We start from the raw sequence: 56875 nt of genomic DNA, 5'->3' as shown, positions 1-56875 counted from the left end.
GCCGGTGCCGTCGAGCCACTTCTGTACGGACAGCGGGTCGAAGACCGCGCCCTTGAACAGGTCGTAGTACGCGTTGCTGACCAGGCCCCAGCTCTGGCTCAGGGCGTCGCTCGGCCGGGAGGTGAAGTACGAGTACGTCGACAGCACGTGGGGGTCGGACACGATGACCAGCACCGCGCTGATCACCAACGCGAGCACGATCGACAGGACCGTCACGGTGACCGTGTTGGCCGACCACAGGTTGCGCACGAACAGCGAGAGGAACGACTCCGGCTTCTTCTCCTCACCCTCCGCGGGCTCGGGCGGGGCCTCGGCGGTGGTGCTCACTCGCTTCCTTCTTCCTGAGAAACGACGCCGGCATCCCCAGAGACGACACCGGCCTCCGGCGCGACGACGCCGGCCATGAGCAGGCCCAGCTCCTCGCGGGGGCGGTCCGGCGCGACCACCGCGAGAATGCGGCCGCGGTACATCACCGCGATGCGGTCGGCCAGGCCGACCACCTCGTCCAGCTCGCTGGAGATCACGATCACGGCGGTGCCGGTGTCCCGCTCGTGAACGATCTGGTTGTGGATGAACTCGATCGAGCCCACGTCCACGCCCCGGGTCGGCTGCGACGCGATCATCAGCTTGAGCGGCCGCGACATCTCGCGGGCCACCACGACCTTCTGCTGGTTGCCGCCGGAGAGCGTGCCGACGTTCGCCTCGGCCGACGACGTACGGATGTCGAAGCGCTCGACCCGTTCGCGGGCCGAGTCGGCGATCATCGAGGGGTTGAGCTTGAACGCGTTGCCGTACGGCGCCCGGTCGTACATGTCGAGCACCAGGTTTTCGGCGACCGTGAAGTCCTTGACCACGCCGTCGAGGCTGCGGTCCTCGGGGATGTAGCCGACGCCCGCCCCGAGGATCTGTTTGGTGGTGCGGCCGGCCAGGTCGCGCCCGTCCAGCTCGATCGTGCCGGCGCGCGGCACGCGCAGCCCGACCAGCGCCTCGGCCAGCTCGGTCTGCCCGTTGCCCTGCACGCCGGCGATGCCGAGCACCTCGCCGGCCCGCACGGTCAGGTCGACCCCGTCGACGACGCGGACGCCCCGCTCGTCGTCGACCACCAGCTTGCTGACCTTGAGCACCTCGTCGCCCGGTTCGGCCGGGGTCTTGGTGACCCCGAGGCTGACCTCGCGGCCGACCATGAGCGCGGCCAGCTCGTCCTCGGAGGTGTCCGGGGTGGCGATCCCGACCGTACGCCCGCGGCGGATCACCGTGATCCGGTCGGCGATCGCCTTGACCTCGCGCAGCTTGTGGGTGATGAAGACGATCGACTTGCCCGATTCGGCCAGCCCGCGCATGACCGCGAGCAGCTCGTCGGTCTCCTGTGGGGTGAGCACCGCGGTCGGTTCGTCGAGGATGAGCAGGTCGACGTCGCGGGTCAGGGCCTTAACGATCTCGACCCGTTGCTGTGCGCCGACCGGCAGGTTTTCCACCAGGGCGTCCGGGTCGACCGGCAGGCCGTACTTCTTGGAGGTCTCGAGGACGTCGCGCCGGTTGCGGCGGCGGTCGAGCCAGCCCAGCGGGCCGCCGGTCGTCTCCTCGGCGCCGAGCGCGATGTTTTCCGCCACGGTGAAGACCGGGATGAGCATGAAGTGCTGGTGGACCATGCCGATGCCGGCCGCGATGGCGTCCCGTGGGCTGCGGAACACCTTGGGGACGCCGTCGACGAGGATCTCGCCCTCGTCCGGCTGGAGGAGTCCGTAGAGCTGGTTCATCAGCGTCGACTTGCCGGCGCCGTTCTCGCCCAGCAGGCCGTGCACCTCGCCGGGCTCGACGGTGATGTCGATGTGATCGTTGGCCACCAGGTCGCCGAAGCGCTTGGTGATACCGCGCAATTCGAGTCTCAGCGGAATCTCCCGACCCCTCGTGACCATTAGATTGGCCGCCGCGAAGCCGCGAAAGTTCTTCGCAGCTACACGGCGGCCAGGATCTTACTTTGTGAGAAACCTACTTGGGATCGGCCGCGGAGGTGACCTTGACCTTGCCCGAGATGATGTCCTGCTTGAGCTGGTCGACCTCGCCCTTCAGGCCCGAGTCGACCTTGCTGTCGAACTGGTTGTAGGGCGCCAGCGAGACGCCGTTGTTCTCCAGGTTGCCCAGGTAGCCCGGGGAGGCGGCGAGCGCCTGGCCACCGGCACCGGTGACGACGGCCTTCTGCACCGCGTCGGTGACGTTCTTCTCGACCGTGGTCAGGAAGACGTCGCAGTCCTGCGCCGCGCTCTTGCAGCCGTCCTGGTCGACCCAGATGACCGAGACCTTGCCGCCGGAGCTCTTGGCCACCTCGGCCGCGCCGAGGCCGGTGCCGCCGGCGACCGGCATCACGATGTCGGCTCCCTGCGCGACGAACGTGCTGGCCAGCGCCTTGCCCTTGGCCGGGCTGGCGAAGTCCTGGGTGAACGAGCCGTTCTGCTTGGCCTTGTCCCAGCCGAGCACCTGGACGTTCGTCTTCTTGACCTGGTTGTAATAGGCCACGCCGTCGGCGAACCCGTCCATGAAGATGGTGACCGGCGGGATCTTGAGGCCGCCGAACGTCGCCACCTTCTTGGACTTCGAGTAACCCGCGGCGAGGTAGCCGGCCAGGAACGCGGCCTGGTCGGTCTCGAACTGCATCGGGTAGACGTTGGACGCCGGGCTGTTGCTGTCGACGATCGCGAACTGCGACTTCGGGTTCTCCGCCGCGACCTTCTTGGTGGCGTCGCCCATCAGGCCGCCGACCGCGAGGATGAAGTTGCAGTTCTGCGTCGTGAAGCCGCGCAGGTTGGGCTCGTAGTCGCTCTCCGCGGTGGAGGCGACGTACTTCGGCTCGACGTTGGCGGCCTGGCTCTTGGCCGCCTGGATGCCGGCCCACGCCGAGGCGTTGAACGACTTGTCGTCGATGCCGCCGGTGTCGGTCACCATGCAGGCCTTGTATGTCGCGGCTGTGCCGGCACTCGCACCGCCACCGCTGCTCGAGCTGCTGTCCGGGGCCTTGCCACACGCAGCCGCAGTGAGCGTCAGCCCACCCGCCGCGAGAATCGCAACGATCCGCTTCCCACGTACCGGGCGCAAGACGCCCTCCTTCCACCGCACACCCGACCTCCGTCGGGTGTGTCTTCAGGTCGGGAGCGTAACCGCAGGCCACAGCGGCGGAGGCAATTCCGGCCGGACTGTTGGCGCACCGTTATCAAGCGCCGGCCGCCACCGGCCCTTCAGATGCGGTTCGGCGGGAATTGACCGGTGAGAAGCGCGACCAGCCGTCAATCTTGCGGCCGACCCGCCCCGGAAGCCGCGAATTCTTCAGCTTTGGCCGGTCGGCCGATGGTCTTTCCCCCCGCCCGCCAGGCGCGGATGCCCAACCCGCCGACCACGGTGCCGATCGTCAGCGAGGCGACGATCAGAACCGCGTGCACCCAGAGGAAGGCGGTCGGCGTCCCGTTCCGGAACGCGCGGTCGTCGTCCCAGATCGCGAGCGCGAAGCGCGGCCAGATCAGCCACGTCCACACCCCGACGCCGACCAGGAAGAGGGCCCACTTCCGCGAGATCACCATGACCCCACTATCTCAACCGGTGGGTCCGGCCCGGCGGTCCGGTCACGCCTGCTTTCGGTACGCGGTGAACACCGCAGCGCCCACCCGGCCTCGTCCCGGACCTCCGGGCCGGGGTCCGCGCTGCTTCCACCCGCGACATTCGTCCCGCCCGCCGCCCGCTCAGCCGGACAACCGCGCCGCGATCCGGGCCCAGCCCTCGCGCACCTCGGCCTCGGTCGGCGCACGGCCGGGCCGCACCCGCCGCGTCTCGTACGCCTCCTCGTCGAACCCCGGGTCGTCCGGGTCGGCCGGCGCCTCGGCCGCCGCGCGCGCGAGTTCGATCTCGTCGCGGATCGCGTCGGCGTCCGGGCGGGGCAGCAGCGGCTCGACGACCGCGAGCAGGTCTTCGTCGGCCACCACGGCCTGGGCCAGGGCCAGCGCGTGGGCCCGCTCGTAGGGCCCGCAGACGACCGGTTCCCAGTCCTCCTCGTCGCCGAGCGACCCGATCGTGATGACCCACGGGAGGTCGGCCACCGGGGAGTCCGGGGGCAGGTCCAGTGTCACGAGTGAGCCCACGGCCACATCATTCCGGGCGGCTGTACCGAATCCAGGTATTTTGCCCCACTGGGGCATTTTTATCGTCAGCTGAGAGATCAACGACGCGGCCGTGGGGACTGGTCGCCGCCCAGGACGCGCCGAAGAGCAGCAGCTGGTTGAAGACGTACAGATAGACCAGCACGCCGACCGCCGAACCGACCAGCCCGTACGCCGGGTTACGTTCGACCAGGCCGACGAACGACTTGCCGACCGTGTTGAGCAGGGTCAGCCCGATGCCGACCTGCAGGACCGGGGGTGCCATGCGGCGTACGGTCATCCGCAATCGCGGCACCGCCCCGAGCAACGCCGCCGCCAGCAGCATGTTGACCGCGACCGTGAGCAGCAGGCTGATCGCCGAGAGCAGCAAACCGCCGGCCAGCCAGTGCAGCAGCCGCTCGAGGCCATAGACCGCGAGCTGGGAGGCGGCGAGCAGCAGCAGGATGCCGATCAGCACGAGCAGGTCGAGCGCCTGCCGCACCCCGATGTAACCGGGCTGCTCGGGGACCTTCCAGATCAGCCGCTGCGAGGAGCGGATCGCCTCGACCCAGCCGATGCCGGTGAAGGTCAGGCCGACGATGCCGACGATGCCGACCGTCCGGCCGCTGTCGAGGATGGCCTGCACGTCGAGGAACGGCAGGTTTTGCCGGAGGAAGTCACGCACGATGTCGAACAGCTGGGTGTTGTTGGTCAGCAGGATGCCGAAGACCGAGTAGCCGATCAGCAGCAACGCGAAGATCGCGAAGAATCCGTAGTAGGCGATCGCGGCGGCCAGCCGTCCACCCTGCACCTCCCAGAAGCGCAGCAGGGCCCGGCAGAAGTGGTCGAAGTAGCGGGAGCGCAGGCGCACCCGCATGATCCGCGACTCGGCGGCGTTGTAGGCCCGATCAATCGGATTCACCGGGCGACCGTACGTCAGGCGCCGGGTGCGAGGTCGCCCAGCGCGAGGCGGCCCAGGGGAAAGTCGCGGCGGGGCCGCCAGGGCCCCTCGCCGCCGTGCGAGAACAGCGTGAACGCGGTGACCGGGAACTTGCACGAGAACCCGGCCAGGTCCTCGAACACCTCGTCGAGCGCCTCGGCCGGCACGTCCTGGGCGACCGTGACGTGCGGGTGGTAGGGGAACCGGGCCTCCCGGCTGACCTCGTCGGCCGACGTGATCGCCTCGGCCAGCAGCTCGCACTCGCTGATGCCGACCACCAGGGTCACGAAGACCACCTCGGTGACCGGCCGGAACGTGCCGGTGCCGCGCAGCTGGACGGTGAACGGCTCCTGATCGGCGGCGACCTTCTCCAGGTGCCGCTCGATCGCCGGCAGGTCGGCCGTCGCCACCTCGGTCGGGCCGAGCAGCGTGACGTGGGCCGGCGTATAGGCGGCCTGCGGGTCACCGGCGGCGCCCCGGCGCCGGGTCAGCATCGGACCCCACGGGTCGGGGATGTCGATCGCGACGCCGATCCTCGTCGCCGGGCCCGCCTCGGTCACCGGGTCATCCACCGGGTCATCCACCGGGTCATCCACCGGGGTTCAGGCCCCGCGCGCCGGGCTGAGAAAACCCACCTTCTGGTACGCCGTGGCGAGCGTGACCGCCGAGACGGCGCGGGCCTTCTCGGCCCCGATGGCCAGCACCTTGTCGAGGTGGCCGGGGTCGTCGAGGAAGGCCTTGGTGCGCTCCTGGATCGGCTTGACGAACTCGACCACCACCTCGGCCAGGTCCTTCTTGAGGTCGCCGTAGCCCTTGCCCTCGTATTGCTCGAGCAGCTCGTCGATGGCGCGGTTGGTGAGAGCCGCATACATCGTCAGGAGGTTGCTGACGCCGGGCTTGTTCTCCTCGTCGTAGAGGATCTCGCGGCCGGTGTCGGTGACCGCCGACTTGATCTTCTTGGCCGAGCGGGCCGGGTCTTCCAGCAGCTCGATGATGCCGTTGGGCGAGGAGGCCGACTTCGACATCTTCGACGTCGGGTCCTGCAGGTCAGTGATCTTGGCGGTGTCGCGGACGATGTACGCCGAGGGGACCGTGAACGTCGGCCCGAACCGCGTGTTGAAGCGCTGCGCGAGGTCGCGGGTCAGCTCAAGGTGCTGCCGCTGGTCTTCCCCGACCGGCACCTGGTCGGCCTGGTAGAGCAGGATGTCGGCGGCCTGCAGGACCGGGTAGGTGAACAGCCCCACCGTCGTCGTCTCGGCGGCCTTGGCCGACTTGTCCTTGAACTGGACCATGCGGCCGGCCTCGCCGAACCCGGTGATGCAACTGAGCACCCAGGCCAGCTGCGCGTGCTCGGGCACGTGGGACTGCACGAACAGCGTGCAGCGCTCCGGGTCGAGCCCGACCGCGAGCAGCTGGGCGACCGAGACCCGGGTGCGGCTGCGCAGAGTCGCCGGGTCATGCCCCATCGTGATCGCGTGCAGGTCGACCACGCAGTAGAACGCGTCGTGCGAATCCTGCATCGCCACCCAGTTGCGCACCGCGCCCAGGTAGTTGCCGAGGTGGAACGAGTCGGCGGTCGGCTGGATGCCGGAGAGCACTCGCGGGCGGCGGGCGGCGTCGGACATGAACGCCATTGTGTCAGTCTCTACAGGCGGGCCGCGAACCCCCCGGGCCCGATTGTCTGATGTTTGAAGTTGTTGACTCGTGAGCGTTTATGGGGGATTCTTGTCCTCAGCCGCCGTCGAAAGGGAAATCGCGTGAAACTGCTCGTCACCGGGGGCGCCGGCTACGTCGGCAGCGTCACCAGCCGGCTGCTGCTCGACGCCGGCCACGAGGTGGTCGTGCTCGACAACCTGGTCACCGGGTTCCGCGAGGCGGTCGCGCCCGACGCGACCTTCGTCGAGAAGGACATCGAGGACGCCGCCGACGTGCTCACCCCGGACGCCGGGTTCGACGCGGTGCTGCACTTCGCGGGCCTGATCGCGGCCGGCGAGTCGATGGTCAGGCCCGAGCTCTACTGGCACGACAACGTCGTGAAGTCCCTCGCGCTGCTCGACGCCGTCCGCGCGGCCCGGGTGCCCCGCTTCATCTTCTCGTCCACCGCCGCGGTCTACGGCAATCCCCTCGAGCTGCCGATCCCCGAGACGGCGGTCAAGGCGCCGACCAACACCTACGGCGCGACCAAGCTGACCTTCGACCACGCGCTGACCTCGGAGGCGTTCGCCCACCGGCTGGCCGCGGTGTCGCTGCGCTACTTCAACGTCGCCGGGGCGTACATCCGCGACGGTCACGAGATCGGCGAGCGGCACGATCCCGAGACCCACCTGATCCCGATCGCCCTGCAGGTGGCGGCCGGCAAGCGCGACAAGCTGCAGCTGTTCGGCGACGACTACCCGACCGCCGACGGCACCAACGTGCGCGACTACATCCACGTCGAGGACCTCGCGCGAGCCCACCTGCTGGCCCTCGACGCGGCCACCGCCGGCGAGCACAAGATCTACAACCTGGGCAACGGCAACGGCTTCTCCAACAAGCAGGTCGTCGAGGCGGCCCGCGAGGTCACCGGCGCCGAACTGCCGGTCGAGATGGCCCCGCGCCGCGACGGCGATCCGGCCACCCTGGTCGCCTCGTCGGCCAAGGCCCGCGACGAGCTCGGCTGGGTGCCGCAGAAGAACACGTTGCCGGCGATGATCGGCGACGCCTGGACCTTCTACCGCGCCCACGTGGCCTGACAGGAGCACTGCGAGATGACCGTCGCTGACGACGCGGCAGCCGCGTTCCGCAAGGAATACGGTTCCGAACCGACCGGTCTGTGGGCCGCCCCCGGACGCGTCAACCTGATCGGCGAGCACACCGACTACAACGAGGGCTTCGTGCTCCCGTTCGCGCTCCCGATGCGTACGATCGCGGCCGCCGCCCCCGGCGGCGAAGGTTGGTCGGCCTGCTCGAGCCTCGCCCAGGACCCGGTGTCGTTCGGTGTCGCCGAGGCCGGCGCCCCGGGTGCGGTCGACGGCTGGGGCGGCTACGTGGCCGGCGTGGTGTGGGCGCTGCGCGACGCCGGATACACCGTGCCGCCGGCCCGCATCGCGATCGCCTCCGACGTGCCGCTCGGCTCTGGCCTGTCCTCCTCGCACGCGCTGGAGTGCGCGGTGCTCACCGCCCTGGCCGACCTCGGCGGCCTGGAGATCGCCATCGAGGAGCGGCCGAAGCTGGTCCAGCGCTCCGAAAACGTGTACGTGGGCGCCCCGACCGGGATCATGGACCAGTCGGCGTCGCTGCGCTGCACCGCCGACCACGCCCTGTTCCTGGACTGCCGCACCTACGCGGTCGAGCAGATCCCGTTCGACCTGTCGGCGGCCGGCCTGACCATCCTCATCATCAACAGCAACGCGCCGCACCACCACAGCGACGGTGAGTACGGCGCCCGTCGCAAGTCGTGCGAGGAGGCGGCCCGCATCCTCGGCGTGCCCGCGCTGCGCGACGTCCCGGCCGACGGGCTCGATGCCGCGCTGGCCCGGCTCGACGACCCGGTCATGCGGCGCCGGGTGCGGCACGTGGTCACCGAGGACCAGCGCGTGCTCGACACCGTCGAGCTGCTCAAGTCGGGGCGGATCCGCGAGATCGGCCCGCTGCTGACCGCCTCCCACGCGTCGATGCGCGACGACTTCGAGATCACGGTCGACCAGGTCGACGTGGCGGTCCAGGCGGCTCTCGACGCGGGGGCGTACGGCGCCCGCATGACCGGCGGCGGCTTCGGCGGTTGCGTGGTGGCCCTGATCGACACCGACCGGGCCTCCGAGGTGACGAAGTCCGTCGACGCGGCGTACGCCGAGCGCGGGTTCACCCCGGCCACGGCGTGGGTCGCGGTCGCCAGCGCGGGCGCGACGAAGCTTTAGGCACGCTCACCCGGGGGTATCCGGGTGGGCATGACCAGCGAACCGCAGCAGGAAGCCACCGAGCACGAGCACGACGAGCCCAACGACGCCGGTTTCGCGGGCGCCGGCACGACACCGACCCCGGAGCCGGGCGCCGCCGAGGACTACGGCGAGTCGATCGCCGTGCCGGCGGGCGACATCACGGGCGCCCTGATGGGGGCGATCGATCGGGCCGGCGAGCACGACGACGACGAGGCCGAATCCGGGCGGAGCTAAGGCGGGCTGGGCCGGCGAACACGTAAGCGTCCCGGGCATCGCTCTTCGCGTCACCCGGGTTCAAAGCTCAAAAAGATCAGCCGACGGTGCTCTCGCGGAGCAGCAGGCGGTGCTCGACGTGCAGTTCGCGGGGCGGGCCGGCGGCGACCCGGCCCTCACCGAGCCGCTCGGCCAGCAGGTCCACCGCGAGCTGAGCGATCCGCGGGGTGTCCGGGGCGACCGTGCTCAGCGTCGGCGTGCTGAACCGGCCGTCCTCGATGTCGTCGAAGCCGATCAGGGCCACGTCGCGCGGCACGCCGATCCCGCGCTGGTGCAGCGTGCGCAGCGCACCGAGGGCGAGCAGGTCGTTGACGCAGAAAACGGCGTCCGGCGGCCGGGGCTGGTCGAGCAGGCGGACCATCGCGGCCGCGCCCTCGGCCCGGCCGAAGCGGACCACCCCGACCTCCAGCGCCGGGTCGCCGGCCAGCCCGGTCTCGGCGAGCGCGCCCCGATAGCCGGCCAGCCGGCGGCGGGCGGCCGTCGCACGCGGCGAGTCGTCGGGCACGCCGATCACCGCGATCCGCTTCCGCCCCAGTTCGCACAGGTGCCGGGTGGCATCCGCACCGGCCGCACGGTCGTCGACCGCGACATGGTCGGCCGCGCCCGGCCCGGCCCGGGCGCCCAGCAGCACCGCCGGCGGCCCACCGGACGCGACCACTTCCTCCCCGCTCAGGGCCGACGGACTGAAGATCAGCCCGTCGATGGCGTGCCGGCGCAGCCCGGCCAGCAGGTCACGCTCCCGGTCGGCCCGCCCGTCGGTCTGGTCGATCAGCACGGTCCAGCGGCGGCGCTCGGCCGCCTGCACGATCAGGCCGGCCAGCTCGGCGAAGTAGGGTGCCGGAAGCTCGGGCACGGCCAGGGCGATCACCCCGGAACGACCCCCGCGCAGCTGGCGGGCGGCCAGATTGGGCACATAGCCCAGGGCGTCGATCGCCGCCTGCACGCGGGCCCGGGTGTCCGGTGCCACGTGGACATATCCGTTCACCACGTTGGAGACCGTCTTGATCGAAACGCCGGCGCGCGCGGCGACGTCCCTCAGCCCCGGCGGCACGGCTTCGCACTCTACAACGTTGCAGTACTTACGGCCGATCACCCGGGGGAGCTAAGGGGCGGCCAATCCGGCCCCGCGCCCCGCTACGGTGACCGCATGCCCACCAGCGCTGCCTGCCTTCCGGTGCAGGAGCCCGCGGTCCACGTCGAGAGCGACGTGGATGCCGCCGTGATGCTGATGACCGTACTCGGCGCGTGGGGCGCGGCGCTCGCCCGGGAAGTCTCGCGGGCGCTGGCCAAGTGCCTCGGCGACCATCCGGAGGCACTCATCGTCGACCTGTCCTCGCTGGCTGATCCGCGTACGGAAAGTGCCGCGACCTGGATCGGGGCGCAAGGCGCCGCCGCCCAGCTCGAGCCGCCGCTGCAGCTCGCGTTGTGTGTTCCGCCCGGCCTGCCGCTCGCCGGCCGGCTGTTGAGGCTCTGCTCGCGGAAGCACCTGCCGCTCTATGCCCGGGTCCGGCAGACCCGGGTGGCGATCGCCGGGCGACTGCCGGACGGCGGCCGGATGAGCGTGACCGTGGCGCCGGTGCCGGAGGCGCCGAGCACCGCGCGCAACCTGGTCGGCGACGCGTGCCGGCGGTGGGGGCTGGCCGAGCTGTTGCATCCGGCCCGCGCGGTGATGTCCGAGCTGGTCACCAACGCGGTCGAGCATGCCGGCACCGAGCTGACCGTGGTGGTGACCCGGCGTGGTTCGGGGCTGCAGGTGGCGGTGGCCGACCGTTTCGACCGGCATCCGCGGATCATCCAGCAGCCGCGCCCGCGCCCGGGCGACCCGCTCGACGAGCGGGGCCGGGGACTGCAGATGGTGGCCGCGACGGCCACCGCGTGGGGTTCGCTGCCGACGCCGATCGGCAAGGTGGTGTGGGCGACGCTGCGGCCGGCCCCGGTGCCGCGGCGGCGTCATGCGAACGCCGCGGCACCCCACCGGTGAACGTCGGCTACTGGCTGAACGTCGGCTACTGGGCTTCGATGATCATGCCAGCCGCGACGGTCCGGTTGGTCGACTCGTCGATCAGGATGAAGCCCCCGGTCGTGCGGTTGCGGCGGTATTCGTCGGCGAGCAACGGGACCGTGGTGCGCAGCCGCACCCGGCCGATCTCGTTGAGCGCCAACTGCTCGGCGGTGTCGTCGCGGTGCAGCGTGTTGACGTCGAGCCGGTACTGCAGGCCGCGGACCACCGTACGGGCGGTCCGGGTGGTGTGCTTGATCGAATATTTTCCGCCGACCCGCAGCGGCGCGCTCTCGTCCATCCAGCAGATCATCGCCTCGATGTCCTGGGCGACCTCGGGCGCGTTGTGCGGCCGGCAGATCATGTCGCCCCGCGAGATGTCGATCTCGTCGGAGAGCCGCACGGTCACCGACATCGGCGGGAACGCCTCGTCGACCGGCCCGTCGGCGGTGTCGATCGACGCGATCGTGCTGGTCAGCCCGGACGGCAGCACCATGACCTCGTCGCCCGGCTTGAGCACGCCGCTGGCGACCTGACCGGCGTAACCGCGGTAGTCGGTCACCGTGGTCGACTGCGGGCGGATCACATATTGCACCGGGAAGCGCACGTCGACCAGGTTGCGGTCGGAGGCGATGTGCACGTGCTCGAGGTGGTGCAGCAGCGACGGCCCCTCGTACCAGGGTGACTTCTCGGACCGGGAAGCGATGTTGTCGCCGTTGAGCGCCGAGATCGGGATGATCGTCAGGTCGGGCGCGTCGAGCTTGGCCGCGAACGACGTGAACTCGTCGGCGATCTTGTCGTAGACCGCCTTGTCCCAGTCGACCAGGTCCATCTTGTTGACGCAGAGCACCAGGTGCGGCACGCGCAGCAGCGTGGTCAGGAACGCGTGCCGGCGGGACTGCTCGACCAGGCCCTTACGGGCGTCGACCAGGATCAGGGCCAGGTCGGCGGTGGACGCGCCGGTGACCATGTTCCGCGTGTACTGGATGTGGCCGGGGGTGTCGGCGATGATGAACTTGCGCCGGGGCGTCGCGAAGTAGCGGTACGCCACGTCGATCGTGATGCCCTGCTCCCGCTCGGCCCGCAGGCCGTCGGTGAGCAGCGCCAGGTTGGTGTATTCGTCGCCGCGCGCGGCCGACACCGCCTCGACCGCCTCGAGCTGGTCGGTGAAGAGCGACTTGGTGTCGTACAGCAGGCGGCCGATCAGGGTCGACTTCCCGTCGTCCACGCTGCCCGCGGTCGCGAAACGCAACAGATCCATCGGGCGCGCGGCAGCCGCCTCGGTCTCCAGGACGGCCTGACTCATCAGAAGTAACCCTCTCGCTTGCGGTCTTCCATCGCGGCCTCGCTGACCCGGTCGTCGCCGCGGGTCGCTCCCCGCTCGGTGATCCGGGTCGCCGCCACCTCGTCGATGACCTTGTCCACGGTGTCGGCCTCGGACAGCACGGCCGCGGTCTGTGACGCGTCGCCGACCGTGCGGTAACGCACCCTTCGCACCGCGGAGGTCTCGCCGTCGCGCAGCCGGATGAACTCGTTGACCGCGTAGAACATGCCGTCGCGCTCGACGACCTCACGGTCGTGGGCGTAGTAGATCGACGGCAGGGGCACCCGCTCACGGGCGATGTAGTGCCAGATGTCGAGCTCGGTCCAGTTGGACAGCGGGAACACCCGGATCGACTCGCCGGGGTGGTGCCGCCCGTTGTACAGCGACCACAGCTCGGGGCGCTGGTTCTTCGGGTCCCACTGGCCGAACTCGTCGCGGAAGCTGAACACCCGCTCCTTGGCCCGCGCCTTCTCCTCGTCGCGCCGGGCACCGCCGAACAGCGCGTCGAAGCGGTACTTCTCGACCGCGGCCAGCAGCACCGGGGTCTGGATGCGGTTGCGGGTGCCGTCCGGCAGCTCGCGGACCAGGCCGGTGTCGATCGCCTCCTGCACGCTGGCCACCACCAGGTTGAGGCCGAGCGCGGCCACCCGGGTGTCGCGGAACTCGAGCACCTCGGGGAAGTTGTGGCCGGTGTCGACGTGCATGACCGGGAACGGGACCTTGGCCGGGGCGAAGGCCTTCTCGGCCAGGCGCAGCATCACGATCGAGTCCTTGCCGCCCGAGAAGAGCAGTACCGGGCGCTCGAACTCGGCCATCACCTCGCGCATCACGAAGATGCTCTCCGCCTCCAGGGCATCGAGGTGGGAGACTCGGTAGGGCTTCGCTTGGCTCATACGGCGGAACTCCAGTTGCCGGCGGGGAAGGTCATTCTGACGGAAGGTGACGCTGCAACGCTGCAAGCAACCGAGGAGCGAGATCCTTGCGGCACACCACCAGGTCCGGCAATTTCGGATCCGCCTCGTTGTATTTCAGCGCAGAACCGTCGATTCGGCTAGCGTGCAGCCCGGTGGCCAGCGCCACAGCGACCGGAGCGGCCGAGTCCCACTCGTACTGACCGCCGGCGTGTACGTACGCGTCGGCCTCCCCGTTGATCACCGCGGCGATCTTGACTCCGGCCGAGCCCATCGGCACCAACGTGGCGCCGGTGTCCTCGGCCAGCGCGGTCACGAAGGCGGGCGGCCGGGTGCGGCTGGCGGCGATCCGGATCGGGCCCCCGGTCGCCGACTCGAGCGGCAGCGGCGGGTAGGCCGGCGGGTGGTCGGTGGCCATCGTGCGGTGCTGGGCCGGCATCGCGACCGCGCCCGCGGCGAGACAGCTCGGGCTGCTGCAGTCGGCCGTCCAGAGCGCCACGTGGACCGCCCAGTCGGTGCGGCCCTCCTCGGAGAACTCGCGGGTGCCGTCCAGCGGGTCGACGATCCAGACCCGGCCGGCACCGAGCCGGTCGGCACCGGCCCCGACCTCCCGGGATTGCGCGTCCTCCTCCGAGAGCACCGCGTCGGCCGGGCGCCATCGGGCCAATTCGGTGCGCAGCAGGTCGTGGGCGGCCTTGTCACCGGCGGCCTTCAGGGCGGCCCCATCGGTGTAGCCCATGTCATCCCGCACCTGCAACAGCAGCCGGCCGGCCCGGTCGGCGAGCCAGCGAGCGAAGGCCGCGTCGATGACCGGCGGCGCGCCGCCACCGTCCGCGTTGCCGTCGCGCTGGCTCAGAATGCGCGGCGACGTCTCGGTCTGCTCGCCCATGGGATCCACTCCCCAATCCATCAATACGCTCCTGACGACCGCATTACCGCGGTCATGGTGCGCAAGAGGATCACCAAGTCCAAACTGAGGGACCAGTTCTCCACATAGCGCAGGTCCAGCCTGACTGCCTCCTCCCACGGCAGGTCCGATCGCCCGGAAACCTGCCACAGGCCCGTCATGCCGGGTTTGACGGCAAGACGGCGCCGCACGTCGTCGGCGTAGACAGCCACCTCCGACGGCAACGGGGGCCGCGGACCGACCAGCGACATCTGCCCCAGCAGCACGTTGATCAGCTGCGGAAGCTCGTCCAGGGAGAACCGGCGCAACCAGCGTCCGACTCCGGTGACCCGCGGATCGTCACGGATCTTGAAGAGCACACCATCCTGTTCGTTGAGGTGCCGTAGCTCGGCCAGCCGGGCCTCGGCGTCGACGTACATGCTCCGGAACTTGTAGATACGGAAAAGGCGTCCGTCGCGGCCGACTCTTACCTGACGAAAGAGTACCGGCCCCCGAGAGGTGAGCCGCACACACAGTGCGACCCCGAGCAGCACCGGGCCGAACGCCCCCAGCAGGAGGAACGCGCCGACCCGATCGACCATCTCCTTCACCAGGCGCAGGCCGCCGTGCAGCCGCGGGTGCTCGACGTGCAGCATCGGCAGCCCGTCGAACGGCCGGATCGTGGTGCGCGCCCCGGCCACGTCGACCAGCGCGCTGGCCACAACCAGGTCGACCTCGTCGCGCTCCAGGCGCCAGGCCAGCCGGCGCAGCGCGGTCCCGTCCAGCTCGGGACAGCTGAGCACGACCACGGTGTCGGCGTCGGCCCGCTCGACCGCCCGCGCCACATCGTCGAAGGTGCCGTAGATCGGAAGCCCGGACATCCCGGCCCCGTCGTGCCCGGGCGGCAGACAGGCACCGACCACCTCGAGACCGTGGTAGCGCTCGCGCCGCAGCTGGCGGGTGATCCCGATGATCGACAGCTCGTGCCCGACCACGATCACCCGGCGCAGGCTCTCCCCGCGCGACCGGGCCACGTGCAGCCGCTTGCGCAGCGCGAACCGCAGCACGACCGAGGTCACCACGGCCGACGGCAGGGCGGCGAGGACATATCCGCGGGCCAGGTCGAGGTCGAGGGCGTAGGAGATCACGGCGGTACCCGCGATCAGGCCGACCCCACCCCGCAGGACCCGCTGATATTCGTCGGTGCCGACGAACAAAAACCTTCTCTCGTACGCCCGGGAGACCGCGAGCACCACCGGAAGGAGCACCGGCAGCAGGGCCGTCAACACCATGTACGCCAGGGTGTACGAGGTCACCTCGTCGCCGAAGCGCAGCGCGAACGTCGTCGCCCCGGCGGTGACTCCGGCCAGCAGGTCGCAGAGCACCAGCGAACGCACGTAGCGCCGCTCCCACCGCTGCCGGCGGGACATCGCCGCGTGCCGGCCGCGAACCCGGACGAAGGGCCGCGAGACCGGGCGGGTCGCGGCCGACCGGTTCCGCTTCGCCGACCGGTGGCGGTCGGCGGCGTCGTTGCGCGCCGGGTCGGGCCGGCCCTGAACCGCGCGCGGCCGGGCGTTGTCCCGGCCCGGGACCGGGATTGGGATCTTGGTGTTGCCGGCCGATCGCGTCGGTCTCGGACGCCGCAGCGGCTGACCCTGGTTAGGACTGTGCCGAAGCTCCGGCAGCTCCACCAGTTGCGGCAGCTGCACCGTCGGCCCGGTCAGGACGGACTCCTGATCCGCCGACAGATCGCGCCGCAACGTGGACCTCCCCCGTATAGCCGGCCGTTCGCACCGAACCGGTGCATACGTGTGACCAACGGTCGGACGGCGTCAGCGTCACGGGATGGGGAGGCGGACAAAACCCCCCAAACGATCTATCCGTTCGGACTCTATGGGATCAACTCCCGTGGTATTTGTTCTGCGCCCACTCGACACCCTCGAGAATGATCGCCTCCACCACGTCGGCCCCCCGATCGACGAGAAAGTCCAGCTCCTTGCGCTCGGCGGCGGAGAAGTCGGACAGCACGTAGTCGGCCGGATCCTGCCGGCCGGGCGGCCGGCCGATGCCGAAACGGACCCGCGCGTACTCCTTGCTGGCCAGTGATTTCGACATCGATCGAAGCCCATTGTGGCCACCCTCACCACCGCCACGCTTCGCCCGCACCTCACCGAACGGCACGTCCAACTCGTCGTGCACCCCGATGACGTTCGCCACCGGCACCTTGAAGAACTGGGCCAGCGACACCACCGGTGCGCCGGACAGATTCATGAACGTCAGCGGCTTCACCAGCACCAGCCGGGGCCCGCCGAAGCCCAGACGCCCCTCGGCGACCTCGGCGTGGGCCCGCTTCGACCGGCCGAACTTCGCCCCGATCCGGGACGCCAGCAGGTCGACGACCATGAAGCCCACGTTGTGGCGATTGCCGGAGTATTCCTTACCCGGGTTGCCGAGACCGGCCACCAGCCATACGTCGTCGCTCACCCTGCTCCTCTACATAGGCAATCAGGGAAAGCGCCCATGGCACTTTCCCTGATCCCTGCATGTCGCTCGGTCCGCCGGACCCGAGTCCTACTCCTCGGACGCGCCCTCGGCCGTGGCCGGCTCGCCGCCCTCACCCTCGGCCGACTCGCCGCCCTCGAGCTGCTCGGCGGTCTGCGCCTGGGAGATGATCGCGAGCACGAAGCCGGGCTCGACCGCGAGCTCGGTGCCCTGCGGCAGCGGCACGTCGCCGGCGGTCACCTGGGCGCCCGCCTCCAGCCCGTCGATCGAGACCTCGAAGCTGGACGGCAGGTGCATCGCCTCGGCGACCACGGCCAGGGTGTTCGATTCGTTCACGACGAGCGTGTTACGGGCGGCCTCGCCGGTCAGCGTCACCGGGACGTCGACCTGGACCTTCTCGCCACGCTTGACGATGATCAGGTCCACGTGCTCGTACGTGTCCTTGATCGGGTCGCGCTGGATCGCCTTGGGCAGCGCGAGCGTGATGCCCGCGTTGCCGGTGACGTCGATCGTGAAGACCTGGTTGAGGCCACCATGCCGGATGGCGGCGGCGAACTCACGGGCCGGCAGCGCGATGTGCTGCGGCTTCTCGCCATGCCCGTACAGCACGGCGGGCACCAAACCGGCCCGGCGCGTGCGGCGGGCACCACCCTTGCCGAACTCGGTGCGGGGCTCGGCGCTGATCTTTACCTCGGACACGGGGAAACTCCTGAAACTCTGCGAACGGCTGCGACTGGTCGGCGGGCATAGCGGCAAATCTCGCGACGGTGTTCCGTAAGGGGCCGCCGTCTTCAGCGCTGCCGGGCAAGGGGGCGCGCTGGGCACAGGCCCGGAGCACCGCGTCGATCACGGTGCCTCCGAGCGGCTGCGAACCTCAGCAGACCGCGGGGCACCCTCGCCGTGGCAACCGCACTAGCCTACCCTCCGCATTCAGGAACAGTTCAGCGGGCCCCGACCTGCTGACGCTCTTCGCGAAAAGTTCACCCGTGGAGGTCTAGCTGAGACCACCGAAAAGGGTTGTTACCGAACCATCGTCGAAGACCTCACGGATCGCCCGGGCCAGCAGCGGCGCGATCGACAGCACGGTGATCTTGTCGAGCTGCTTCTCCGGAGGCAGCGGCAGTGTGTTGGTCACCACCAGCTCGCTGATCCGGCTGTTCTTCAGGCGCTCGGTCGCCGGGTCGGACAGCAGCGCGTGCGTCGAGGCGACGACCACATCGGCCGCGCCCTCGTCGTAGAGGATGTCGGCCGCCTTGCAGATCGTGCCGCCGGTGTCGATCATGTCGTCGACGATCAGGCACACCCGGCCCTCGACCTCGCCGACCACCCGGTTGGCCACCACCTGGTTGGGCTTCATCGGGTCACGCGTCTTGTGGATGAACGCCAGCGGGCAGCCGCCCAGCCGGTCGGTCCAGCGCTCGGCCACCCGCACCCGCCCGGAATCCGGGGCGACCACGGTCATCGGGCGACCCGCGTACTTCTTCTGGACGTGCTCGGCCAGGATGTCCATCGCGAACAGGTGGTCGACCGGGCCGTCGAAGAAGCCCTGGATCTGGGCCGTGTGCAGGTCGACGGTGAGGATGCGGTTGGCGCCCGCGGTCTTGAGCAGGTCGGCCATCAGACGGGCCGAGATCGGCTCGCGGCCGCGGTGCTTCTTGTCCTGGCGCGAATACGGATAGAACGGCAGGACCACGGTGATGCGCTTCGCCGACCCACGCTTCAGCGCGTCGACCATGATCAGCGTCTCCATGACCCAGCGGTTCACGCCCTCGGTCACCGACTGCACCACGAACGCGTCCGACCCGCGGACCGAGTCCTTGAACCGGACGAAAAGCTCGCCGTTGGCGAACTCGTACGAATCCGTCGGCGTCGGATCGATGCCGAGCACCTGACCGATCTCCTCGGCCAGCGCCGGGAAACCCTGTCCGGAGAAAAGCATCAAACTCTTACGGTTCTCCGCGACGATGCTGCCCATCGGCTCGCTGCTCCCGTTGGATCGAGGGAAAGGGGGACGTCGGAAGAAGTATCCCCCGCCACCTGCGTCACGCCACGTGCCGAGCCCGCCGGGTGGGATGCCTCACGCTCCCAGCTTGCCTGTTGAACAGGTCACTCGGCAGGCGCTTCACCCTCCGGGGTCTTCTCAACGCCGGCGCCGGCGCCGGCCTCTGCCGCGCCCGCCTCCGCCGCGCCGGCCTTCTCGGCCGCGGCGGCCGAAGTCGTGCCCGGGCGCTTCCGCGCCGTCCAGCCCTCGATGTTGCGCTGCTGCGCCCGCGTCACGCCCAGGTTGCCCGCCGGCACCTCCTTGGCGATCGCCGAGCCGGCCCCGATGTAGGCGCCCGCGCCGACTTCGACCGGCGCGATCAGCACCGTGTCGGATCCGATGAACGCGGCCTCGCCGATCGTCGTCCGGCTCTTGCGCACGCCGTCGTAGTTGGCCACGATCGTGCCCGCGCCGACGTTCGCCTTCGCGCCGATCGTGGCGTCACCCACATATGACAGGTGGGGGACCTTCGCGCCCTCGCCGAGCTCCGAGTTCTTCGTCTCGACGAAACCGCCGACCTTGGCCTTGCGGCCGAGCTTGGAACCCGGGCGCAGATAGGAGAACGGTCCGACGGTGGCCTCCGGGCCGATGTCGGCCCCGATCGCATGCGTACGCAGTACGACCGCGCCCTCGCCCACCGAAGTGTCGATCAGCGTGGTGTCCGGGCCCACGATCGCGCCGGCCGCCACGTGCGTCGCTCCCAGCAGCTGCGTGTTCTGGTCGATCTCGGCGTCGGGCGCCAGCGTCACGGTCACGTCGATCCACGTCGTCGCCGGGTCGAGGATCGACACGCCAGCCCGCATCCAGGCGTCGTTGACCCGGTCGCGCAGCAGCGCCCGCAGGCGCGCCAGCTCGGCCCGGTCGTTGCAGCCCAGCGTCTCCGCCTCGGGCGCCACGCACACTCCGACCGCCCGGCCGACCGACGCCAGCAGGGCGAACACGTCGGTCAGGTATTCCTCGCCCTGGTCGTTGTCGGTCGACAGCTTGCCCAGCGCCTCGCGCAGCGCGGCCGCCTCGAACGCGTAGATGCCGGCGTTGACCTCGCGGATCGCCCGTTCGTGCGCCGACGCGTCGCGCTCCTCGACGATGCGCTCGAGGTTGCCCGCCGCGTCCCGCACGATGCGGCCCAGGCCGGACGGGTCACCGACCTCGGCGGCCAGCACCGTGGCGCCCCGGCCCTGCGACTCGTGCTCGCCGAGCAGCCGGGTGAGGGTCTCCGGCCGGAGCAGCGGCACGTCGCCGTTGAGAACCACGACCGTGCCGGTCAGGTCGGACACCGCCTCGAGCGCCACCCGCACGGCGTGGCCGGTGCCCCGCTGCTCGGCCTGCAGCACCGTCGTGGCGGACGGAGCGACCTCGGCGAGGTGCTCGCGCACCTGGTCGGCCTTGTGCCCGACGACCACGAGCGTCCGCTCGGCCCCCGAGGCACCGGAGTTGGCCAGCACGTGCCCGAGCAGGGTGCGCCCGAGCAGGGAGTGCAGCATCTTGGGCGTCGCGGACTTCATCCGCTTGCCCTCTCCGGCGGCAAGAACGACGACGGTACGACGAGGGGCCTCACTCACGCGGCAACTCCATTGTTCGCTGGTAGGGCGCTGTGCAGCTGGTAAAGCGCTATGCAGATCGCTCGGCGGCGTCAATTCAGCCGCCGGCAGACTGCTCCCGGAAGAGGATTCGAACCCCTATAAATGGCACCAAAAGCCACGGTCCTACCATTAGACGATCCGGGACCAATTTTTGGACATATCGTCAGGGCTCGCGCCCGCGCATCACATACTAGCGGTACCTCCCCGGCCGCCACTCGCCGCAATAGCGGCCGGCGGCAGAAGACGGCGATCAGTCATCCGCCTCCGGAGGCGCCCGCTGGAGAGGCACCTCCCGCGTCCAGAGGTACGCCGACGACTTCGACACGCCGAGCGCCTCCGCGATCTCCGGCACCGTCGCCCCACCGCGCCGCAATTCCACCGCCCGCTCGTGCAGATCGTCCTTCGCTCGCGGCCGCCGGGTCCACTCGGGCGGCTCCGTGCCCCGCAGCCATTCGCTGAGGGTTCCGTTGCCCACGCCGAACACCTTCATCAACTGCGACCGGGAAAGCCCGGCCTCTGCCCGCAGCCGCCGCGCCTCGTCACGCCGCGGATCATTGTTCGTATCCATGTCCCTACATTAGTATGGTGATGCAATCCGAGGTAAGCCCCAAACAGGCCCGGATTCCACCTGTGGATCCAGCCGGAACCATAGGCAAGTTACGGTTCCGTAGGTTACGGTGACGTAGGCGTAAGTAAATGATCACGCCTCCCCGGTAGCACCCCAACCCCCGCCCAGCCCTGTGAGGTGTCATGACATCTGTGATCGAGGCCGCTCCCGCGACCGGCCCCAAACCGCTCACCGACGGCCCGCAGCCCCGCGGCGTCCTGATCGCCCTCTACGCGTTCGTGATCATCCCGTTCCTGGCCGTTTTCGCCGCGATCCCGATCGCCTGGGGCGGCTGGCTGTCCTGGACCGACATCGCGATCGCCGGGGTCTTCTACGTGGTCTCCGGGCTCGGCATCACGGTCGGCTTCCACCGCTATTTCACGCACGGCTCGTTCAAGGCCAAGCGGTGGCTGCGGATCGTCCTGGCGCTCGCCGGCTCGGTCGCGATCGAGGGCAACATCATCCAGTGGGTGGCCGATCACCGTCGTCATCACATGTTCAGCGACCAGGACGGTGACCCGCACTCGCCGTGGCGCTACGGCACCGGCTACTGGGCGCTCGCCAAGGGACTGTGGTTCGCGCACATGGGCTGGATGTTCAGCCGCGAGCTGTCCAATCGCGAGCGCTTCGCCCCCGACCTGCTCGAGGACCGCGACATCGCGCTGATCGACAAGCTGTTCCCGGCGATCGTGCTCTTCTCGACGCTCGGCCCGGCGCTGATCGGTGGCCTGGTGACCTGGTCGTGGGCGGGTGCGCTGACCGCGTTCTTCTGGGCCGGCATCGTTCGCATCGGTCTGCTGCACCACGTCACGTGGTCGATCAACTCGGTCTGTCACGTCTACGGCGAGCGCCCGTTCGCGGTCCGCAACGGCGACAAGGCGTCCAACTTCTGGCCGCTGGCGATCCTCTCGTTCGGCGAGAGCTGGCACAACCTGCACCACGCCGACCCGACCTGCGCGCGCCACGGTGTGCTGCGCGGTCAGGTCGACATCTCGGCCCGGCTGATCTGGCTCTTCGAGAAGACGGGTGCCGCGTGGAGCGTGAAGTGGCCGAACCAGGAGCGGCTGGCCGCAAAAATGATCAAGGAGTGACCGGTGTTACGGGGACGCTTGGTACGGATCGGACCTGGCAGGATGGCCGGGTGAGCGAGGCAGGCGACAGCGATAGTGACAGAGAGCAACCACGACGAGTGCGGCCGGCCACGGTGCCGCGGGTCCGGATGTCGGCCGCGCAGCGCCGCGAGCAGCTGATCGCGATCGGGAGGCAGCTGTTCGCCGAGCGCGGCTTCGACGCCACCAGCGTGGAAGAGGTGGCGTCCCGGGCCAAGGTCTCCAAGCCGGTGGTCTACGAGCACTTCGGCGGCAAGGAGGGGCTCTACGCGGTGGTCGTCGACCGCGAGGTCCGGTCCCTTCTGGACCGGATCGCGGCCGCCCTGACCGCCGGCCATCCCCGCGAGCTGCTGGAGCAGGCGGCGCTGGCGTTACTCGACTACATCGAGGAGGAGCCGCACGGCTTCCGGGTGCTGGTGCGCGAGTCTCCGGTGCTGTCCCCGGCCGGCAACTTCTCCAGCGTGATGAACGACGTCGCCCACCAGGTGGAGCACATCCTGGGTGACGAATTCAAGAGCCGCGGCCTCGACCCGAAGTTCGCCGAGCTCTATTCGCAGGCGCTCGTCGGCATGGTCGCGCTGGTCGGCCAGTGGTGGCGCGAGGTGCGCAAGCCGAAGAAGGAGATGGTGGCCGCCCACCTGGTCAATCTGGCGTGGAACGGCCTGTCCCATCTCGAGGCGAAGCCGACCCTGCTGACCCGGAAGGTCAAATAGGGTCAGCGGGGGTGGGCCGCCGCCTCTTCCGCGCGGGCGGCCTGATGGCTGCCGACCTTGCCGTAGAGGCCGGCGGTGAGGGTGACGACGCCGAGGATCAGCAGGATCAGCACGTTGACCATCGAGGCGTCGAGGGCGTTGGCATCGGTCTGCAGGGTCGCCATGATCAGGACGGCGATGCCGCACATGACCCAGCCGGCGACGAGGGTGACCTGGTGGTGGACGTTGCCGCCGATGAGCGTGGCGGCCACGACGACGAGCCCGAGCACGGCGAGCAACCAGGAGCCGGCCGGGTTGACGCGGAGTCCGAGCGACCAGGCATGGCCGTCATGCCCGAAGAACGAGTCGCCCCAGGTGTCGGCGAGGCCGATCACGCCGGCGACCAGGAGATAGGCGCCGGCGAGGAAGGCCACGAAGCGGTAGGTCTGACGCAGGTGATGATTGAGGGGATAGTGCGCCATCAGGCCGGTCGGCCCTCCCTTACCTGTCGCGGCGCTCCGGCATGGCCGGCCGGGGCGACCTTGCTGTAGAGGCTGGTCGTGATCAGGACGATGCCGACCAGAAAGGTGACGACGACGGTGGAGATGCTGAAGCCGAGGAAGTCGGCGTCGGTGCGCGTGGTGGCCAGGCCGTAGGCGCCGAACACCAGGATGGCCCACCCGAGGAACTTGTCGGCCTCGGTGTCGGCGTTACGGCCGATCACGGTGGCGATCACGACGATCGCGCCGAGAACGAGGCTGATGATCGACCAGAGCATGTTGGCCTCCTGGCCGAGCACGCGCACGCCGATCTTGCCGGTGAAGTCGTGCCCCGACGTCTGGATCAGGCCGACGATCCCGAAGACGACCAGGTAGGCCCCGGCGAGGAAGCCGAGAGCGCGGTAGATCGGCCGCAGCGGGTGGTTGACCGGATTGTGCGCCATGGTGTCCGTCTCCAAGGTCAGGTGTTGTGCGACCCGATTCTCGCGCACTCCGCTCAGGCGCCGCAGGCACACCCCCCGGATCCGAATGCGGCATCTTTGCGACGACAGCCGTCAAAATGCCGGACCACCCGCGGGCGGCCTATTCCGGCACCTGCTCAGCCAGTTCGAGCCACTCCTCCTCGACCCGGCCGCGCTCCTCCTGCACCGCCTTGAGCTGCGCCTCGAGCTCGACGATCTTCTCGTAGTCGGCCCCGTGGTCGGCCAGCTTTTCGTTGATCTTGAGCACACGCTCCTCGAGCTTTCCGAGCTGGCGCTCCAGCCGTACAAGATCTTTGCGAGCCTGGCGCAACTCGCCCGACGAAAGGCCGGTCGCGCCGGGCGCGGCCGGAGCTTGCTTCGCCGGTACGCCGTCCGCCGCGCCCGTACCCACCCGGGCCAGATATTCGTCGACGCCACCCGGCAGGTGCACCAGCCGCCCGTCGCCGAACATGCCGTACGCCTGATCGGTGACCCGCTCGACCAGGTACCGGTCGTGGCTGGCGACGATCATCGTGCCGGGCCAAGAGTCGAGCAGGTCCTCCAGCGAGGCCAGCGTGTCGGTGTCGAGGTCGTTGGTGGGCTCGTCGAGCAGCAGCACGTTGGGCTCGGCGGCCAGCAGGCGCAGCAGTTGCAGGCGCCGCCGCTCTCCACCGGAGAGGTCGCTGACCGGCGTCCAGATGCGCTTGTCGGTGAAGCCGAACACCTCGGCCAGCTGGCCCGCCGAGAGCTCCCGGTCGCCCAGCTTGACCCGCTTGGCGACCTCTTCGACCGCCTCGAGCAGGCGCAGGTCCCCCGGCAGCTCGCGCAGCTCCTGGGAGAGGAACGCGGGCCGCACCGTGCTGCCGGTGACCAGGCGGCCGCCGTCGGGCTTGGTGACGCCGGCCAGCAGGCGCAGCAGCGTGGTCTTGCCGGCCCCGTTGGCGCCCAGGATCGCGATGCGGTCGCCCGGGCCGACCTGCCACGTCAGATCTTGGAAGATCGTCTTCGGGCCGGCCTGCAGGCGCACCCGCTCGAGGTCGTAGACCTGCTTGCCGAGCCGGGTGGTGGCCAGCCGCTGGAGGCTGACCGTGTCGCGCACCGGTGGCACGTCGGCGATCAGCGCGTTGGCCGCGTCGATGCGGAACTGGGGCTTGGAGGTGCGGGCCGGCGGGCCGCGGCGCAGCCAGGCGATCTCCTTGCGGAGCAGATTCTGCCGGCGGGCCTCGACGACCGCGGCGACCCGCTGGCGCTCGACCCGGGCCAGCGTCCAGGCCGCGTAGCCACCCTCGTAGAGCTGCACCTGCTCGTCGACGACCTCCCAGGTCGCGGTGCAGACGGCGTCGAGGAACCAGCGGTCGTGGGTGACCACGACCAGGGCGCCGCGCCGGGTGAGCAGGTGCCGGGCCAGCCAGTCGACGCCGGCCACGTCGAGGTGGTTGGTCGGCTCGTCGAGGATCAGCAGGTCGCTGGTGCGCACGAGCAGGGCGGCCAGGGCGACCCGGCGTCGCTCGCCACCGGACATCGAGCTGACCGAGGCATCGAGGCCGAGGTGACCCATGCCGAGGCCGTCCATGATCGTGCGGACCCCGGCGTCGCCGGCCCACTCGTGCTCTGCTCCCATGCTCTGCGCCAGCCAGGCGGTGCCGAGCACGACGTCGCGCACGGTCGTGCCCTCGGCGAACGTCATGGCCTGCGGGAGCGTCGCGACGCGCAGGTCACGGCGGTGGGTGACCCGGCCGGAGTCGGGTTCCTCGGTCTTGGCGAGCATGCGCAGAAGGGTCGACTTGCCGGCGCCGTTGAGACCGACGATGCCGACCCGGGCATCGTCGTCGAGCCCCAGGGAGACGTCGGTGAGCAGCTGACCGGCGGCGCCATAGCCCTTGTTGACCCGGTCGAGGTTGACGATATTGGCCACAGTGCGGACTACGTTACCCGCGCGCCCGGAACCGGGCCGCGGGCGGTGACCGCTTCCCGGCACACCCCGGCCGCGTTGAGCCCGGCCGCGATGCGGCCCGCGTGGGCGGCGTCGGCGGCGAGGAACACACAGGTGGGCCCGGAGCCGGAGACCAGACCGGCGAAGGCGCCCGCGTCGGAGCCGGCCTTGAGCACGTCGGCCAGCTCGGGCCGCAGGGCGAGCGCGGCCGATTGGAGGTCGTTGCCGAGCACGGCTCCGAGCACCTCGGGATCGCGCTGGCGCAGGGCACCCATCAGCTCGTCGGAGTCGCCGAGCGCCTTGGGCGGCCAGGCCCCGGCCCGCAGCTCGTCGAGCTTGCGGTAGACCTCGGGGGTGGCCAGTCCGCCGTCGGCCAGCGCGACCACCCAGTGCCAGGTCGTCGGCCGGGCCAGGATCGGGCTGATCGCCTCGCCGTGGCCGGTGCCGAGCGCGGTGCCCCCGTGCAGTAGGAACGGGATGTCGGAGCCGAGCGTGGCCCCGATCTCGGCCAGTTCCTCACGGGAGAGGCCGGTGCCCCAGAGCAGGTCGCAGGCGATCAGCGCGGCCGCCGCGTCGGCACTGCCCCCGGCCAGGCCGGCGGCGAGCGGAATCGTCTTGCGCAGGTGCAGCCGGGCGTGCGCGGGCATCCGCGTGCGGGCGGCGAGCGCCCGGGCGGCCCGGATGATCAGGTTGCTCTCGTCGAGTTCGAGCGCGCCCGCGCCCTCACCCTCCATGGTCAGCGTCAGCATGTCGCCGTTGCGCGCCGTGAGCTCGTCGAACAGCCCGATCGCGTGATAGACGGTGTTGAGCTCGTGGAACCCGTCGGATCGCAGCGGCCCGACACCCAGATGCAGATTGATCTTCGCCGGCACCCGCACCCGCACCGGCCCGTTGTGACGACGCGGCTCGTCGTCGTCCGGCCCCCACGCCTCGGTCACGGAGTGATGTCCCGGATCGGCAGCTTGATCTCGAACGGCTTGGTCAGCACCAGTTCCTCGGCCGAGTCGGCAACCAACTCATAGCCGCCGGCGACCAGGTCGTAGGCGAAGACGTGCAGAGGATTCTGCTCGATCCGCCAGAAGTGCGGAATGCCGGCCGCCGCATAGTCGGCGGGCTTCTCCAGACGGTCACGTTTCCGCGTGCTCGGGGAGACGACTTCGACGACCAGAACGACCTGGTCGGCAATCGTGTAGTGACGATTGCGCGCGACCTCGGCGTTGACCAGCAGAACATCGGGCTCGTAAGTCGTGTCCAGCGACAACGCGACGCCCGTCGACAAACTCGCACGGAGCCCATCGGGCACGTTTCGCCGCAGCCAATGCCACAGGAGCCCGGTGATGTCTTGGTGATCATGAGTCGGGGAGGGAACCAAGATCATGACTCCATCGGAAAGCTCGACGCGGGGGGCGTCGTCGGGGAGCTGGAGGACATCTTCAACGGTGTAATTCGCCAGGCGCTGCCTGAGCGGACTGGGCGACCACATGACATGGCCAGCTGGTTCCGCACTCACGAATCCACCTCCTCCTGCCGCCTGCCGGACGAGCTGAGCTTACCGCCCGACCCCGACAGTTTGGCCGCCGCGGCGATGGCCGCGAACTGGGCCACGGTCAGCGACTCGCCGCGGGCCTGCGGGCTCACACCGGCCGCGACCAGCACCCGCTCGGCCGCGTCCGCCCCGCCCGCCCAACCGGCCAGCGCGGCCCGCAGCGTCTTGCGGCGCTGGGCGAAGGCGGCGTCGATCACGGCGAACACCGCCGCGCGGTCGGCACCGGCCGGCGGATCGTGGCGGGTGAACGCGACCAGCCCCGAATCCACGTTGGGCACCGGCCAGAACACCGCCGGCGGCACCTTCCCGGCCGACCTGGCCTCGGCGTACCAGGCCAGCTTGACCGAGGGAACGCCGTACACCTTGGAACCCGGACCGGCGGTGAGCCGGTCGGCGACCTCTTTCTGCACCATCACCAGGCCGCCGCGAAGGGTGGGCAGCTCGGCGAGCAGGCTGAGCACGACCGGCACGGCGACGTTGTACGGCAGGTTGGCGACCAGCATCGTCGGCGGCGGGTCGAAGTCGGCGCCGTGCACCCGCAGCGCGTCGGCGGTGTGCACGGTCAGGTGCGGCGCGGTGACGGTCGACGGGAGGGCCGCCGCCAGCGTCGGGTCGATCTCGACCGCGTGCACGTGCCGGACGGCCCCGACCAGCCCCAACGTGAGCGAGCCGAGCCCCGGCCCGACCTCGAGCGCCACGTCGTCGGCGGTCAGCCCGGCCGCCGCCACGATGCGCCGGATGGTGTTGGGGTCGTGCAGGAAGTTTTGGCCGAGCTTCTTGGTCGGCGCGACGCCGAGGCGCGCGGCCAGCTCCCGGATCTCCGCCGGGCCGAGGAGTGCGTCAGCCATGGGAGCAAAGACTACGGGCGGCGGGGTACAAACGAGCCATGACCCAGCTGCTCGAGCTGCGCGGCGTCGTGGAGGCGTCGCCCGACACGGTGGCCGGCCTGCTCCTCGACGTGCGGCCGGGCGGCCGTTCACCGATGGCGGCCCGCGGCGAGACCGAGGACGACGACGGCGACCGGTTCGTGGTGGTGCGCGACGGCAGCCGGCTGACCGTGACGGTCGACCGGGCCGCCCGGGAGGTCGCCGAGCAGGGCGAATGGTGGTACCGCTCGACGACCACGGTCGAGGCCGACCCGCGCGGCAGCCAGGTCGTGCACCGCGTCTTCAACGTGGCCGAGGGCCGGGGCTGGGCGGTCCGCTGGGTGTCGAGGGGCCCGCTCAACGCGGCGCCCCGCCGGTTCGCCGAGGTCGTTCACCAGGCCGGCGAGGAGCTGGGCGTGGCCGCCTGGGTCCTCGACTGACGGTTGTCCACAGCCCTCGCACGATCTTCGTTTTTTCTTGCGAGAATCGAAATCGGGGGAGGGCCCCGCGGCCTGCGACCAGGGTGTGGCGAACAGGGTGTTACGACCAGGGCCCGAAAACCCGCTCCCCGTTCGCCGAGATCGCCGCGCACAATTCGTCGAGGTCCGAGCCCCGGGCCTCGGCCAGCGCCCGCGCGGTCAGCGGAATCAGATAGGAAGCGTTCGGCCGCCCCCGATAGGGCATCGGCGTCAGATAGGGCGCGTCCGTCTCCACCATGATCAGGTCGAGCGGGGCCAGCGCCGCCGCCTCCCGCAGGTTGCCCGCGCTGCCGAAGGTCACCGTCCCGGCGAAGCTCAGGTAATAGCCCCGGCGCACACATTCCCCCGCGAATGCCGCGTCGCCGGAGAAGCAGTGCAGCACCACCTTTTCCGGGGCGCCCTCCTCATCGAGGATGCGGAGAACGTCGTCGTGCGCGTCCCGGTCGTGGATCACCAGCGCCTTCGAGACGCGCTTGGCGATCGCGATGTGCGCCCGGAAGCTCGTCTCCTGGGCCGCCCGGCCCGAGTCCTCGGTGCGGAAGGTGTCGAGCCCGGTCTCACCGATCCCCCGAACCCGGGGTTGACCAGACAACTCCTCGATCTCGCGCAAGGCCTGGTCCAGATCGGACAGACGGGGTGCCTCGTTCGGGTGAATCGCCACCGCGGCCAGAACGTCCTCCCGGCGCGAAGCCAGCTCCGCTCCCCACCGCGACGACGGCACATCGACACCCACCTGGACGACTCGATCGACACCCGCCTTGGCCGCCGAGTCCAGCAGCACGTCCACCGGATCAAGGGATTGGCCACCGGGAATGCCTGCTTCCTGGATCGTGATGTCCAGATGCGTGTGGCTGTCGAAGACCGGCACGGCGAGCGGCTCCGGCGCGGGCGGGAACTCGCCCGAGCGGCGTCCCCTGGTCGACCGGCGGGACTCGGAGGGTGTAGATGACATGTGAGACATTCTGCACTCAACCCAGACGGCTACCGTTTGTTCACCTGGTATCCATCGACGTCGCTTAACTTGCCCGGAGTGACCTTGACCGGCGAGGACAGTGCGGTCGGCACTGATCCCCTAGAGCCGCCGCTGTCGGCGCCCCTGCGGCGCGACCTCGGCTGGACGCAGGTGCAGCGGATGAGCCAGTCCGCCTCGCACCGAGAAGACCCTGTCCTGAGGAGCATCCGGGCCACCGCGGAGATCCGCCGGGGCACCCGGATGACGAAGGTGCTGTCGGCCGCCCAGGTGGCGGGGCATCTCGGCGGCTGGCTGCCGTACGGCTTCTGCTACCGCTCCTGCGACATCGCCCACCTGCGCGACCCGCGCGACCTGGGTCAACTGCGTACGGACGGCGCGGTCGACGACGACGTCGCGTACGCCCTGCGCTGGCGGGCCGTCGACCCCGTCGACTACGAGGTCCCGGCCGGACCGGCGCAGCCGGGCCTGGCCGTCCTGCCGACGCACGACCGGGTCGGCGCGATGGTGATCGGCACCGGTTTCACCTTCAGCACCGACGACCTGATCCCGGAGTTCATCACGGCCGGGTTCGCCGACCTGCCGATGCCGGCCAACGCGCAGATCATCGCGTACGTGCCGGGGGGCGAGGAGGTCGTCCTCTACACCTATCAGCCCGAGCAGCACGGCTGGCTGCGGCTGGCCGGCCCGCGCTGGCGCCCGGTGCTCGACAACCTGCCCGGGGCCAGCCCGGACCGCGAATACGTGCCGTGCACCGCGCCCGGCTCGTCGAAGCTGGTCGGGCGGATCAACGACAAGGAATACGAGGCGGTCGCCGACCCGCCCGAGGAGTTCCGGGTGCGCGCCCTGACCCGGGCCGCCCGCTACCCGGTGAGCACGCTGAGCCGGCGGGCCGAACAGGCGATGTGGCGCAACGTGCCCTGCTGGGTGCTGCAGCGCGACGCCTCGTGGGCGCGACTGCGGCTGATCCGGCCGGACGCCGACGCGCTGGTGGCGACCGGCGCGCGCTGCTACGAGCGCGGCGTCTACGAGTCGTGGGCGCCGATGGGCGAGCTCAGCGATCACCACATCTCGGACATCCCGTACGAGCTGTAGAGGGGCCGGCGTGAGCCGGCCCCCATGATTCAGCCCGCCAGGCGGGCCAGTTCCTCCTCGATCACCGACGGCTCGAGTTTGCGGAAGACCGGCTTCGGCGCGGCCAGCGGCGTGCCCGCGACCACCGGAACCGACTCCCAGCGCGCGCCCACCGTGTAGTCACCGGTGAGCACCGGATAGGACGGGCCGCCGTCGAGGTCGTCGACCTCCTCGATGCGCGGCATCGGCGCGTGCACGCCCTCGCCGCCGAGCAGCTCGAACACCTTCTGCGCGGAGTGCGGCAGGAACGGCGTCAGCAGCGTGTTGGCGTCGCTGACCACCTGCAGCACGACGTGCAGGACGGTCGCCTGCCGCGGCTTCTCCTCCTCCGACTTGAGCTTCCACGGCGCCTGGTCGGAGAGGTATTTGTTGGCCTCGGCGACCACCTTCATCGCCTCGCCGATCGCCGCCTTCTGCCGGTGCTTGCCGATCAGCTCGCCGACCGTGCCGAAGCCGGCCTTGGCGACCGCCAGCAGCGCCTCGTCTTCCGGGGTGAGCGGGCCGGGCGCCGGGATCGCGCCGAAGTTCTTCGCCGCCATCGAGACCGACCGGTTGACCAGGTTGCCCCAGCCCGCGACCAGCTCGTCGTTGTTGCGCCGGACGAACTCGGCCCAGGTGAAGTCGGTGTCGTTGGACTCCGGGCCGGCCGCCGCGATGAAGTAGCGCAGGGCGTCGGCGTCGTAGCGCTCCAGGAAATCGCGCACATAGATGACCACGCGGCGGGACGAGGAGAACTTCTTGCCCTCCATCGTCAGGTATTCACTGGAGACCACCTCGGTCGGCAGGTTGAGCCGGCCCAGCGCGCCCGGCTTGCCGCCCTTGTCACCCTCGCCCGAGTAGCCGAGCAGCAGGGCGGGCCAGATCACCGAGTGGAAGACGATGTTGTCCTTGCCCATGAAGTAATAGGCCGGGGCGTCCTTGCCCTCACCGTCGGCCGACCACCACTGCCGCCACGCGTCCGGGTTGCCGCTGCGGCGGGCCCACTCGATCGACGCCGACAGGTAGCCGATGACCGCGTCGAACCACACGTAGATGCGCTTGTCGTTGCGGTCGCGCCAGCCGTCGAGCGGGATCGGCACACCCCACTCCAGGTCACGGGTGATGGCCCGGGGCTGCAGGTCGTCGAGCAGGTTGCGGGAGAACTTCAGTACGTTGGGCCGCCAGTTTTCCCGCTTGTCGAGCCAGCCGCCGATCGCCTCGGCGAACGCGGGCAGATCGAGGAAGAAGTGCTCGGTCTCGACGAACTGCGGCGTCTCACCGTTGATCTTCGACTTCGGGTTGATCAGCTGCTCCGGGTCGAGCTGGTTGCCGCAGTTGTCGCACTGGTCGCCGCGCGCGCTCTCGTAGCCACAGATCGGGCAGGTGCCCTCGATGTAGCGGTCGGGCAGGGTGCGGCCGGTCGACGGCGACATCGCGCCGAGCGTGGTGCGGGCGACGATGTAGCCGTTGCGGTGGAGCGTGCTGAACAGCTCCTGCACCACCGCGTAGTGGTTGCGGGTGGTGGTGCGGGTGAACAGGTCATAGGAGAGGCCCAGGCCGTGCAGGTCCTCGACGATCACCCGGTTGTAGCGGTCGGCGAGCTCACGCGGCGTGACCCCGTCGGCGTCGGCCTGCACCTGGATCGGCGTGCCGTGCTCGTCGGTGCCCGAGACCATGAGCACGTCGTGGCCGGCCATCCGCATGTACCGGCTGAAAACGTCGGAGGGCACCCCGAAGCCGGAGACATGACCGATGTGGCGCGGGCCGTTGGCATAAGGCCAGGCGACCGCGGCGAGAACGTGACTCATGGTTCCTAAGCGTAGTGATTGCGGGCCGCCTCCCGCGAACGGATAGGTTGCGTCGGCATTTATCACGACACGCCCTATTGGTGACGTGATCGGCGCTTGCCCGCATAGTCCAATGGGGTTATGTCCGGAGACGCGCCACAGCCAGGAGAAACGCCTTACAGCGAGAGCGCTCCCGACCAGTCGTGGTGGCCCGGCGACCCCGACTCGGGTCGCCCGCGTCATCCCCGGCGCCGGCCACCCCAAACCCCGGGCAACACCGGCACCCTGCTTCCGCAGCGCGAGCAGCGGTACGCCGAGGAGACCACCGAACCCCCGGCAGCGCCCGCCCCGGCAGCGCCCGCCCCGGCAGCGCCCGCCCCGGCGACGACCGACCTGCTGGCGGCCGGCCCGCCAGTGGCCGGCCCGTCAGCGGCTGGCCCGTCAGCGGCTGGCCCGTCAGCGGCTGGCCCGTCAGCGACCGGCTCCTCAGCGCCCAGCCCCTCAACGACCGGCCCGTCAGCGCCCAGCCCCTCAGCGACCGGCCCGTCAGCGACCGGCCCGTCAGCGCCCAGCCCCTCAGCGACCGGCCCGTCAGCGACCGGCCCGTCAGCGACCGGCCCGTCAGCGACCGGCCCGTCAGCGACCGGCCCGTCAGCGACCGGCCCGTCAGCGACCGGCTCTGAGGGGCCGGTCAGGCAGCGTCCGGCCGAAGAGCTGCGGACGGAACCGGGCGGAGTCGAGCGCGACCACAACCGTCCGGACGCGTTCCGCTACGACCCGCTGCGGCCGCCGGCCGGATATACGAGCCAGTTCGGCGCCGTCGACATCCCGATCGAGCGGCCGCCGTCCTCGCCCCCGCTGTCCCCACTGCCCCCGCTCCCTCCGTTGCCGCCGCTCCCTCCGCTGCCCTCGTTGTCGCCGCCGTCCTCGCAGCCGTCCCCACCCCAGAACTGGGTGGGGGCCAGTCAACGGACCGGGTCCGACAATTTCGCCGAGCCGTCCACAGCCGCCGATTTGTCCCCAGCCGCCGAGCCGTCCACAAGCCCTGAGTCGTCCACAAGCCCTCAGTTGTCCACAAGCCCTGAGCCGTCCACAAGCCGTGAGTCGTCCACAAGCCCTGAGCCGTCCACAGGCCCAGAGCTGTCCACTGGGCCCTACCTGCCCAACGACGCGGAGCTGTTCACCAGCCCCGACTTGTCCACCAGCCCCGACTTGTCCACCGGCCCCGACTTGTCCACCGCCGCCGCGACAACCGCCTCCGACCAGTCCGAACCCGACCCACGTCCCATCCACCCCCACGCCGGCGATCCGCAACCCGAGCCCGACGTCATGGTTCTCCCCGAACCCGACGCCCGGAACCGCCCCACCGTCTCCCTCGACCGCTCCCCGGTCCGAGTCCCGCTCCCCGTCCCGGTCCCCGGGCAGGCCCGGCTCCAGACGACCGAGCCGCTCCCCCGCTCCACCGGCGACCCGGCCACCGACGCCCGGCTGGAGAAGCTCGAGAACTCACCCTTCTGGCTCGACAACCCGGACCAGCCCGGCACCCGCCGCCTCCCCGAGGTCTCGTCCCACGTCGGGACCCGGCGCCGGGTCCGCAAGCGCGCCATCCGCAAACCCGCCCCGGCCCTACTCGCGCTGATCACGCTCGCCCTGGTGGCCACGTTCTTCGCCTGGGTCAGCGCGGAACCGTTCTGGCTCGCCGTCGGCCACGGCGACCGCGGCTACGCCACCACCACGGCGTGTAACGGCTCCGGCGTGGCCCAGCGCTGCGCGGGCCGTTTCGAGGCCGCCGACGGCAGCTTCGCGATCACCCGGGTCGCCCTGCTCGGCGTGGCGCACGACGAGCGGGCCCGCGGCGCGGTCACCCCGGCCCGCATGGTCAGTGCCGACAGCCGCATGGCCTACCTCGGCGACACCGGACTGCTGGTGCAGCTGCGCTGGATCCTCGGCTTCCTGCTGGTGCTGGTGTGCGGCGGCGGCATCGCGAGCCTGACCGGTGCCCGGCGGCTCGACGACCCGAGAGCCCGCCGCCTGGTGACCCTGGCGAGCCTGTTCGCCCCGGTCGCCCTGCTCGCCGGGTTCCTGGCCGCCGCCTATTAGGAGCCGCCGCCTATCAGGAGCCCCCGCCTATCAGGAGCCCCCGCCTATCAGAAGCCGCCGCCTATCAGGAGCTGTGGACCAGCGCGTAGACCTCGCGCTTCTTCACGCCGTACTCGTCGGCAACCGCTTGGATCGCATCCCGGCGCGACCGTCCCCCGGCCTCGTGGGCGGCGACCGCCGCCCGCAGTTCGTCGTCGCCCGGCCGCGCGGCCGGGCGCGCCGGCGCACCACCAACCACCAGGGTGATCTCGCCTCGGGGCTCGTTCTCCACGGCCCAGGCGGCGAGCGCGGCCAGCGGTCCGCGGCGCACCTCCTCATAGGTCTTGGTCAGCTCGCGGCAGACCGCCGCCGGCCGGTCGTCGCCGAACGTCGCGGCCAGGTCGGCGAGCGCTCCGGCGATCCGGTGCGGGGCTTCGAAGAACACCAGGGTGCGGGGCTCGGCGGTCAGCTCCCGCAGGCGGGAGCGGCGGTTCGAGGGCGTACGCGGTAAGAACCCTTCGAACACGAAGCGGTCGCTGGGCAGCCCCGACAGGGCGAGTGCGGTCGTCACCGCGCTGGGCCCGGGTGCCGCGGTCACCGGGAAGCCGGCCTCCAGCGCCGCCCGCACCAGCCGGAACCCGGGGTCGGAGACGCTCGGCATGCCGCCGTCGGTGACGACCGCGACGACGGAGCCGGCCTCGAGGGCCTCCACCAGCTCCGGCGTACGCCGTTCGTCGTTGCCCTCGAAGTACGACACCACCCGCCCGCTCACCGTGATGCCGAGGTCGCGGGCGAGCCGGGCCAGGCGGCGGGTGTCCTCGGCCGCCACCACGTCGGCGCTCGAAAGCACCTCCCGCAGCCGGGTCGAAGCGTCGCCGAGGTTGCCGAGCGGGGCGCCGACCAGCACCACCCGGCCGGTCGAAGGGTCGTCGCGCACGCCTGAAGTCCATCACATCCCCTGACGCGCCGACTGCTGGCATCACTTCCGAGCCGCACGTCCTAGGATCGCGGGGTGACGACAGCGACCGCTGAGGCCGAGATCACCCCGGACCCGCCCGAGGCGGCGGAGAGCCCGGCGGGCGTCCGCGCCGTCCCCGACATCGTCCGGCGCCGGCTGTCCGGCCTCGAAGACTCGCTCAACCCCTATTCGTGGCTGGTCACCGCGGTGATCACGCTGATCGCGGGGATCCTGCGGTTCAAAGACCTCGGCAGCGTCAAGGGCTACATCTTCGACGAGGTCTACTACCCGACCGACGCGTGGGACCTGCTGCACCACGCGGTCGAGTGGGACGAGAAGACCAACGGCCCGGCCTATGTGGTGCATCCCCCGCTCGGCAAGTGGCTGATCTCGCTCGGCGAGCTGGCGTTCGGCAACCACGAGCTGGGCTGGCGGGTTCCGGCCGCGGCCGCCGGCACGCTGATGATCCTGATCTTCATCCGCATCGCGTACCGCCTGTTCCACTCGATCGTGCTGGCCGGCATCGCCGGCCTGCTGATGACCCTCGACGGCTTCCAGCTGGTGCTCTCGCGCACCTCGCTGCTCGACATCTTCCTGGGCCTGTTCGTCGAGATGACGTTCGCCTGCCTGCTGCTCGACCGCGACCACTACCGGCGACGCATGCTCAAGGCCCTCGAGGACGGCTTCGACCCGGCCGCCACCCACAAGATCCCGCGGGTCACACCGTGGTGGCTGCTGGCCGGCGGCGTCTGCTTCGGCCTGGCCAACGGCGTGAAGTGGAGCGCCCTGTTCTTCCTGCCGTTCTTCGGCATCGTCGTGCTGATCTGGCGCTGGCAGGCCCGCCGCTCGGCCGGCATCCGCGGCCCGATCGTGGCCGGCCTGATCGGCGACTTCGGCTGGTGGATCGTCAGCATCGCGCTCAGCCTCATCTTCTATCTCGCCACGTGGACGGGCTGGTTCGTCACCAACGACGGCTACTTCCGCCACTACCGCGAGGCCAACGGCCTCAGCGAGCCGCCGGTCCTGGGCGCCCTGCTCAACCTGATGCACTACCACCACGAGGCGTACGAGTTTCACAGCGGCCTGACCGCCAAGCACCCCTACCAGTCGTGGCCGTGGCAGTGGCTGCTGCTCGGGCGGCCGGTCTCCTTCTACTGGAACAACACCGGCAACTGTGGCTCCCCCAGCTGCGCCCGCGAGATCCTGCTGCTCGGCACCCCGCTGCTCTGGTGGAGCTTCGGGCCGGCCCTGATCGCCACCCTCTGGTTCGGCATCGCCCGGCGCGACTGGCGCGCCCCGGCCATCCTGATCCCCGCCGTCGGCAGCATGCTCCCGTGGTACTACTACGCGGTCACCGACGGCCGCACGATGTTCTCGTTCTACCTGCTGCCCGGCCTGCCGTTCCTGATCCTCGCCGTGGTCTACACCCTCGGCGCCATCATGACCCCACCCGAGGGCGTCGCGACCGGCAAGCGAAGAACCGACCGACAGCTGATAGGCACGGTCGTGGTCGGCGCCTACGTCGTGCTGGTAGCCCTTTGCTTCGCCTACTTCTATCCGATCTTCGTAGGCCAGCTGATCACCTACAACTCCTGGTCGTCCCGCATGTGGCTGGGCAGCCGCTGGATCTAGTCCGCTTGGTGGCCGGGGTGGAGAGCGCTGGCGGCTCAAGCGCGGGCCGGCTGTGCCGATAGGTATGGGACCTTCTGGGCCTACGAGACCTATCGGAGCTTTCCATGACGCTGCGGCTGCAACGCCGGCCCCGGGGCCGGCACGTTTCTCCGCCCCCGGGACGTGCCGTCCGATCCGTGGTCGTCGTCGGGCTGTTTGTCGGCGGTCTTGGGTTCGCAGCCGGGGCTGCTCTGTTCAAAGAGCCCGTCAGCGCGGACGCGTCCGCACCGTCGGCCGCGCCGAGTTCGGTGTTCACCCAGGCGCCGGCCGACTCGGGCGTCGTTACGCCGTCGCCGGCCGAGTCGACCTCGCCCGTTGCCCCGGATTCGGCTCCGACGGTCGAACCGGTCGACATGACCGCCGACGGGACCTGCATCTCGACGGCTTGTGCCGATACTTTCAAAAAGTCGTTCAAGATGTTGGCGGAGAGCGCCTCCGCGGCCACCATCGACAGCTACTTCGAGTATGCGAAGAACATGTGCGACGCGCTGAGCGAGGGCGATCAGGCTGTGGATCTCCGAGATTCCGCCGTGCGTTACAACGGCCAGACCGAGAGCTCGTTCTTGTATACCTTCGCCAGCGCGACCGAGCCGGGATCGCTCTGTCCCGCCTATAAAGACCAGGTCGTTCAGTTGCGATAGAGGCTGCTAGATCGCGATCAGCTGCTCGGCCATGTCGGCCGGGGAGAGCTGGGCGAACGGGAAGACCACGTGCAGTGAGGTGCCGTCGCCGGGGCGGTCGGACAGGGCGACCGTGGCGTGGTGGGCGTCGAGGATCTTCTTGGCGACGGCCAGGCCGCGGTCCGGGCCCGGCGCGTCGGCCGGGTTGGCGATCGCGCCGTAGAACAGGTGCGGGAAGAGTTCGGGGCGCAGGCCGTCCGGCAGGTCCATGTCGTCCACGCGGACGGTCGGGCCGGATTCGATCTCGGTGCCGACGCGTACGCGGCCGCCCGCCGGGGTGTATTTGACCGCGGCGAACAGCAGGTGGGTGAGCACCTGCTCGAGGCGTACGGGATCGGCGATGATCGGTAGGCTGGGGCCGCCGGCCTGGTTGAGGATCCAGATCTGTTTGGTGGCCGCGATCGGCCGCACCGCCTCGACCGCCCGCTGGGTGATCCGGGTCAGGTCGATCTGCCGCATGTGCAGGCTTTCGCTGCCGAAGCCGGCGTCGGCCATCGAGGTGAGGTGCTGCATCAGGTCGAGGAAGCCCCGGATGTGTCCGGCCGTGGCCCGTCCGACCAGTTCGGCCATCTCGGTGTCGTGGTAGCCGGTTCTGCCGAGCTTTTCCAGGTATGACGACATGAGGTGCAGCGGCGCCCGCAGGTCGCCGCCGATCAGTTCGGCCAGGTCGTCCTTGCGCCGTTCCAGTTCCTGCAGGCGGGCTGTGGTGTTGGCCAGCGCGATCGCGTGCCGGCGCAGCTCGATCTGTGAGGTGACCTGCCGGGCGAGTGCCCGCAGGGCCTGGAGCTGCTCGATGTCGAGCTTGCGTGGTTCCCGGTCCATCACGCAGAGGGTGCCGAGCGCGTACCCGTCGGTGGTGATCAGCGGCGCTCCGGCGTAGAACCGGATGCCGCCGTCCTGGTCGACCATCGGGTTGTCGGCGAACCGGGCGTCCTTGGTCGCGTCGGACACGACGAGCAGGTCGCGGCCGAGCACGGCGTGGGCGCAGAACGACATGTTCCGGTCGGTTTCGGTCAGATCGGTGCCGATCCGGGCCTTGAACCATTGCCGGTCCGAGTCGAGGAGGCTGACCAGGGACATCGGTGACCCGCAGACGGTGGACGCGAGTTTCACGATGTCGTCGAAATCCTGCTCGGCCGGGCTGTCGAGAATGTCGAGCGCGTAGAGCGCGGCCAGCCGGTCGGTCTCATTGTCGGGCAGGGGTGCCTTCATTGCGCCACCTCCAGGGCTTGCCTCAGGAGTATCACGCGAAAGTAGCCAAACAGACTTTTCTCACAATCCCGGCCCGCGCCCGACCGGCTGCAGATCGATCGGGCGCGGGCCGGAACATCACCCGGTGTAGGCCGGGCCGGAGCCGCCGGACGGGGGCGAGCCGGCCGACGGGAAGTCGTCTTCCTCTCCGAACCGTGGCTGGACGGGCACGGCGGGCCGGGCCGACGCCCGCCCCGAGGCCGGGTGCTGCACGGTCACTCTGACCTGGTCACGCGTGGGCGGCCAGGTGTCGATCTCGGGGGCGAGCGCCTGAGCCGGCAACGCCCGCGCGGTCTTCATCGTCGCCACGCCGGGTGCGGCGACCGCCGGTCCGGCGGATGGGTCCCCGACCGTACGCGGTATGAGCCCGGCCCGGTGCAGCTTGTGCCACCGCAGCCGTCCGCCGGTCAGGGCCGTGGTCGCCGACTGCAGCAGCACCAGATACATCAGCTGCCGGTAGGCGAACTGCTGCAGTGGCAGCCGCCAGAGCGGGAGCAGCGACTCCCGGTCGAAGCGGAACGCCACCGCGGCCGTGAACAACTGCAGGGCCAGCATGCCCAGCCAGGCGGTCACGGTCTCCTTGAGCTCCCAGAAGACCAGCCCGTAGACGAGCAGGATGTCGACCACCGGCGCGAGCAGCGGCAGCGCGATCCCGAACAGGGCCAGGAACGGCAGCCCGACCCGGCCGAACCGGCCCGACGGCCCCCGGTCGAACAGCGACCGGCGGTGCTTCCACATCGCCTGCATGGTGCCGTAGCTCCACCGGTAGCGCTGCTTGTAGAGCTGCTCGAGGGTGGCCGGCGCCTCGGTCCACGCCCGGGCCCGCTCCTCGTAGACGACCTTCCAGCCGGCCCGGCACAGCGCCATGGTCACGTCGGTGTCCTCGGCCAGCGTCTCGTCGCTGATCCCGCCGACCTGGGCCAGCGCCTCGCGGCGGAACGCGCCGATCGCCCCCGGCACGGTCGGCATGCAGCCGAGCACCTCGTAGAGCCGGCGGTCGAGGTTGAAGCCGATCACGTATTCGATGTGCTGCCAGACGGCGACCATCTTCTGCCGGTTGCCGACCTTGACGTTGCCGGCCACCGCCCCGACCTTCGGGTCGGCGAACGCCTGCACCAGCATCCGGATCGAGTCCTTCTCGAAGATGGTGTCGCCGTCGACCGTGACGATCAGTTCGCTGCGGGCGAGCGCCACCCCGGTGTTCAGCGCGTTCGACTTGCCGCCGTTGGGCACCCGCACGACCCGTACGTTGGGCAGCGCCAACGCCTCCACCAGGGCGGCCGTGCCGTCGGTCGAACCGTCGTCGACCACCACGACCTCGATCGCGGGGTAGTCGCCGCCGGCGAGCGAGCGCACGGCCGCCTCGATGCCCTCCTTCTCGTTGAAGGCGGGCACGATCACCGACACGGGTTCGGTGACGGGTGGGCCCCAGGACCACGTCTTCTTGCGCCTCTGCCGGGCGTGCCGGCTGGCGAGCAGCAACAACAGGACCGTACGCGCGATGGTCAGGGACCCGACGATCAGGAACAGGCCGGCGACCGTCCAGACGAGCCCGTCGGCGATGCGTACGGTCCAGATGACCGCGGCCCCGCGCCAGATGTCGCCCCGGGCGGCGGCCGGGTTTTCCGGCAGCCGGGGCACCAGCGGAGCCTTGACCTTGGCCGTCTTGTTCCGTTCGATGATCTGCTGGTTGTGCAGGTCGATGCCGTGGTTGAGGCCGCCGGTGACGGTCGTGAAGCGGTAGCCGCGGGACTGCATCAGCGGGATGTAGCGCCGCAGGGCGGCCACCGTCTCGGACCGGTCGCCACCGGCGTCGTGGAACAGCACGACGGCGGGGCTTTCGTGGTCGGGCAGCGCGTTGCGAACGATCTGCGGTACGCCCGGCCGCTGCCAGTCCTCGCTGTCGGTGTCGTTGACCACCATCAGGTAGCCCTGCTTGCCGACGTCCTTGACCATCTTCCAGTTGATGTCGTCGACCGCTTCGGTCTTCGACGAGTAGGGGAAGCGGACCAGGTTGGTGTGCACCCCGGTGGCCCGGGCGATCACGTTCTGGGTCTGGTTGATCTCGAGCGTGCGCCGCCAGGGCGCGATGCGCTGCAGGTTGGGGTGGGTGAAGGTGTGCACCCCGAGTTCGTTGCCGGCGTCGGTGAGCCGTTTGGCCAGCTTGGGATGGCGGGCGACCTCGGAGCCGATGACGAAAAAGGTGCCGACGACGTGATATTCCCGCAGCACCTTCAGCACCTGGGGCGTCCACGTCGGGTCGGGGCCGTCGTCGAAGGTCAGGGCGATCGTCCGGGGTGGCATCCGGCTGGTGCTCTCCTGGCCGCCGGTGGTGTTGAGCACCGGTCCGCCGTGGCGGACGGCCGGTGGCACGTGGCTCTGGTCGCCGACCTCCGAGTCGAGGTGGTCGCTCGTGAACTCGGAGTTGATGTAGGCCTGGACGACCAGCACGCCGACGAAGAGCACCAGCAGCAGGACGCCGAGTGCGGCCCGCGGGCGGGGGATCAGCCGGACCGGCTTGCGGGGCCCGCGGCCGGCCGGCTTCGCGGGGGTCGCCGGGACCGGGGCGGTGATCTCCGGGTTCTGTTCCGGTGGGTTGGCGCTGGTCACGCGCCGGCCCGTGAGGAAGCGCGGGGGCTCGCGGTGCCCTGGCCGGCCGGCCCACCAGCCGATCCGCTGTCGGTGCTGTCGCCGCTGCCGTCGCCGGTCGGGCCGGAATCTCCGTCGCCGGAGCCGGAGACGATGGAGCCGCCGCCCTGGCCGCCGGTCCCGGTCGAGCCGCCGCCCTGACCACCGGTCCCGGTGGAACCGCCGCCCTGACCACCGGTCCCGGTGGAACCGCCGCCCTGACCGCCAGTCCCGGTCGAACCGCCGCCCTGACCGCCAGTCCCGGTCGAACCGCCGCCCTGGCCGCCGGTCCCGGTCGAACCGCCGCCCTGACCGCCGGTTCCCGTGCCCTCGGCGGGCGGGGCCGGGGGGATGGTCGGCGGTGCCGTGGTGGTGCCGGTCGCCGGCGTCGACGAGCTGGCCGACGGGGCCGGCGTGGTCGTCGACTCCACCGGGTGGGTGGTGGTCCCGCTCGGCGTGGGCGTCTTCGTCGGCGTCGCCTTGGCCGTGGGCTTCTTGGTGACGGTCGTCGACTCGACCCGGGACGACGAGGCCTGCCGGGTCGCGGTGCGCCGGGGCAGCGCCTCGGTCACGAACAACGACTTGATCGACGGGGTCGGACTCGGGCTGGGCGGGGCCGGCGGCTTGCTCTCCTTCGGGTCGAGGTCGAGGCCGGGCAGCGGCAGGACGGCGCTCGAGCGGACCGGGCCGCCGGCCAGGCTGACCGCGATCAGGCCGCCGTAGATCATGACGATCACACCGAACGCGTACGCGAGCCGCCGCAGCAACCGGCTGCGCCGCCCGGTGCTGTCCACGAACACCGGCGCCGGCGCCGGCACGGCGATCACCTCGGTGTCGGGGATCTCGGTGTCGACGGAGGTCGAGTTCTCAGGCTGCTGCGAAGTCACGCGGCGAGCTTAAGAACTTCTTTTACCAACGCGCAGGCGCTCACTCCCGCGGGTGACGGATGATCGCGGCCGGGAAACCAGCCGAAATGATGAGTGCTCGCGTTTGACCAGATGGGCATGCATCTGAGTCGCCGAAAAGAGATCGCTCTGAGCTGCGGAGAAATGGTTCGCGCGCCGAGGTTACGCTATTTCGGCGGATTGTTTGGTGTCGCATTTCGGACCGCCGCCCGGCAGCAAAGCGAATGCTTTTCGTGTAGCCAAAAGTACTACCTAATAGGGTATTGCCCAAATATGTCCACTTTATACCGGATGGCGTGATCAGGGCGGCAAACTGGATGAGGTCACCCGTTGTGTCGGTCATCGGAGGTCGTTAAGCTTCATCTTGCGCGCCCCTATCGCCCGCTTCCCCCGTGGCTGGCGATCGGGGCGCGCCCTTATTTGCGCAGGTAACCTGCGATTTCCGGCCCGGCCACGCGTCGGCCACCGTCGATGTCTCGACCGGTTTCGCGGCCCTTTCGCTCCCGGTCGGCAAACCGCCACAATCCACCCGGACGCCGGGTTCCGATGTGGACGCCCCGTATCGGAAACGCGTGCGGTCCTGATCAGCTGACCACCAGCCACGACGACCGTGGCATCCCAGACGCCACGGTCGTCCTGGCCCGGCTCCTCAGCAGGGGAAGGTGCCGCTGTACAACGCGTGGCCGCTGCCCGCGCTGCCGCTCCCGCTGCCATAGATGCCGTCGTCCGACCACACCGCCTCACGCCAGCCGCTGACGCACGTCGGTGCCAGCGCGAAGCCCTCCAGGTTGTCGGCCGGCATGACGGTGGGGTTGGTGTAGGTGATGTCGGGGACGATGGCCCCGCTCGCGTTCACCTTCATCAGCGTGTGGGTCTCACCGCACGTGTTGTCGCAGGTAGCGATCACGCGCTGGGTCCCGGCGTCGTACGCGACGTCCATCACCGAGGCCTCACCGGTGGCGATACTGCCGAAGGTGATCAGAGACCCGTCGGTGTCGAGGCCGTAGACGCGAAGCGTGCCGTCGAACTCGAGGCCCGCGAAGAACAGGCCCGAGCCGTGCTTCGGGTAGTTCGCCGGGTCGTACGCCGCGTGGGTGAGAGGGTCGACCCAGCCGTTCGCGGTCAGCCAGCTGTCGGGCACATAGGCGACGCCCTCGAAGCCGAGGTTGGCATCGTCCTTGTCGCCGGTGTTGAGCTGCGGGAACTGCGAGGTCATATCCCACTGGCGCACCGGGGTGAGCGTCGTGCCGGTGGCCGCCGGGTCAAACTCCATGATCGTGTCCTTGGGCGCCGAGTTGTTCGCGTTGTCGCGCTCGGAGGTCACGTAGAGGTGCCCGTTGCCGCCGACCGTGATGCCCTCGGAGTCCGGCTCGCCGGAGCCGGTGACGAAACGGGTCTGCTTGCCGGACGAGCTCCACGAGGCGTCCGGGACCCACTTGCCGTTGCTCTTGACCAGCTTGAACAGCCAGTTCTTGTTCTTGACCGCCCACAGCGTCGCGGCGTTGCCCGGATCGAACGCCAAACCGCTGACGTCGCGCCCTTCCGGCCCGGTCGAGGTCTGGAACGCGCACACGTTGTCCACGATCGCGACGTTCTCGCCACCGGGCCAGGCCTGCGTGCCGCTTGGCGCGGAGCCGCTGCCACTCGGCGCCTCCGGCTCGCAGCCACTGGTCAGCGAGCCGCCCCCGCCGCTGAGGACACCACCCGGCGGCGGCGTGGTGCCACCGGTGCAGGAGTTGGACGTCCCCAACGTGGCCGTAGCGGACGTCGAGAAACTCCCGCAGCGCTGGTACGACGGCTTCGCACCGTCCACCGGCCAGGTGACCGAGTCGATCGTGTTGCCGCTGCCGTCGAGCAGGAAGAGCGAGTCGGAGTCGCCCAGCCCGATCGAGGAGTCGAACGTGGCGTAGCCGCCGGCCGGGACGCTGCCCGGGCTCGGCGAGGGCAGCTTGGTCGCGCTGTGCGACGTGTCGCCGTCGACGAACTTCCACGAGCTGACGCTGACCGCCGAGGTCCCGCCGTTGTAGAGCTCGACGGTGTCACTGTCGGCCGAGGTGACCTCGTTGACGCGTACCTTGCTCGCGCCGGGAATCGCGGCCGGGCAGCCGCCGGCGTTGGCCCGGCCGAACGTGGCCGACGCGGTGGCGATCACCCACGATCCGAGGCCGTCGCCGCCGCAGCGCGCCATCGCCGGCTTGGCTTTGTTCGTGGCCCAGTCGACACGGTCCACGACCGTGCCGTCGGCGGTGTAGACAACCAGGCTGTCCGCGTCGCCCAGCCCCTTGGGCGAGTCGAAGGTGACGAACCCACCCGCCGCGATGCTGCTCGCCGACGGGCTGAAGCTCTGCGGGCTGAACGAGTCGTCCGCCATCTTCCACCCGGCGAGGCTGACCGGGCCGGCCCCCGTGTTGTACAGCTCAACGGTGTCGTCCCCCGCCGACGTGACCTCATTGATCCGCACGTTCTGATAGCCCGCCGGATCAGCCGCGGCCGCCGGCCCGGCAAACACGGCACACGTCACCAACACACTAGGAACGGCTAAGAGGGCAGCGCCCACAACCCGGAGTCTCGACATCCCCGGACCTTCGCGGCCGATTCCAACCCCCACATGAATCGACCCTGAACAATCCGCACCCCACCCCGGAACGTTCCCAGGACCCCTCACTCACCCCAGCCCACAGCCCTAAGCCCGGTCTCGAAATCGTGGACAAGCCCAGCCCAATACGGAGAGACGAATTCCTGCACGCAGACAGCAGGACCCGGATCAGCAAGGCCGTGGCGATACGCCAACCGCAACCACAGATTCGAGCGCAACCACCGCCCCGCAGGGCCTCCGGGGGCTCGGCCCCCGGAGCAGATATACGTAACGGCCCGGTTCGCGCTTTCCGCGAACACAGGCCGCCGCCGTTGCGTGGAGCTGAGGGGATTTGAACCCCTGACCCCCTCGATGCGAACGAGGTGCGCTACCAGTCTGCGCCACAGCCCCTTGGTGCCATCAAAGGCTAACAGGTCACGGCCGAACACCGCGAACCGGCCCACCTCATCACGCCGTGTGGTGACGGCCCCCGGCCTCGTACGGCCGTCCGCGCAGGCCGCCGCCCCGGCGCCGGTAGGACACCGAGCCGCCATTCGCCACGGCCGGCAGGTCGGACGGGTCGCGGTCGAGGCCCATCGCCGCGCGGCGTACGGCCTCTTTCTGCGCCGCCAGGCGCCTTTGCGCCTCCCGCCGGGCCGCTGCCCGCCGGGCCTGTTCCCGCCGCACTTCGGCCTGCCGGGCGGCCAGCCAGGCGGCCTCGCGGGCTTCGATCCGGCGCCGGTGCCGGTCGGTCAGCGCCCGGTTGCGCAGGTGCACCAGGTACGCCCCGAGCAGTGAGCCGGTCACCGCGAAGCCGATCCAGAAGCCCGGCCCGACCGCCAGCACGCCGATCAGTTCGATGATGTTGAGCAGGAGCAGCGCGGCGAAGACCCGGCGCCGGCGGACGACCGCGGGAGTGTGTCGCCGCGGGGGTGAGCGGCGGGCCGGGCGACGTCCGGTGACCAGGCGTAGGCGGCGCTGGGGGCGCCCGGTGGGATCACCCGATGGGGCGGGTACCGTAACCGTCACCTGGCGCCCGGGGTTGATCGGACGGCGTCCGGGCACGGTGCGGCGACGGCGGCGGCGCTGCAGCACCCGTGCCGTCGACGACGCCCGCTCCGCGGCGAGCCGCTCGGTCGCGTCGTACCGGCGCACGAGCGCTGGTGCGAGGGCGAGCAGACCGGCCGCGGCGAGGACGGCGAGGAGCACCGAGGTCGGCACCCTCACCCCTCCCGTCAGCTTCGAAGCGGCTGTGCAAGGGCACGCCGCAGGTCGCGTTTCAACCCGAGGCTAAGGGCGGGAGCTGCGGAAATCGTTACGCCGCGCCGGGCGTGGCGGTACGACGATCATAAAAACGTGAGCGGGTCAAGCCCGCACGCGGCGCCAGCGGGCCAGCAGACCGCCTTCGGCCGCGATCTCCTCGCTGGTCAGCGCGTAGCCCAGGTGGTCGCGCCAGCTGCCGTCGATGTGCATGTAGCGCTGGTGGTAGGCCTCTTCGCGGAAGCCCAGCTTCTCGACGACGCGGCGGGACGGCTTGTTCTCCGGGCGGATGTTGACCTCGATGCGGTGCAGGCCGCCCGGCCCGAACGCGTGGTCGACCGCGAGCGCCAGCGCGGTCGGGATGACTCCCCGGCCGGCCACCCGGTAGTCGACCCAGTAGCCGGCGTAGGCGGACGAGAACGCCCGCCGCACGATGTTGCCCAGGTTGATGTGCCCGACCAGCCGCTCGCTGCCGTCGGTTTCCCGCAGGCAGACCGCGAAGGGCATGCTGTCACCGCGCCTCGCGGCGCGTCTCATGTCGGCATAGACGTACGCGTAGGCGCGGGTCGAGTTCATCTCGGCCCACGGCCCAGGCGGCGACGACTCCCACGGCGCCAGCCACTGCTGGTTGGCGATGCGCACTTCGGACCACACCTTGGCGTCGCCGCGTCTGTAGGGCCGCAGCACGACCGGCCCGTCCGCCAGGACGGCTGGCCAGCCCGGCGTGGACCCCATTCATCGCCTCCGGTCGAGGAGTAACACGTCCACGGTCGAGCCCGCTGCCGCCGTGGTGACCCGCTCGCCGAGCACCAGCAGTCCGTTGGCCTCGGCCAGGCCGGAAAGAGTGTACGGCCCACCGGCGAGGGGCTGCACGGTGTAACCCCCGCCGCGCCGTTCCGCGACGTGGGCGGGGCGGAACTCGCGCAGGCCGCCGGGCGACGAGACGGTCTCCAGCAGGTGGGCCTTGACGCTGGGGCGGAACACCGGTTCGGCCCCGGCCAGCAGCTGGATGACCGGGCGGGCCAGCACTTCGAAGCCGATCAGGGCGGCGCCGGGCTCGCCGGGCAGGCAGACGACCGGCACTTCTTCGGCGCCGACCGTGCCGAAGCCGAGGGTGGCGCCCGGGCAGAGGGCGACGTCGGTGAACTCGACCGCGCCGCGGCCGGGGTCGCGGCGCGACAGCACCCGGCGGAGCATGTCGCCGGGCCCGGTGCCGGTGCCGCCGGTCGTGATGATCAGGTCGGCCCGCAGGGTCTGATCTTCGAGCAGGCCGCGAAGACCCTCCGGGTCGTCGTCACAGATACCGATCCGGTACGCGAGTGCGCCGGCTTCGACCGCGGCGGCGGTCAGCGCGTGCGAGTTGGCGTCGACCACCTGGCCGGGCTGGCTGGGCCGGCCGACGTCGACCAGTTCGTCGCCGGTGGCCACGACGACGACGCGCGGGCTGGGCCGCACCACGACGTGGCCGATCCCGGACGCGGCGAACGTCGCGACCATGGCCGGGGTGACGTACGTGCCGGCCGGGGCGAGCACCTGCCCGACCGCCAGTTCGTCGCCGGCCCGGCGTACGCCCGAGCCGCGTTTGGGCGCGTGCAGGATCTCGACCGCGGCCATGCCCTGGTCGGTCCAGTGCACCGGGACGACCACGTCGGCGCCGATCGGCAGCGGCGCGCCGGCGGCCACCGAGAAGCAGGTGCCCGGGGTGAGCCGTACGGGACGCCAGCTGGCCGCGCCGAGGTCGCCGACCACGTTGAGCCGGACCGGGCGGCCGCTGCCCTCGAACTTGCCGAAGGACGGGTGCGAACCGAGCCGGCCGGCCGATGCCAGGTCTTCCCACCGGGCCGCGTATCCGTCGATCGCGGCCTGGTCGAAGGCGGGGTACGGGTGCGGCGCGAGCACGTCCACGGCGAGGACGTTGCCGTGGGCCTGGGTGAGGTCGAGGTCGAGCGGAGGCAGCGCCCGCAACCTGCGCAGCACGCTGCCCAGGTATTCGGCGAGAGGCATCAGCTCGTTGGCGGCCGCCTCGGCATCGGCCGTCGCCGTCATCCCTTCGCACCGCCGGCGACGAACTCGCCGAGCCAGCTCCGGAACTCTTCGCCCAGGTCGGCCCGTCGAGCGGCCAGTGTCACGACCGCCTGCAGGTAGCCCAGGGGCATGCCGGTGTCGAAGCGGTGGCCGCGGTAGATGATGCCGTGCACCGGGGTGCCGTCGGCCAGCAGCTGGGCCATCGCGTCGGTCAGCTGGATCTCGCCGCCCGAGCCGGGCTTGGTGCCGTCGATCGCCTCGAAGATGGTCGCCGGCAGGATGTAGCGCCCGAGCACGGCCAGGTTGCTCGGCGCTTCCTCCGGCGAGGGCTTCTCGACCAGGCCGGTCACCTTGACGATGTCGTCGCCCTCGTCGGAGGGCTCGACCACCGCGATGCCGTAGCGCGAGGTCTCCTCCGGCTTGACCTCCATGAACGCCAGCACGATGCCGCCGGTGCGGGCCTGCAGGTCGAGCATGTCGGGCAGGAGCGGCTTGTCCTCCTCGACGAACTCGTCGCCGAGGAGCACCGCGAACGCGTTGTCGCCGATGTGCGAGGCGGCGGTGCCGACCGCGTGCCCGAGGCCGAGCGGCTCGCCCTGCCGGCAGGTGTAGATGTCGGCGAGTTCGCTCGTCCGGCGTACGGCCGCGAGCCGTTCGAGGTCGCCCTTCTCCTCCAGCCGGGCCTCGACGTCGGGCCGCCGGTCGAAGTGGTCGACCATGGAGGTCTTGCCCCGGCCGGTCACCAGCAGCACGTCGGTGATGCCGGCCGCCGCGGCCTCCTCCACGATGTATTGCAGCACCGGGCGGTCGACCACCGGCAGCAACTCCTTGGGCACCGCCTTCGTGGCGGGCAGGAACCGGGTCGCCAGACCGGCCGCGGGGATGACGGCCTTGACCGCTCGGCGGCCGGTCGCATTCGCGTTCGTGGTCATTGAGGTCTACGCACCTTCCCTCGATTCGTGCCCGGATATGCCGCGAGACTATCGGCCGCGAGCCTGTCGCGGCGGTTGCGGCCCTCCGGTGGCGGACGAGGCGGGATCGAAATGCCCGTCCGGTACGGCTTGGGAAACCGACGACTTGATCACAGTGCTGGTCCCGGGACGGGCCTCGGCCAACCGGTACGTGTCGCGTCCCGCCTTCTTGGCCGCGTACAGGGCGTCGTCCGCCGCGTCGACCACCTGCTGGGCCGTGTTGCCGTGCTCGGGATAGACCGCGACCCCGATCGAGACGCTGATCGCGATCTCCACGGTCTCCCGGTTTTCCACCCGTACGGGCTCGCCGCGCACCGCCTCCCCGAGCCGTTCGGCGACGATCATCCCGCCGTACGCGTCGGTCTCCGGCAGCAACACCACGAACTCCTCCCCACCCTGCCGGAACGCCACGTCGACCTCGCGCAGCCCGACCCGGATCCGCCGGGCGAACTCGACCAGCACGGTGTCGCCCGCCGCGTGCCCGTACGTGTCGTTCACGTCCTTGAAGTGGTCGATGTCGAGGACCAGCACGGTGAGCGTCCGGCCGAACCGGCTCGCCCGCTCCACCTCCCGGCGCAACGACTCCCGGAGGTAACGGTAATTCCACAGGCCGGTCAGCGGGTCGGTCAGCGAAAGCCGCTGCGCCTCCTCGTGGATCCGGACGTTGTGCACGGCGACCCCGGCCTGCCCGGCGAACGTGCGCAGGGTCTGCAGGTCGGCGTCGTCGAACGGGCCGCCGCCGACCCGGTCGTAGAGCGCGAGCACGCCGAAGGTCGCGGGCAGCGGATGTTCCTCCGGCATCAGCGGGTCTTCGGCTCCGGCCGGGGCGCAGATCGGCACCGCGACGTACGTCCGGCAGGGCGGCTCGGCCGCCGCGATCGCCCCGAATCCCCGCCGGGCCTCGCGGCCGGCCGCCACCGATCCGAGCACCCCCGAGCCGACCGGCAGCCGGCGGGTCCGCAGCTCGTCGTCGGAGAGGTCCCAGTCGCCGGTCAGGCCGATCCCGCACTGGGCGACCAGCTGGGTGCCGCCCGGGTCGGTCAGCAGCACCAGCCCGGCCCGGGCGCCGGTCGCGGCCTGGGCGGTGCGCAGGATCACCTGGAGGATCCGGTGCAGGTCGTGGGTGCTGGACAGCGTCTCGCCGAGGATCGCCAGGTGGCCGCGCAGCTGGTCGCGGCTCGCGGTCAGCGCCTGCACGTAGGCCTGCAGCTCGCGGGTCATCCGGTTGAAGGTGCCGGCCAGGCGCCCGAGCTCGTCGGGTCGCAGGATCGGCACGCGGGTGTCGAGGTCACCGTTGGCGACCCGGTCGGCGGCTCCGGCCAGGTCACCGAGCGGCCGGGTGGTCGAGTGGGCGAGCCAGCGGGCGACGAGCACGGCGGCGACCGCTGCCGACAGGACGAGAGCGGTCAGCAGCGCGTACAGGAAGCTGGGTTTGCCGGGAGCGACGGTGAGCGTGAGCGGCAGCGGAGAGCCCGGCCCCGCGCTCAGCCGGCGCGTGTGGGACCCCTTGGGGGTGTCGCTCACGGTGATGGCGACCTGGGCTCCGGCGGTGCTCGCCAGCCGGTCGAGGAAGCCGGAGTCGATCCGCTGGGCCGCCGTCACCTTCAGATCGCCCGAGGTCGCGACCGCGGTCACCGCCTCGGCGGAACCGCCCTGGGGCTCCGCGCAGTCCTGCCAGCCCTTCGTATCCTCGTCACCCAGCGTCTGGTCACGGTGCGGACTGTCGGTGATGCGGATGCCGGTGGCGAGACCGCGGGTGATGAGCTGTGCCGCTACCGGTGAGCGATCCTCGTCGGGCACCACCGCGACCGCGTCGGCGGTCGCCTGCAGTTGGCGGCAGACCGCGCCGACCGCGGTGCGGACCGTCGTCGCGGCTTGATCGAGTCGCTCGGCCGTCCGGTCCCGGCTCACCGTGGCGACCGTCAGCGCGACGAAGATGGACCCGAGCAGGACCGGACCGAGCACGACCACCAGGAAGGCGGTGGTGAGCCGGCCACGTAGCGTCACGCATCCTCCTGGGAGTGGCCCTCTTTGGAGCGATGCTGACATAGTGTGCACCGTTTGCCGGTTTTCAAAAGGGGGTGTTGCATGTCGGATTTAACCGCTGAAGCGGAAAAATCTCGGGCAGCCAAGCTCGCGCTCCGCAGCCGATTGCTCACCGCCCGGCGTCTTCTGCCCGCCGCCGAGCGCCGCACCCGCGCCCTTCAACTTCAAGATCAAACCCTTTCTTTCGTACGCCGTGAGCACCCGTCCACCATCGCCGCCTACGCCCCGGTCGGCCCCGAGCCCGGTGGCCCCGACCTCCCGGTCGCGCTGCTCACCACCGGCGCCCGCGTCCTGCTGCCGGTGCTCCGATCCGACAACGACCTCGACTGGGCCGAGTTCACCGGCGACCTGGTCCCCGGCCCGCGCGGCCTCTCGGAACCCATCGGCCCCCGGCTCGGCGTCGAAGCCCTCGCCACGGTCGACCTGATCCTGGTCCCCGCCCTGGCCGTCGACCGGTCCGGCCGCCGCATGGGCCGAGGCGGCGGCTCCTACGACCGCGCCCTCACCCGGGCGTCCGCCCCGGCCGTCGCCCTCCTCCACGACGACGAATTACTCGAGATCGTCCCCGCCGAACCACATGACCGCCCGGTCAACGGGGTGATCACGGCGCGGCACGGATTCGTGGCGCTCCCCTCAGCCGGGGCGTGGAGTGGACGAAATGACCTCCGATGACGCACCATTGGCACTCGGACTTGGCGAGTGCCAGTTGCCGTAAAGATCCGGAGGAGCCGTGCCCACCTACCAGTACGCCTGCACCGAGTGCGGGCACCAGCTCGAGGCCGTCCAGTCCTTCTCCGACCCGGCCCTGACCGAGTGCCCGAGCTGCAGCGGCAAGCTCCGCAAGGTCTTCAACTCGGTCGGCATCGTCTTCAAGGGGTCGGGCTTCTACCGCAACGACTCCCGCGCCGGTGCCGTCAGCGCCGACAAGCCGGGCGCCTCCGAGTCCCCGACCCCCGCCAAGTCCGAGTCGTCGTCCTCGTCCTCGAGCGACTCCTCGTCGTCGTCCTCGACCTCATCGTCTTCTTCCCCGTCCACAGCGACGAAGTCGAGCACCTCTTCCGCGCCGACCACGACGAAAGCCGCGGCCGCTTCCTGACCGCTCCTTTCCAGCGCACGCGCCAGCCCGCCCAAGCGGTCTGGCGCGTTTCGTTTTCCCGCCGGTGGACGACGGACCCGAAAGTGTCAGACCCGGGTGCTCTACTCCTCCCCTCCCATCACGGGCGGGGTCAGTAGGGGAAGAGCTCGTCAGCACGATGGTGTGGCGGGCAGCGCCGAGCTCGTTGATCGCTTGAGTGCGGGCCTTGGGCTCTTCGCGAGTCTGAGTAGCCCAGTCAGGTCGATCCCATCCCCGACGGAGTGGGACGCCGAGAGCACGTCAACGCATGCGCGCATATCACACTGATGGGGCTCCACCTGCGGTTATCCACAGGCGTCCGGTTGTCCACAGGGCCGGAGCGAGCGATCTTCGATTCGGCCTAACGTCCCATTCCGGCGCCCGACCACGGCGCCGCGGCGACGGGAGGGCACCCACGATGGGCAGGAACGGTTACTCCCGCCGAGATGCTGCCCAGCCGGCCGCGCACGGGTCCACACGCCGCCCCCGCGGCGACGGGCGCCTGGATCCCGTGCGCTGGCGCCGGCCGGGCCGCGGCACGCTGCTCCGCCTCGCGGCGGTCGCGGCCCTGCTGGCCACCGCCGCCGCGGTGCTGTGGTCACCACCGAAAGAGTCCTGCGACGCCGGCGCCGTCGCGCCGGCGGGGTCAGGCGCGACCAAGGGGCCGGCCACGGCCGGAGCGGACAAGGCCGCGAACAAGGCCGCGGACAAGGCCGCGGACAATGACGCGGCGACGTCGGGCGACACCGGCCCGGCCCGAGCCGGTGACGACGCGGCCCGAGCAGGCGACGGCGCGGAGATCCCGGCCGTTCCGGCGGGGAGCGTGGGCGTCCCGATCCGCCTGGCCGATCCCACTGCGCTGGGACTGGTCCGGCCGGGCAACCGGGTCGATCTGCTGCGAATCGACGACGCGGGTGGCCGCCCGACCGCGGTGGCCGGCTCGGCGCTCGTGCTCCGGGTGACCGGCGTCAACGACCCGGCGACCGGCGGGCTGCTGCTGGCCTTGACGCCGCGGGAGGCCAGTCAAGCCGTGGCGACGTCAAGGCAGGGCTTCGCCATCGTGATCCGCCCCGACTGAGCGGACTGCGCGAAGGACGGACCGGCCAGAAGTCCCGACCGAGGACCGACCACGAGGCCGTGCCGAGCGCCGGCCAAGGAGCCGGCTCGAAAGCTGAGCAGGAAGCCGGGCCAAGGTTGAGCAGGAGCCGGGCCGAGGGCTGGGCAGGAAGGCCGGCCGGCGGCTCGGGGGATCAGCCCCAGTGCGGCGGCCGATCGTCGAGGAGGCGATCGTCGTTGGAGAAGTCGCGCTCGCCCCAGCCCCGCTCGGTGTCGTCGCGGGTCTGGTCGGGCAGCAGCGCCGCCTCTTCCGAGTCGAAGTCGACCTCGCGCTCGGCGTCGTGGTCGCGCTCGGGTTCGTCCAGGATGTCCACGGCTAGAGGGTAAGCCCGCACCGTTGCGGCCGTCGTCCCCCTCCCGCTGTACCGTCGGTGAACGTGAGCTCCCCGAACGGCGTGCCGGACGACAACGCCTACTGGCAGCGGCCGGACCCCGACTCCCCCACGCCGGACGCGGCACGGAAAGCGGCCGGCCAACCGGCTCCCGGCCATGCCTATCAGGGTCCCCCCCGGCAGAGCCCGCCGTCCCCGCAATGGCGTCCACCGACGATCGCGCAGCCGCCCCCGCCGCGCGCGCTGCCGCCTCAGAACATGGACGCCCTCGACGACGCCGAGGGGTCGGCACGGACCGTGACGTACGGGATCGGAATGGTCGCCGGAGCGATCGCGCTGATCCTGATGTGCCTGCTCTGCGCTCGCGTGATCTTCTGAGCGCACGACGAGCGCACGAACGCACGAAAAAGCCCGCGACAGCTGCCGCGGGCGAAGACCGGCGGACCGGCCGAGCGCCGGCCGGCCCACCGGAGTCTCAGCCTTTCCAGACCACCGTGGCGCCCGAGTCGCCGGTGCGGTAGACGTAGTAGCCCGCGATCACGGCCAGCACGACCATGACGACCGACCCCGCCGCGCCCGCGATCATCGGCAGCGAGCGCGAGCCCCAGGTCAGAAGCAGCATGACCAGGGTCACGACTCCGAGCGCGAGCACCCACCAGAAGGTGTGCGTGCCGAAGTTCATGTGCTTGTTCAGGTCGTCGAGGGGCTTGCCTTTCATGCCACTTCCGACCAGCCGGTCATACAGCTTCTCGCCCGACTCCTTCGTCACGAAGCAGGTGATCGGCGTGATCACCGCCAGGATCGCGACGGCCCAGTTGATGCGGAGCCGCCAGCGGGGTACGACCGCGTAGACGATGGCGCCGAGGGCCAGCAGGGGGACGAAGACCACGGCCGCGTGCAGCACGAGAACATGCACGGGTAGGCCGTTAATCTGGTCGAACACGAGGCCTCCTCAGTTGGGGACGGGACCGCCAGCTTAGAGTTATCTGACGCTGCAAACATGTCCAGTGCGAGATACACCTGGTTGACCGTTCCGGTTCACCGTTCTCGCCGATCTTGCGAAATTCTTCCCGGAACCGCCTCCGCGACCGGCGGGCAGTTGGGGTTTCACCAAAACCGTGTTGTCATGGACCGATGTCCACCGGTGAGGAACTCCTGCGTGAGCGCGGCCTGCGGGTCACCCGCCCGCGCCTCGCCGTGCTGGAGGCCCTCGCCGAGGGTGGCCATCTGGAGGTCGACGACGTCGCGACCCGGGTCCGGTCCCGCCTCGACTCGATCTCGACCCAGGCGATCTACGACATCCTCGGCGCGCTCTCCCGGGCCGGCCTGGCCCGGCGCATCGAGCCGGCCGGCAGCCCGGCCCGTTTCGAGTCCCGCGTCGGTGACAACCACCATCACATCGTCTGCCGCGGCTGCGGCGAGATCGCCGATGTCGACTGCGTGGTCGGCGAGCGGCCCTGCCTGACCCCGAGCGAGAGCCACGGTTTCGAGGTCGACGAGGCCGAGGTCACGTTCTGGGGCCTGTGCCCCTCCTGCCAGGCGCGACGGGCCGCCGACTGATAAACACATCACTTCTGAACGGGTTCAAAAACGTGGCACGCTAGGTGAATGAGCGCCGATGTGGGCTTGTTCGGACCGGATTCGGTCACCTGGAAACTGCACGCGGAACCGATTCTCTTCCTCGGCGGCATCCGCGCCCTCTATCTGCAGGCCCTGCACCCGCGGGCGGTCGCCGCCATCGCGCAGAACTCCGGCTACCGCACCGACCCGATGGGCCGCCTGCTGCGCACCGCGACCTACGTCAGCACGGTCATCTACGGCACGACCGAGGAGGCGGAAAGAGCGGGCAGCCGTCTGCGCAGGCTCCATTCCCGCCTCTCGGCGGTCGATTCCCGTACGGGCGAGCAGTTCCGCATCGACGAACCCGACCTTCTCCGCTGGGTCCACGTGGCCGAGATCGAGTCGTTCCTGACCACCGCCACCCGGGCCGGGGTCTCGCTGACGCCGGAGGAGGCCGACGCCTACTACGCCGAGCAGACCCGCTCCGCCGAACTGGCCGGGCTCGACCCGTCCACGGTCCCGGCGAGCGTCGCCGAGGTGGAGGCCTACTACGAGTCGATGCAGCCCGAGCTCGCGCTGACCCGCGACGGCATCGACACGGCCGCCTTCCTGACCGTGCCGCCGATGCCCGACTTCTTCCACAACCGGGCCGTGCGCCTGGGCATGACGGTCGGGCCGCCGCGCTGGGCCTACACCGGGGTGGCCGCGACCGCGATCGGCCTGCTCCCGCCCTGGGCCCGCCGCCTCTACGGCGGGCTCGGCTGGCCGGCCACCGACCTGACCGCGGCCCTGTCGGTGCGGGGCATGCGCCTGCTGCTCAACACCGTGCTCAGCCGGCTGCCCCAGCAATACCGCGTCTCCCCGTTGCGCCGGGCCGCCCTCGACCGAGCCGCAACCGCCTAGCCCGAGCAGACGAACCAGCGCCGCAGGGTCAAGGCGCGCTCAAGCCGAGCCGCAACCGCCCCGCCCGAGCAGACCCGCGCTTCGCGCAGTCCGACCCACCAACGCCGCCGGGCCTAAGCGCCCTCAAGCCGAGCCGCCAAGCCGGGCGAGCCGCCAAGCCGGGCGAGCCGCCAAGCCGGGCGAGCCGCCAAGCCGGGCGAGCCGCCAAGCCGGGCGAGCCGCCAAGCCGGGCGAGCCGCCA

The 56875-nt window shown here is 70.5% G+C and carries 55 protein-coding genes and 2 tRNA genes (1 of these 57 cut by a window edge); 17 read left to right on the top strand and 40 right to left on the bottom strand.

Annotated elements, in window-relative coordinates:
- The 8 genes from AB0M88_RS08360 to trpS form a co-directional block, all read right to left on the bottom strand.
- A protein-coding gene (locus tag AB0M88_RS08360; RefSeq protein WP_364097364.1) for an ABC transporter permease crosses the window boundary here: on the bottom strand, positions 1 to 327 show its beginning. The gene continues 942 nt to the left of window position 1, outside the view; only the first 327 of its 1269 coding nucleotides appear in the window; it begins with the start codon at positions 325 to 327; its stop codon lies beyond the left edge, outside the window.
- The gene (locus AB0M88_RS08355; protein WP_364097361.1) at positions 324 to 1877 is read right to left on the bottom strand and encodes an ABC transporter ATP-binding protein; all 1554 of its coding nucleotides are present in this window, start codon (positions 1875 to 1877) and stop codon (positions 324 to 326) included. Before AB0M88_RS08355 ends, AB0M88_RS08360 begins: the two co-directional genes overlap by 4 nt.
- 112 nt (positions 1878 to 1989) lie before the next feature.
- Positions 1990 to 3090 carry a BMP family ABC transporter substrate-binding protein gene (locus AB0M88_RS08350; protein ID WP_364097358.1) on the bottom strand — a complete coding sequence of 367 codons (1101 nt, stop codon included), beginning with the start codon at positions 3088 to 3090 and terminating at the stop codon, positions 1990 to 1992.
- A gap of 188 nt (positions 3091 to 3278) precedes the next feature.
- Positions 3279 to 3569: a hypothetical protein gene (locus tag AB0M88_RS08345; RefSeq protein ID WP_364097355.1), complete on the bottom strand. Its 291-nt coding sequence runs from the start codon at positions 3567 to 3569 to the stop codon at positions 3279 to 3281.
- Positions 3570 to 3728: 159 nt separating this feature from the next.
- Entirely contained in the window at positions 3729 to 4124 is a 396-nt protein-coding gene (locus AB0M88_RS08340; RefSeq protein WP_364097352.1) for a hypothetical protein, read from the bottom strand.
- A gap of 7 nt (positions 4125 to 4131) precedes the next feature.
- Complete coding sequence (locus AB0M88_RS08335; RefSeq protein ID WP_364097349.1) at positions 4132 to 5043, bottom strand: YhjD/YihY/BrkB family envelope integrity protein; 912 nt, start codon at positions 5041 to 5043, stop codon at positions 4132 to 4134.
- A gap of 14 nt (positions 5044 to 5057) precedes the next feature.
- On the bottom strand, positions 5058 to 5645 hold the full coding sequence (locus AB0M88_RS08330) for a 2'-5' RNA ligase family protein (RefSeq protein ID WP_364097346.1): 588 nt from the start codon (positions 5643 to 5645) through the stop codon (positions 5058 to 5060).
- A gap of 18 nt (positions 5646 to 5663) precedes the next feature.
- Complete coding sequence (trpS, locus tag AB0M88_RS08325; RefSeq protein WP_364097343.1) at positions 5664 to 6686, bottom strand: tryptophan--tRNA ligase; 1023 nt, start codon at positions 6684 to 6686, stop codon at positions 5664 to 5666.
- Positions 6687 to 6818: 132 nt separating this feature from the next.
- Between trpS and galE the strand changes: the two genes are divergently transcribed.
- From galE to AB0M88_RS08310, 3 genes are read left to right on the top strand one after another with little or no spacing between them, the layout of a single operon-like run.
- Positions 6819 to 7793, top strand: a complete 975-nt coding sequence (gene galE, locus AB0M88_RS08320; protein WP_364097340.1) for a UDP-glucose 4-epimerase GalE — start codon at positions 6819 to 6821, stop codon at positions 7791 to 7793.
- Between the two features lie 15 nt (positions 7794 to 7808).
- Entirely contained in the window at positions 7809 to 8957 is a 1149-nt protein-coding gene (gene galK / locus AB0M88_RS08315) for a galactokinase (RefSeq protein ID WP_364097338.1), read from the top strand.
- Positions 8958 to 8987: 30 nt separating this feature from the next.
- The gene (locus AB0M88_RS08310) at positions 8988 to 9212 is read left to right on the top strand and encodes a hypothetical protein (RefSeq protein ID WP_364097335.1); all 225 of its coding nucleotides are present in this window, start codon (positions 8988 to 8990) and stop codon (positions 9210 to 9212) included.
- Positions 9213 to 9288: 76 nt separating this feature from the next.
- On the opposite strand, the gene AB0M88_RS08305 is transcribed toward AB0M88_RS08310, so the two are convergent.
- On the bottom strand, positions 9289 to 10302 hold the full coding sequence (locus AB0M88_RS08305; RefSeq protein ID WP_364097331.1) for a LacI family DNA-binding transcriptional regulator: 1014 nt from the start codon (positions 10300 to 10302) through the stop codon (positions 9289 to 9291).
- A 96-nt stretch (positions 10303 to 10398) separates the two neighbouring features.
- Between AB0M88_RS08305 and AB0M88_RS08300 the strand changes: the two genes are divergently transcribed.
- Positions 10399 to 11232 carry an ATP-binding protein gene (locus tag AB0M88_RS08300; protein ID WP_364097328.1) on the top strand — a complete coding sequence of 278 codons (834 nt, stop codon included), beginning with the start codon at positions 10399 to 10401 and terminating at the stop codon, positions 11230 to 11232.
- Between the two features lie 25 nt (positions 11233 to 11257).
- Here the strand turns inward: AB0M88_RS08300 and cysN are convergent, their stop codons facing one another.
- The 10 genes from cysN to AB0M88_RS08250 all read right to left on the bottom strand — a co-directional run bounded on the left by cysN (position 11258) and on the right by AB0M88_RS08250 (position 21065).
- Positions 11258 to 12556 (bottom strand): sulfate adenylyltransferase subunit CysN, encoded by a 1299-nt coding sequence (gene cysN, locus AB0M88_RS08295; protein ID WP_364097326.1) that lies wholly within the window; start codon positions 12554 to 12556, stop codon positions 11258 to 11260.
- Positions 12556 to 13467 carry a sulfate adenylyltransferase subunit CysD gene (gene cysD / locus AB0M88_RS08290; RefSeq protein ID WP_364097323.1) on the bottom strand — a complete coding sequence of 304 codons (912 nt, stop codon included), beginning with the start codon at positions 13465 to 13467 and terminating at the stop codon, positions 12556 to 12558. Before cysD ends, cysN begins: the two co-directional genes overlap by 1 nt.
- A 31-nt stretch (positions 13468 to 13498) precedes the next feature.
- Complete coding sequence (locus AB0M88_RS08285; protein ID WP_364097436.1) at positions 13499 to 14374, bottom strand: 3'(2'),5'-bisphosphate nucleotidase CysQ; 876 nt, start codon at positions 14372 to 14374, stop codon at positions 13499 to 13501.
- A gap of 20 nt (positions 14375 to 14394) precedes the next feature.
- A complete protein-coding gene (locus AB0M88_RS08280; RefSeq protein ID WP_364097320.1) occupies positions 14395 to 16131 on the bottom strand; it encodes a sugar transferase in 1737 nt (578 codons plus the stop codon).
- Between the two features lie 139 nt (positions 16132 to 16270).
- The gene (pth, locus tag AB0M88_RS08275) at positions 16271 to 16855 is read right to left on the bottom strand and encodes an aminoacyl-tRNA hydrolase (protein WP_364097317.1); all 585 of its coding nucleotides are present in this window, start codon (positions 16853 to 16855) and stop codon (positions 16271 to 16273) included.
- 87 nt (positions 16856 to 16942) lie between these two features.
- Positions 16943 to 17572, bottom strand: a complete 630-nt coding sequence (locus tag AB0M88_RS08270; RefSeq protein WP_364097314.1) for a 50S ribosomal protein L25/general stress protein Ctc — start codon at positions 17570 to 17572, stop codon at positions 16943 to 16945.
- Between the two features lie 295 nt (positions 17573 to 17867).
- A complete protein-coding gene (locus AB0M88_RS08265; RefSeq protein ID WP_364097311.1) occupies positions 17868 to 18848 on the bottom strand; it encodes a ribose-phosphate diphosphokinase in 981 nt (326 codons plus the stop codon).
- A gap of 131 nt (positions 18849 to 18979) precedes the next feature.
- On the bottom strand, positions 18980 to 20476 hold the full coding sequence (gene glmU, locus AB0M88_RS08260; protein ID WP_364097308.1) for a bifunctional UDP-N-acetylglucosamine diphosphorylase/glucosamine-1-phosphate N-acetyltransferase GlmU: 1497 nt from the start codon (positions 20474 to 20476) through the stop codon (positions 18980 to 18982).
- A 94-nt stretch (positions 20477 to 20570) separates the two neighbouring features.
- Positions 20571 to 20641 (bottom strand) — tRNA-Gln (locus AB0M88_RS08255).
- Between the two features lie 106 nt (positions 20642 to 20747).
- Positions 20748 to 21065, bottom strand: a complete 318-nt coding sequence (locus AB0M88_RS08250; RefSeq protein WP_364097305.1) for a helix-turn-helix domain-containing protein — start codon at positions 21063 to 21065, stop codon at positions 20748 to 20750.
- Positions 21066 to 21247: 182 nt separating this feature from the next.
- Between AB0M88_RS08250 and AB0M88_RS08245 the strand changes: the two genes are divergently transcribed.
- Both AB0M88_RS08245 and AB0M88_RS08240 read left to right on the top strand, forming a co-directional pair.
- Positions 21248 to 22195 (top strand): acyl-CoA desaturase, encoded by a 948-nt coding sequence (locus tag AB0M88_RS08245; RefSeq protein WP_364097302.1) that lies wholly within the window; start codon positions 21248 to 21250, stop codon positions 22193 to 22195.
- A 128-nt stretch (positions 22196 to 22323) separates the two neighbouring features.
- Positions 22324 to 22926 carry a TetR/AcrR family transcriptional regulator gene (locus AB0M88_RS08240; protein WP_364097299.1) on the top strand — a complete coding sequence of 201 codons (603 nt, stop codon included), beginning with the start codon at positions 22324 to 22326 and terminating at the stop codon, positions 22924 to 22926.
- 2 nt (positions 22927 to 22928) lie between these two features.
- On the opposite strand, the gene AB0M88_RS08235 is transcribed toward AB0M88_RS08240, so the two are convergent.
- The 6 genes from AB0M88_RS08235 to rsmA all read right to left on the bottom strand — a co-directional run bounded on the left by AB0M88_RS08235 (position 22929) and on the right by rsmA (position 28193).
- Entirely contained in the window at positions 22929 to 23387 is a 459-nt protein-coding gene (locus AB0M88_RS08235; RefSeq protein ID WP_364097296.1) for a DUF4383 domain-containing protein, read from the bottom strand.
- Positions 23387 to 23863 (bottom strand): DUF4383 domain-containing protein, encoded by a 477-nt coding sequence (locus tag AB0M88_RS08230; protein ID WP_364097293.1) that lies wholly within the window; start codon positions 23861 to 23863, stop codon positions 23387 to 23389. Before AB0M88_RS08230 ends, AB0M88_RS08235 begins: the two co-directional genes overlap by 1 nt.
- A 124-nt stretch (positions 23864 to 23987) precedes the next feature.
- Complete coding sequence (locus tag AB0M88_RS08225) at positions 23988 to 25781, bottom strand: ABC-F family ATP-binding cassette domain-containing protein (protein WP_364097290.1); 1794 nt, start codon at positions 25779 to 25781, stop codon at positions 23988 to 23990.
- Positions 25782 to 25789: 8 nt separating this feature from the next.
- Complete coding sequence (locus tag AB0M88_RS08220; protein ID WP_364097287.1) at positions 25790 to 26737, bottom strand: 4-(cytidine 5'-diphospho)-2-C-methyl-D-erythritol kinase; 948 nt, start codon at positions 26735 to 26737, stop codon at positions 25790 to 25792.
- Complete coding sequence (locus tag AB0M88_RS08215) at positions 26734 to 27309, bottom strand: Uma2 family endonuclease (RefSeq protein WP_364097284.1); 576 nt, start codon at positions 27307 to 27309, stop codon at positions 26734 to 26736. Before AB0M88_RS08215 ends, AB0M88_RS08220 begins: the two co-directional genes overlap by 4 nt.
- Positions 27306 to 28193 (bottom strand): 16S rRNA (adenine(1518)-N(6)/adenine(1519)-N(6))-dimethyltransferase RsmA, encoded by an 888-nt coding sequence (gene rsmA / locus AB0M88_RS08210; protein ID WP_364097281.1) that lies wholly within the window; start codon positions 28191 to 28193, stop codon positions 27306 to 27308. Before rsmA ends, AB0M88_RS08215 begins: the two co-directional genes overlap by 4 nt.
- A 38-nt stretch (positions 28194 to 28231) precedes the next feature.
- Here rsmA and AB0M88_RS08205 point away from each other — a divergent pair, with 38 nt between their 5' ends.
- The gene (locus AB0M88_RS08205) at positions 28232 to 28651 is read left to right on the top strand and encodes a hypothetical protein (protein ID WP_364097279.1); all 420 of its coding nucleotides are present in this window, start codon (positions 28232 to 28234) and stop codon (positions 28649 to 28651) included.
- A gap of 100 nt (positions 28652 to 28751) precedes the next feature.
- Here the strand turns inward: AB0M88_RS08205 and AB0M88_RS08200 are convergent, their stop codons facing one another.
- Positions 28752 to 29651, bottom strand: coding sequence for a TatD family hydrolase (locus AB0M88_RS08200; RefSeq protein ID WP_364097276.1), 900 nt, complete (start codon positions 29649 to 29651; stop codon positions 28752 to 28754).
- Positions 29652 to 29720: 69 nt separating this feature from the next.
- On the opposite strand from AB0M88_RS08200, the gene AB0M88_RS08195 reads away from it, so the two are divergent.
- The gene (locus tag AB0M88_RS08195; RefSeq protein ID WP_364097273.1) at positions 29721 to 30755 is read left to right on the top strand and encodes a hypothetical protein; all 1035 of its coding nucleotides are present in this window, start codon (positions 29721 to 29723) and stop codon (positions 30753 to 30755) included.
- 29 nt (positions 30756 to 30784) lie between these two features.
- Here the strand turns inward: AB0M88_RS08195 and metG are convergent, their stop codons facing one another.
- Positions 30785 to 32581: a methionine--tRNA ligase gene (metG, locus tag AB0M88_RS08190; protein WP_364097270.1), complete on the bottom strand. Its 1797-nt coding sequence runs from the start codon at positions 32579 to 32581 to the stop codon at positions 30785 to 30787.
- A 1308-nt stretch (positions 32582 to 33889) separates the two neighbouring features.
- On the opposite strand from metG, the gene AB0M88_RS08185 reads away from it, so the two are divergent.
- Positions 33890 to 34660 (top strand): hypothetical protein, encoded by a 771-nt coding sequence (locus AB0M88_RS08185; protein ID WP_364097267.1) that lies wholly within the window; start codon positions 33890 to 33892, stop codon positions 34658 to 34660.
- A 64-nt stretch (positions 34661 to 34724) separates the two neighbouring features.
- Here the strand turns inward: AB0M88_RS08185 and rsmI are convergent, their stop codons facing one another.
- A complete protein-coding gene (gene rsmI / locus AB0M88_RS08180) occupies positions 34725 to 35576 on the bottom strand; it encodes a 16S rRNA (cytidine(1402)-2'-O)-methyltransferase (RefSeq protein WP_364097264.1) in 852 nt (283 codons plus the stop codon).
- Positions 35577 to 35651: 75 nt separating this feature from the next.
- On the opposite strand from rsmI, the gene AB0M88_RS08175 reads away from it, so the two are divergent.
- A complete protein-coding gene (locus AB0M88_RS08175) occupies positions 35652 to 37229 on the top strand; it encodes a glycosyltransferase family 39 protein (protein ID WP_364097261.1) in 1578 nt (525 codons plus the stop codon).
- 176 nt (positions 37230 to 37405) lie between these two features.
- Positions 37406 to 37909: a hypothetical protein gene (locus tag AB0M88_RS08170; RefSeq protein WP_364097258.1), complete on the top strand. Its 504-nt coding sequence runs from the start codon at positions 37406 to 37408 to the stop codon at positions 37907 to 37909.
- 6 nt (positions 37910 to 37915) lie between these two features.
- On the opposite strand, the gene AB0M88_RS08165 is transcribed toward AB0M88_RS08170, so the two are convergent.
- From AB0M88_RS08165 to AB0M88_RS08120, 10 genes are all read right to left on the bottom strand, one after another.
- Positions 37916 to 39160, bottom strand: a complete 1245-nt coding sequence (locus AB0M88_RS08165; protein ID WP_364097255.1) for a GAF domain-containing sensor histidine kinase — start codon at positions 39158 to 39160, stop codon at positions 37916 to 37918.
- A gap of 117 nt (positions 39161 to 39277) precedes the next feature.
- Positions 39278 to 41707, bottom strand: a complete 2430-nt coding sequence (locus tag AB0M88_RS08160; RefSeq protein WP_364097433.1) for a bifunctional polysaccharide deacetylase/glycosyltransferase family 2 protein — start codon at positions 41705 to 41707, stop codon at positions 39278 to 39280.
- 98 nt (positions 41708 to 41805) lie between these two features.
- Complete coding sequence (locus AB0M88_RS08155) at positions 41806 to 42714, bottom strand: hypothetical protein (protein WP_364097252.1); 909 nt, start codon at positions 42712 to 42714, stop codon at positions 41806 to 41808.
- 667 nt (positions 42715 to 43381) lie between these two features.
- On the bottom strand, positions 43382 to 45253 hold the full coding sequence (locus AB0M88_RS08150; RefSeq protein WP_364097249.1) for a lamin tail domain-containing protein: 1872 nt from the start codon (positions 45251 to 45253) through the stop codon (positions 43382 to 43384).
- A 391-nt stretch (positions 45254 to 45644) separates the two neighbouring features.
- Positions 45645 to 45718 (bottom strand) — tRNA-Ala (locus AB0M88_RS08145).
- Positions 45719 to 45775: 57 nt separating this feature from the next.
- Positions 45776 to 46528, bottom strand: coding sequence for a hypothetical protein (locus AB0M88_RS08140; RefSeq protein WP_364097430.1), 753 nt, complete (start codon positions 46526 to 46528; stop codon positions 45776 to 45778).
- 144 nt (positions 46529 to 46672) lie between these two features.
- On the bottom strand, positions 46673 to 47302 hold the full coding sequence (locus tag AB0M88_RS08135) for a GNAT family protein (RefSeq protein WP_364097246.1): 630 nt from the start codon (positions 47300 to 47302) through the stop codon (positions 46673 to 46675).
- Positions 47303 to 48613: a gephyrin-like molybdotransferase Glp gene (gene glp / locus AB0M88_RS08130; protein WP_364097243.1), complete on the bottom strand. Its 1311-nt coding sequence runs from the start codon at positions 48611 to 48613 to the stop codon at positions 47303 to 47305.
- On the bottom strand, positions 48610 to 49524 hold the full coding sequence (locus tag AB0M88_RS08125; protein WP_364097240.1) for a UTP--glucose-1-phosphate uridylyltransferase: 915 nt from the start codon (positions 49522 to 49524) through the stop codon (positions 48610 to 48612). The genes glp and AB0M88_RS08125 overlap by 4 nt, the downstream gene beginning before the upstream one ends.
- Before the next feature lie 48 nt (positions 49525 to 49572).
- A complete protein-coding gene (locus AB0M88_RS08120) occupies positions 49573 to 51570 on the bottom strand; it encodes a diguanylate cyclase (RefSeq protein WP_364097237.1) in 1998 nt (665 codons plus the stop codon).
- An 81-nt stretch (positions 51571 to 51651) separates the two neighbouring features.
- Between AB0M88_RS08120 and AB0M88_RS08115 the strand changes: the two genes are divergently transcribed.
- From AB0M88_RS08115 to AB0M88_RS08105, 3 genes are all read left to right on the top strand, one after another.
- Positions 51652 to 52281, top strand: coding sequence for a 5-formyltetrahydrofolate cyclo-ligase (locus AB0M88_RS08115; protein ID WP_364097234.1), 630 nt, complete (start codon positions 51652 to 51654; stop codon positions 52279 to 52281).
- A 58-nt stretch (positions 52282 to 52339) separates the two neighbouring features.
- Complete coding sequence (locus AB0M88_RS08110) at positions 52340 to 52705, top strand: FmdB family zinc ribbon protein (protein ID WP_364097231.1); 366 nt, start codon at positions 52340 to 52342, stop codon at positions 52703 to 52705.
- Between the two features lie 529 nt (positions 52706 to 53234).
- Positions 53235 to 53801, top strand: coding sequence for a hypothetical protein (locus tag AB0M88_RS08105; protein ID WP_364097229.1), 567 nt, complete (start codon positions 53235 to 53237; stop codon positions 53799 to 53801).
- A 172-nt stretch (positions 53802 to 53973) separates the two neighbouring features.
- Here AB0M88_RS08105 and AB0M88_RS08100 read toward each other — a convergent pair whose 3' ends face one another.
- The gene (locus AB0M88_RS08100; protein WP_364097226.1) at positions 53974 to 54153 is read right to left on the bottom strand and encodes a hypothetical protein; all 180 of its coding nucleotides are present in this window, start codon (positions 54151 to 54153) and stop codon (positions 53974 to 53976) included.
- Positions 54154 to 54216: 63 nt separating this feature from the next.
- Between AB0M88_RS08100 and AB0M88_RS08095 the strand changes: the two genes are divergently transcribed.
- Entirely contained in the window at positions 54217 to 54549 is a 333-nt protein-coding gene (locus AB0M88_RS08095; protein ID WP_364097223.1) for a translation initiation factor 2, read from the top strand.
- A 97-nt stretch (positions 54550 to 54646) separates the two neighbouring features.
- Here the strand turns inward: AB0M88_RS08095 and AB0M88_RS08090 are convergent, their stop codons facing one another.
- Positions 54647 to 55114, bottom strand: coding sequence for a DUF2231 domain-containing protein (locus AB0M88_RS08090; protein WP_364097220.1), 468 nt, complete (start codon positions 55112 to 55114; stop codon positions 54647 to 54649).
- A 191-nt stretch (positions 55115 to 55305) separates the two neighbouring features.
- Here AB0M88_RS08090 and AB0M88_RS08085 point away from each other — a divergent pair, with 191 nt between their 5' ends.
- Together AB0M88_RS08085 and AB0M88_RS08080 are read left to right on the top strand one after the other, a co-directional pair.
- Positions 55306 to 55731 (top strand): Fur family transcriptional regulator, encoded by a 426-nt coding sequence (locus tag AB0M88_RS08085; RefSeq protein ID WP_364097217.1) that lies wholly within the window; start codon positions 55306 to 55308, stop codon positions 55729 to 55731.
- Positions 55732 to 55779: 48 nt separating this feature from the next.
- Positions 55780 to 56634 (top strand): oxygenase MpaB family protein, encoded by an 855-nt coding sequence (locus AB0M88_RS08080; protein ID WP_364097214.1) that lies wholly within the window; start codon positions 55780 to 55782, stop codon positions 56632 to 56634.
- Positions 56635 to 56875: the final 241 nt, after the last annotated feature.

The sequence above is a fragment of the Actinoplanes sp. NPDC051411 genome (genome assembly GCF_040682075.1).
GTDB lineage: Bacteria > Actinomycetota > Actinomycetes > Mycobacteriales > Micromonosporaceae > Actinoplanes.
This window is presented reverse-complemented; position numbering and strand designations above follow the sequence as displayed.

Coding starts and splice junctions, on each gene's coding strand:
- AB0M88_RS08345 (WP_364097355.1), bottom strand. CDS start 3,569: ATGGTGATCTCGCGGAAGTGGGCCCTCTTCCTGGTCGGCGTCGGGGTG.
- trpS (WP_364097343.1), bottom strand. CDS start 6,686: ATGTCCGACGCCGCCCGCCGCCCGCGAGTGCTCTCCGGCATCCAGCCG.
- galK (WP_364097338.1), top strand. CDS start 7,809: ATGACCGTCGCTGACGACGCGGCAGCCGCGTTCCGCAAGGAATACGGT.
- AB0M88_RS08310 (WP_364097335.1), top strand. CDS start 8,988: ATGACCAGCGAACCGCAGCAGGAAGCCACCGAGCACGAGCACGACGAG.
- AB0M88_RS08300 (WP_364097328.1), top strand. CDS start 10,399: ATGCCCACCAGCGCTGCCTGCCTTCCGGTGCAGGAGCCCGCGGTCCAC.
- cysN (WP_364097326.1), bottom strand. CDS start 12,556: ATGAGTCAGGCCGTCCTGGAGACCGAGGCGGCTGCCGCGCGCCCGATG.
- cysD (WP_364097323.1), bottom strand. CDS start 13,467: ATGAGCCAAGCGAAGCCCTACCGAGTCTCCCACCTCGATGCCCTGGAG.
- AB0M88_RS08285 (WP_364097436.1), bottom strand. CDS start 14,374: ATGGGCGAGCAGACCGAGACGTCGCCGCGCATTCTGAGCCAGCGCGAC.
- AB0M88_RS08265 (WP_364097311.1), bottom strand. CDS start 18,848: ATGGGCAGCATCGTCGCGGAGAACCGTAAGAGTTTGATGCTTTTCTCC.
- AB0M88_RS08250 (WP_364097305.1), bottom strand. CDS start 21,065: ATGGATACGAACAATGATCCGCGGCGTGACGAGGCGCGGCGGCTGCGG.
- AB0M88_RS08245 (WP_364097302.1), top strand. CDS start 21,248: ATGACATCTGTGATCGAGGCCGCTCCCGCGACCGGCCCCAAACCGCTC.
- AB0M88_RS08240 (WP_364097299.1), top strand. CDS start 22,324: ATGTCGGCCGCGCAGCGCCGCGAGCAGCTGATCGCGATCGGGAGGCAG.
- AB0M88_RS08235 (WP_364097296.1), bottom strand. CDS start 23,387: ATGGCGCACTATCCCCTCAATCATCACCTGCGTCAGACCTACCGCTTC.
- rsmA (WP_364097281.1), bottom strand. CDS start 28,193: ATGGCTGACGCACTCCTCGGCCCGGCGGAGATCCGGGAGCTGGCCGCG.
- AB0M88_RS08205 (WP_364097279.1), top strand. CDS start 28,232: ATGACCCAGCTGCTCGAGCTGCGCGGCGTCGTGGAGGCGTCGCCCGAC.
- AB0M88_RS08200 (WP_364097276.1), bottom strand. CDS start 29,651: ATGTCTCACATGTCATCTACACCCTCCGAGTCCCGCCGGTCGACCAGG.
- metG (WP_364097270.1), bottom strand. CDS start 32,581: ATGAGTCACGTTCTCGCCGCGGTCGCCTGGCCTTATGCCAACGGCCCG.
- AB0M88_RS08185 (WP_364097267.1), top strand. CDS start 33,890: ATGGTTCTCCCCGAACCCGACGCCCGGAACCGCCCCACCGTCTCCCTC.
- AB0M88_RS08165 (WP_364097255.1), bottom strand. CDS start 39,160: ATGAAGGCACCCCTGCCCGACAATGAGACCGACCGGCTGGCCGCGCTC.
- AB0M88_RS08135 (WP_364097246.1), bottom strand. CDS start 47,302: ATGGGGTCCACGCCGGGCTGGCCAGCCGTCCTGGCGGACGGGCCGGTC.
- glp (WP_364097243.1), bottom strand. CDS start 48,613: ATGACGGCGACGGCCGATGCCGAGGCGGCCGCCAACGAGCTGATGCCT.
- AB0M88_RS08125 (WP_364097240.1), bottom strand. CDS start 49,524: ATGACCACGAACGCGAATGCGACCGGCCGCCGAGCGGTCAAGGCCGTC.
- AB0M88_RS08115 (WP_364097234.1), top strand. CDS start 51,652: ATGTCGGATTTAACCGCTGAAGCGGAAAAATCTCGGGCAGCCAAGCTC.
- AB0M88_RS08085 (WP_364097217.1), top strand. CDS start 55,306: ATGTCCACCGGTGAGGAACTCCTGCGTGAGCGCGGCCTGCGGGTCACC.
- AB0M88_RS08080 (WP_364097214.1), top strand. CDS start 55,780: ATGAGCGCCGATGTGGGCTTGTTCGGACCGGATTCGGTCACCTGGAAA.